54 protein-coding genes, 1 tRNA gene and 1 pseudogene (2 of these 56 cut by a window edge) are annotated in these 56,289 nt (G+C 62.3%); 32 read left to right on the top strand and 24 right to left on the bottom strand.

Features of this window, described 5'->3' with window-relative positions:
* The 3 genes from QTL96_RS25880 to QTL96_RS25890 form a co-directional block, all read right to left on the bottom strand.
* Positions 1–1,173: the 5' portion of a sensor histidine kinase gene (locus tag QTL96_RS25880; protein WP_289729728.1), read on the bottom strand. Its footprint begins 207 nt before the window's first position; 1,173 of the gene's 1,380 nt are visible here — the first part of the coding sequence; it begins with the start codon at positions 1,171–1,173; its stop codon lies beyond the left edge, outside the window.
* A complete protein-coding gene (locus QTL96_RS25885) occupies positions 1,170–1,868 on the bottom strand; it encodes a response regulator transcription factor (protein WP_289729729.1) in 699 nt (232 codons plus the stop codon). The genes QTL96_RS25880 and QTL96_RS25885 overlap by 4 nt, the downstream gene beginning before the upstream one ends.
* A gap of 71 nt (positions 1,869–1,939) precedes the next feature.
* Positions 1,940–3,790 carry an adenylate/guanylate cyclase domain-containing protein gene (locus QTL96_RS25890; RefSeq protein WP_289729730.1) on the bottom strand — a complete coding sequence of 617 codons (1,851 nt, stop codon included), beginning with the start codon at positions 3,788–3,790 and terminating at the stop codon, positions 1,940–1,942.
* Positions 3,791–3,970: 180 nt separating this feature from the next.
* Here QTL96_RS25890 and QTL96_RS25895 point away from each other — a divergent pair, with 180 nt between their 5' ends.
* Together QTL96_RS25895 and QTL96_RS25900 are read left to right on the top strand one after the other, a co-directional pair.
* Complete coding sequence (locus QTL96_RS25895; protein ID WP_289729731.1) at positions 3,971–5,038, top strand: ABC transporter substrate-binding protein; 1,068 nt, start codon at positions 3,971–3,973, stop codon at positions 5,036–5,038.
* Positions 5,039–5,232: 194 nt separating this feature from the next.
* Entirely contained in the window at positions 5,233–5,709 is a 477-nt protein-coding gene (locus QTL96_RS25900; RefSeq protein ID WP_289729732.1) for a response regulator, read from the top strand.
* A 154-nt stretch (positions 5,710–5,863) separates the two neighbouring features.
* On the opposite strand, the gene QTL96_RS25905 is transcribed toward QTL96_RS25900, so the two are convergent.
* Entirely contained in the window at positions 5,864–6,064 is a 201-nt protein-coding gene (locus QTL96_RS25905) for a hypothetical protein (RefSeq protein WP_112942864.1), read from the bottom strand.
* A 326-nt stretch (positions 6,065–6,390) separates the two neighbouring features.
* Between QTL96_RS25905 and QTL96_RS25910 the strand changes: the two genes are divergently transcribed.
* From QTL96_RS25910 to QTL96_RS25920, 3 genes are read left to right on the top strand one after another with little or no spacing between them, the layout of a single operon-like run.
* Positions 6,391–7,335 (top strand): tripartite tricarboxylate transporter substrate binding protein, encoded by a 945-nt coding sequence (locus QTL96_RS25910; RefSeq protein ID WP_113009768.1) that lies wholly within the window; start codon positions 6,391–6,393, stop codon positions 7,333–7,335.
* Positions 7,332–7,823: a tripartite tricarboxylate transporter TctB family protein gene (locus QTL96_RS25915; protein ID WP_113009767.1), complete on the top strand. Its 492-nt coding sequence runs from the start codon at positions 7,332–7,334 to the stop codon at positions 7,821–7,823. Before QTL96_RS25910 ends, QTL96_RS25915 begins: the two co-directional genes overlap by 4 nt.
* Before the next feature lie 12 nt (positions 7,824–7,835).
* A complete protein-coding gene (locus QTL96_RS25920) occupies positions 7,836–9,353 on the top strand; it encodes a tripartite tricarboxylate transporter permease (RefSeq protein WP_113009766.1) in 1,518 nt (505 codons plus the stop codon).
* 87 nt (positions 9,354–9,440) lie between these two features.
* Here the strand turns inward: QTL96_RS25920 and QTL96_RS25925 are convergent, their stop codons facing one another.
* Both QTL96_RS25925 and QTL96_RS25930 read right to left on the bottom strand, forming a co-directional pair.
* A complete protein-coding gene (locus tag QTL96_RS25925) occupies positions 9,441–10,046 on the bottom strand; it encodes a dienelactone hydrolase family protein (protein ID WP_289729733.1) in 606 nt (201 codons plus the stop codon).
* Positions 10,047–10,468: 422 nt separating this feature from the next.
* The gene (locus tag QTL96_RS25930; RefSeq protein WP_289729734.1) at positions 10,469–11,131 is read right to left on the bottom strand and encodes a LysE family translocator; all 663 of its coding nucleotides are present in this window, start codon (positions 11,129–11,131) and stop codon (positions 10,469–10,471) included.
* Positions 11,132–11,293: 162 nt separating this feature from the next.
* Here QTL96_RS25930 and QTL96_RS25935 point away from each other — a divergent pair, with 162 nt between their 5' ends.
* Together QTL96_RS25935 and QTL96_RS25940 are read left to right on the top strand one after the other, a co-directional pair.
* On the top strand, positions 11,294–11,701 hold the full coding sequence (locus QTL96_RS25935; protein ID WP_289729735.1) for a DUF1801 domain-containing protein: 408 nt from the start codon (positions 11,294–11,296) through the stop codon (positions 11,699–11,701).
* Positions 11,702–11,999: 298 nt separating this feature from the next.
* Complete coding sequence (locus QTL96_RS25940) at positions 12,000–12,167, top strand: hypothetical protein (RefSeq protein WP_289729736.1); 168 nt, start codon at positions 12,000–12,002, stop codon at positions 12,165–12,167.
* Positions 12,168–12,411: 244 nt separating this feature from the next.
* Here QTL96_RS25940 and QTL96_RS25945 read toward each other — a convergent pair whose 3' ends face one another.
* A complete protein-coding gene (locus tag QTL96_RS25945; protein WP_018899784.1) occupies positions 12,412–13,527 on the bottom strand; it encodes a DUF475 domain-containing protein in 1,116 nt (371 codons plus the stop codon).
* A 445-nt stretch (positions 13,528–13,972) separates the two neighbouring features.
* Here QTL96_RS25945 and QTL96_RS25950 point away from each other — a divergent pair, with 445 nt between their 5' ends.
* The gene (locus QTL96_RS25950) at positions 13,973–14,218 is read left to right on the top strand and encodes a hypothetical protein (RefSeq protein ID WP_289729737.1); all 246 of its coding nucleotides are present in this window, start codon (positions 13,973–13,975) and stop codon (positions 14,216–14,218) included.
* Between the two features lie 136 nt (positions 14,219–14,354).
* Here the strand turns inward: QTL96_RS25950 and QTL96_RS25955 are convergent, their stop codons facing one another.
* Entirely contained in the window at positions 14,355–14,918 is a 564-nt protein-coding gene (locus QTL96_RS25955) for a dual specificity protein phosphatase family protein (RefSeq protein WP_289729738.1), read from the bottom strand.
* Between the two features lie 292 nt (positions 14,919–15,210).
* Here QTL96_RS25955 and QTL96_RS25960 point away from each other — a divergent pair, with 292 nt between their 5' ends.
* The gene (locus QTL96_RS25960; RefSeq protein WP_289729739.1) at positions 15,211–15,960 is read left to right on the top strand and encodes a hypothetical protein; all 750 of its coding nucleotides are present in this window, start codon (positions 15,211–15,213) and stop codon (positions 15,958–15,960) included.
* 13 nt (positions 15,961–15,973) lie between these two features.
* Here QTL96_RS25960 and QTL96_RS25965 read toward each other — a convergent pair whose 3' ends face one another.
* On the bottom strand, positions 15,974–16,453 hold the full coding sequence (locus QTL96_RS25965; RefSeq protein WP_018899780.1) for a hypothetical protein: 480 nt from the start codon (positions 16,451–16,453) through the stop codon (positions 15,974–15,976).
* Between the two features lie 218 nt (positions 16,454–16,671).
* Between QTL96_RS25965 and QTL96_RS25970 the strand changes: the two genes are divergently transcribed.
* Complete coding sequence (locus tag QTL96_RS25970; RefSeq protein ID WP_018899779.1) at positions 16,672–17,007, top strand: hypothetical protein; 336 nt, start codon at positions 16,672–16,674, stop codon at positions 17,005–17,007.
* A 146-nt stretch (positions 17,008–17,153) separates the two neighbouring features.
* Here QTL96_RS25970 and QTL96_RS25975 read toward each other — a convergent pair whose 3' ends face one another.
* The 6 genes from QTL96_RS25975 to cpdR1 all read right to left on the bottom strand — a co-directional run bounded on the left by QTL96_RS25975 (position 17,154) and on the right by cpdR1 (position 22,524).
* On the bottom strand, positions 17,154–17,519 hold the full coding sequence (locus tag QTL96_RS25975) for a hypothetical protein (RefSeq protein WP_112981566.1): 366 nt from the start codon (positions 17,517–17,519) through the stop codon (positions 17,154–17,156).
* 177 nt (positions 17,520–17,696) lie between these two features.
* Positions 17,697–19,646: a hypothetical protein gene (locus tag QTL96_RS25980; protein WP_289729740.1), complete on the bottom strand. Its 1,950-nt coding sequence runs from the start codon at positions 19,644–19,646 to the stop codon at positions 17,697–17,699.
* 137 nt (positions 19,647–19,783) lie between these two features.
* Positions 19,784–20,860, bottom strand: a complete 1,077-nt coding sequence (locus tag QTL96_RS25985; RefSeq protein WP_289729741.1) for a toxic anion resistance protein — start codon at positions 20,858–20,860, stop codon at positions 19,784–19,786.
* On the bottom strand, positions 20,857–21,600 hold the full coding sequence (locus tag QTL96_RS25990; RefSeq protein WP_289729742.1) for a hypothetical protein: 744 nt from the start codon (positions 21,598–21,600) through the stop codon (positions 20,857–20,859). Before QTL96_RS25990 ends, QTL96_RS25985 begins: the two co-directional genes overlap by 4 nt.
* A gap of 403 nt (positions 21,601–22,003) precedes the next feature.
* Positions 22,004–22,078, bottom strand: a tRNA-Val gene (locus QTL96_RS25995).
* A gap of 83 nt (positions 22,079–22,161) precedes the next feature.
* Positions 22,162–22,524 (bottom strand): response regulator CpdR1, encoded by a 363-nt coding sequence (gene cpdR1, locus QTL96_RS26000; protein ID WP_003542883.1) that lies wholly within the window; start codon positions 22,522–22,524, stop codon positions 22,162–22,164.
* A gap of 187 nt (positions 22,525–22,711) precedes the next feature.
* On the opposite strand from cpdR1, the gene QTL96_RS26005 reads away from it, so the two are divergent.
* The 3 genes from QTL96_RS26005 to QTL96_RS26015 all read left to right on the top strand — a co-directional run bounded on the left by QTL96_RS26005 (position 22,712) and on the right by QTL96_RS26015 (position 26,694).
* The gene (locus QTL96_RS26005) at positions 22,712–23,593 is read left to right on the top strand and encodes an N-formylglutamate amidohydrolase (protein ID WP_289729743.1); all 882 of its coding nucleotides are present in this window, start codon (positions 22,712–22,714) and stop codon (positions 23,591–23,593) included.
* 368 nt (positions 23,594–23,961) lie between these two features.
* Positions 23,962–24,735, top strand: a complete 774-nt coding sequence (gene hisN, locus QTL96_RS26010; protein WP_289729744.1) for a histidinol-phosphatase — start codon at positions 23,962–23,964, stop codon at positions 24,733–24,735.
* 267 nt (positions 24,736–25,002) lie between these two features.
* A complete protein-coding gene (locus QTL96_RS26015; RefSeq protein WP_289729745.1) occupies positions 25,003–26,694 on the top strand; it encodes a PAS domain-containing methyl-accepting chemotaxis protein in 1,692 nt (563 codons plus the stop codon).
* Between the two features lie 128 nt (positions 26,695–26,822).
* On the opposite strand, the gene QTL96_RS26020 is transcribed toward QTL96_RS26015, so the two are convergent.
* Together QTL96_RS26020 and QTL96_RS26025 are read right to left on the bottom strand one after the other, a co-directional pair.
* Positions 26,823–27,818, bottom strand: a complete 996-nt coding sequence (locus QTL96_RS26020; protein ID WP_289729746.1) for a cell wall hydrolase — start codon at positions 27,816–27,818, stop codon at positions 26,823–26,825.
* Between the two features lie 226 nt (positions 27,819–28,044).
* Entirely contained in the window at positions 28,045–29,019 is a 975-nt protein-coding gene (locus QTL96_RS26025) for an alpha/beta hydrolase (RefSeq protein WP_289729747.1), read from the bottom strand.
* Positions 29,020–29,491: 472 nt separating this feature from the next.
* Here QTL96_RS26025 and QTL96_RS26030 point away from each other — a divergent pair, with 472 nt between their 5' ends.
* A complete protein-coding gene (locus QTL96_RS26030) occupies positions 29,492–29,959 on the top strand; it encodes an Hsp20 family protein (protein ID WP_018899772.1) in 468 nt (155 codons plus the stop codon).
* 118 nt (positions 29,960–30,077) lie between these two features.
* On the opposite strand, the gene QTL96_RS26035 is transcribed toward QTL96_RS26030, so the two are convergent.
* Complete coding sequence (locus QTL96_RS26035) at positions 30,078–31,082, bottom strand: bile acid:sodium symporter family protein (RefSeq protein WP_289729748.1); 1,005 nt, start codon at positions 31,080–31,082, stop codon at positions 30,078–30,080.
* A gap of 113 nt (positions 31,083–31,195) precedes the next feature.
* Between QTL96_RS26035 and QTL96_RS26040 the strand changes: the two genes are divergently transcribed.
* Both QTL96_RS26040 and QTL96_RS26045 read left to right on the top strand, forming a co-directional pair.
* Positions 31,196–32,050, top strand: a complete 855-nt coding sequence (locus QTL96_RS26040) for a LysR substrate-binding domain-containing protein (protein ID WP_289729749.1) — start codon at positions 31,196–31,198, stop codon at positions 32,048–32,050.
* 157 nt (positions 32,051–32,207) lie between these two features.
* Positions 32,208–32,336 carry a hypothetical protein gene (locus tag QTL96_RS26045; protein WP_018899769.1) on the top strand — a complete coding sequence of 43 codons (129 nt, stop codon included), beginning with the start codon at positions 32,208–32,210 and terminating at the stop codon, positions 32,334–32,336.
* Positions 32,337–32,540: 204 nt separating this feature from the next.
* On the opposite strand, the gene QTL96_RS26050 is transcribed toward QTL96_RS26045, so the two are convergent.
* Positions 32,541–33,422 carry an AraC family transcriptional regulator gene (locus QTL96_RS26050; protein WP_289729750.1) on the bottom strand — a complete coding sequence of 294 codons (882 nt, stop codon included), beginning with the start codon at positions 33,420–33,422 and terminating at the stop codon, positions 32,541–32,543.
* A 136-nt stretch (positions 33,423–33,558) separates the two neighbouring features.
* Between QTL96_RS26050 and QTL96_RS26055 the strand changes: the two genes are divergently transcribed.
* The 9 genes from QTL96_RS26055 (at position 33,559) to cyoD (ending at position 40,974) form a co-directional block, all read left to right on the top strand.
* Entirely contained in the window at positions 33,559–34,302 is a 744-nt protein-coding gene (locus QTL96_RS26055) for an SDR family oxidoreductase (RefSeq protein WP_289729751.1), read from the top strand.
* 15 nt (positions 34,303–34,317) lie between these two features.
* On the top strand, positions 34,318–34,713 hold the full coding sequence (locus QTL96_RS26060; protein WP_289729752.1) for a VOC family protein: 396 nt from the start codon (positions 34,318–34,320) through the stop codon (positions 34,711–34,713).
* Position 34,714: 1 nt separating this feature from the next.
* Positions 34,715–35,698 carry a saccharopine dehydrogenase NADP-binding domain-containing protein gene (locus tag QTL96_RS26065; protein ID WP_289729753.1) on the top strand — a complete coding sequence of 328 codons (984 nt, stop codon included), beginning with the start codon at positions 34,715–34,717 and terminating at the stop codon, positions 35,696–35,698.
* Positions 35,699–35,711: 13 nt separating this feature from the next.
* Positions 35,712–36,038, top strand: coding sequence for a nuclear transport factor 2 family protein (locus QTL96_RS26070; RefSeq protein WP_289729754.1), 327 nt, complete (start codon positions 35,712–35,714; stop codon positions 36,036–36,038).
* Between the two features lie 104 nt (positions 36,039–36,142).
* Positions 36,143–36,613, top strand: coding sequence for a nuclear transport factor 2 family protein (locus tag QTL96_RS26075; protein WP_289729755.1), 471 nt, complete (start codon positions 36,143–36,145; stop codon positions 36,611–36,613).
* A gap of 250 nt (positions 36,614–36,863) precedes the next feature.
* Positions 36,864–38,006, top strand: a complete 1,143-nt coding sequence (gene cyoA / locus QTL96_RS26080) for a ubiquinol oxidase subunit II (RefSeq protein WP_289729756.1) — start codon at positions 36,864–36,866, stop codon at positions 38,004–38,006.
* Positions 37,993–39,993 carry a cytochrome o ubiquinol oxidase subunit I gene (gene cyoB / locus QTL96_RS26085; RefSeq protein ID WP_113197134.1) on the top strand — a complete coding sequence of 667 codons (2,001 nt, stop codon included), beginning with the start codon at positions 37,993–37,995 and terminating at the stop codon, positions 39,991–39,993. The genes cyoA and cyoB overlap by 14 nt, the downstream gene beginning before the upstream one ends.
* Position 39,994: 1 nt before the next feature.
* Positions 39,995–40,624, top strand: a complete 630-nt coding sequence (gene cyoC, locus QTL96_RS26090; RefSeq protein ID WP_289729757.1) for a cytochrome o ubiquinol oxidase subunit III — start codon at positions 39,995–39,997, stop codon at positions 40,622–40,624.
* Positions 40,621–40,974, top strand: a complete 354-nt coding sequence (cyoD, locus tag QTL96_RS26095) for a cytochrome o ubiquinol oxidase subunit IV (RefSeq protein ID WP_289729758.1) — start codon at positions 40,621–40,623, stop codon at positions 40,972–40,974. Before cyoC ends, cyoD begins: the two co-directional genes overlap by 4 nt.
* Positions 40,975–41,061: 87 nt before the next feature.
* On the opposite strand, the gene QTL96_RS26100 is transcribed toward cyoD, so the two are convergent.
* Positions 41,062–42,111, bottom strand: a complete 1,050-nt coding sequence (locus QTL96_RS26100) for a low specificity L-threonine aldolase (RefSeq protein ID WP_289729759.1) — start codon at positions 42,109–42,111, stop codon at positions 41,062–41,064.
* Between the two features lie 560 nt (positions 42,112–42,671).
* On the opposite strand from QTL96_RS26100, the gene gltB reads away from it, so the two are divergent.
* The 4 genes from gltB (at position 42,672) to QTL96_RS26120 (ending at position 50,744) form a co-directional block, all read left to right on the top strand.
* Positions 42,672–47,396, top strand: coding sequence for a glutamate synthase large subunit (gltB, locus tag QTL96_RS26105; RefSeq protein ID WP_289729760.1), 4,725 nt, complete (start codon positions 42,672–42,674; stop codon positions 47,394–47,396).
* Positions 47,397–47,618: 222 nt separating this feature from the next.
* Positions 47,619–49,073, top strand: a complete 1,455-nt coding sequence (locus QTL96_RS26110; protein WP_289729761.1) for a glutamate synthase subunit beta — start codon at positions 47,619–47,621, stop codon at positions 49,071–49,073.
* A gap of 162 nt (positions 49,074–49,235) precedes the next feature.
* Entirely contained in the window at positions 49,236–49,988 is a 753-nt protein-coding gene (locus QTL96_RS26115; protein ID WP_289729762.1) for a hypothetical protein, read from the top strand.
* 123 nt (positions 49,989–50,111) lie between these two features.
* Positions 50,112–50,744 carry a LysE family translocator gene (locus QTL96_RS26120; RefSeq protein WP_289729763.1) on the top strand — a complete coding sequence of 211 codons (633 nt, stop codon included), beginning with the start codon at positions 50,112–50,114 and terminating at the stop codon, positions 50,742–50,744.
* Positions 50,745–50,803: 59 nt separating this feature from the next.
* Here QTL96_RS26120 and QTL96_RS26125 read toward each other — a convergent pair whose 3' ends face one another.
* Entirely contained in the window at positions 50,804–51,556 is a 753-nt protein-coding gene (locus tag QTL96_RS26125) for an SDR family oxidoreductase (protein ID WP_289729764.1), read from the bottom strand.
* Positions 51,557–51,654: 98 nt separating this feature from the next.
* On the opposite strand from QTL96_RS26125, the gene QTL96_RS26130 reads away from it, so the two are divergent.
* Positions 51,655–52,566 carry an AraC family transcriptional regulator gene (locus QTL96_RS26130; protein ID WP_289729765.1) on the top strand — a complete coding sequence of 304 codons (912 nt, stop codon included), beginning with the start codon at positions 51,655–51,657 and terminating at the stop codon, positions 52,564–52,566.
* Here the strand turns inward: QTL96_RS26130 and QTL96_RS26135 are convergent.
* The gene (locus QTL96_RS26135) at positions 52,545–53,435 is read right to left on the bottom strand and encodes a LysR family transcriptional regulator (protein ID WP_289729766.1); all 891 of its coding nucleotides are present in this window, start codon (positions 53,433–53,435) and stop codon (positions 52,545–52,547) included. The genes QTL96_RS26130 and QTL96_RS26135 overlap by 22 nt on opposite strands.
* A 153-nt stretch (positions 53,436–53,588) precedes the next feature.
* On the opposite strand from QTL96_RS26135, the pseudogene QTL96_RS26140 reads away from it, so the two are divergent.
* Together QTL96_RS26140 and QTL96_RS26145 are read left to right on the top strand one after the other, a co-directional pair.
* A pseudogene (locus QTL96_RS26140) lies at positions 53,589–53,819 on the top strand (Atu4866 domain-containing protein); the annotation flags it as partial.
* Between the two features lie 43 nt (positions 53,820–53,862).
* Positions 53,863–54,705 (top strand): oxidoreductase, encoded by an 843-nt coding sequence (locus tag QTL96_RS26145; RefSeq protein WP_289729767.1) that lies wholly within the window; start codon positions 53,863–53,865, stop codon positions 54,703–54,705.
* Between the two features lie 47 nt (positions 54,706–54,752).
* On the opposite strand, the gene QTL96_RS26150 is transcribed toward QTL96_RS26145, so the two are convergent.
* Together QTL96_RS26150 and QTL96_RS26155 are read right to left on the bottom strand one after the other, a co-directional pair.
* A complete protein-coding gene (locus QTL96_RS26150; RefSeq protein ID WP_289729854.1) occupies positions 54,753–55,940 on the bottom strand; it encodes a DUF459 domain-containing protein in 1,188 nt (395 codons plus the stop codon).
* Between the two features lie 145 nt (positions 55,941–56,085).
* Positions 56,086–56,289, bottom strand: partial view of a lytic murein transglycosylase gene (locus QTL96_RS26155; RefSeq protein WP_112945247.1) — the end only. Its footprint extends 1,020 nt past the window's final position; 204 of the gene's 1,224 nt are visible here — the last part of the coding sequence; the start codon falls outside the window, past its right edge — the gene reads right to left on this strand; it ends in the stop codon at positions 56,086–56,088.

Genomic DNA, 56,289 nt, shown 5'->3' on the forward strand with positions numbered 1-56,289 from the left:
GACTTCGAGCAGTACGGCATCGTCGAGACCACGGATGCGGACGGTGACTTCGGCGCCGTGGCCGGCGTAGGCGATGGCGTTGCCTGTAAGGTTGCGCAGGAGTTCGCCGATCAGGAGCGGTTCGGCGCGGATCATCTCTTGTTTGTCGCCCTCGAAGCCGAGATCGATGCCGGCGGCCGATGCTGTCGGGATGAGTTCGCCGGTGATTTCCTGGGCGATGGCGGTGAGGTCGATCGCGGTTGCCGTCAGCGCCTCGCGCGAGGTGGCGGCGTCGATCTTCGCCATCAGGAGCAGCTGGGCGAGCACGCGTTCGGCATGGGCGACGGCCTGGTCGCCCTTCAGCGCGACTGCCTGGGCATCGGCGAGCGAGGTGGCGCGGGCGGAAAGCGCCAGCTGTGTGCGGATGATGGCGAGCGGGGTGCGCAGCTGGTGGCTGGCGTTGCCGGTGAAGTTGCGCAGCGCGTCCAGCGCCTGCTCGAGCCGGATCATGAAGCCGTTGACGGTATCGACCAGCGGCTGGACTTCGCTGGGGACGGATTGCTCGATCGGGTGCAGGTCGTCGGGGCTGCGTTCGCCGATAGCGTCGCGCAGCTTGTAGAGCGGGCGCAGCGCCACCGTGACCGAGATCCAGACGATGATGGCGGCGCCGAGGATCATCACCGAGAGGCGCAGCGCCGAGCGCAGCAGGATGGCGCGGGCGAGCTGGCGGCGGGCGATGGTGGTTTCGGCGACGGTGACGGTGAAGGGGACCGAGCGAATGCCCGTCGAGGCCGAGCGGTTGAGGGTGGCGACGCGGATCGGTTCGTTGCGGAAGCGGTCGTCGGCGAAGGCGGCACCGTCGCCCTTGGTGTCCTTGATGACGGGGAGAGCCTGGTAGCCGGTGATGAAGTCGCCCGGCGGGCCGTCGACGCGGTAGAAGACGCGGTCCTGCGCCGCCGATGTCAGCATTTCCAGCGCCACATAGGGGATGTCGACCTGCAGAGAGCCGTCCTCTGCGACCACGACGCGCTCGGCGATCGCCAGCGCCGAACCGGCGAGAACGCGGTCGGAGACAATGTTGGAGGTCTGCACGGCCTCGCGATAGGTGTCGGCCAGCGCCACGATGCCGATGACGGCGGTGGAGATCAGCAGCCAGAAGAGGAGGCGACGGCGGAGCGAATAGGCCGACGTCATGGCGCCTCGGGGGCGGTCGTATCGGGCTCGGGCAGCTTGTCGAGGTAGTAGCCGATCCCCCGTGCGGTCTTCACCGTCAGCCCATGTGGGGCGAGACGCTTTCTGAGGCGGCTGACATATTGCTCGATGGCGTTGGCGGAGATGTCGTCGTCGAAGGCGGTGAGCGACTGGATGATCGCTTCCTTGGCGACCACCTTGCCGGCGCGCATGAAGAGGATTTCGAGCAGGCCGAGCTCGCGGGCGGGGATATCGAGCGGTGTGCCGCCGGAAAAGAAGGCGCGGGAATTCAGATCAAGCGACAGGCCGCCGAAGCTGACGGTCGCCGAATGCAGGCCGGCCTGGCGGCGCAGGAGGACGCGCACGCGGGCCTCGAATTCGGAGATGTCGAAGGGCTTGATCAGGTAGTCGTCGGCACCGAGGTCGAGGCCCTTGACACGCTCCTCAGGGGTGCCGCGTGCGGTGAGGATGAGGACGGCAGCCTGGTTCTGGCGGGCGCGCATGGCGCGCAGCACGTCGAGGCCGTCCATCTCGGGCAGGTTGAGATCGAGCACCACGAGGTCGAAGCTCTCGGCCGCCGTTACCGCATTGGCGGATGCGCCGTCATGGACGACATCGACGGCATGGCCGGTGCCGCGCAGAATGGCCGACAGCCCGTCAGCCAGCGCGATATTGTCCTCCACCAGTAGAATGCGCACGGATGTTCCCTTGATTTTTGCCGGAGACTACAGGGCGGCGCGGCGGATGTCACGGTGCGGCGTTTACGGCTTCACTGCTGCGCGATCGCCGCCATCAGCTCGATGAAGCGCGGGTCGGAGCGGATGTTGTCGAGGTCTGAATCGTTTTCGAACCAGCCGATCTGGTAGGAGGAGCTGTTGGGCAGCAATTGCTGCATGTGTTCGACGGCGCGGTCGGTTTCTCCGAGCAAGGCGTGGACGCAGACGGCGTTGTAGCGGGTGATGACGTCGTGCGGGTCCATGGCGAGCGCGCGGTTGATCCAGGAGATGGCGCGCCTGGTGTCGCCGATCTGCGCGTAGGCAAGCGCCGCGCGGTGGACGGGGGCGGAGTTGCCGGGGTTCTGCTCGGCGGCGCGCTCGGCGCGAACAGCCCCTTCGGCCGCCCATTTGCGGCCATCCTCGGGAAGTCCGAGTGAGCGGAAGGCGGCGGCGAGCAGGACCGGGGAGACGTAGTCATCGCCGTAGAGGCTGGCGGAACGCTCGAAATAGATGATCGCATCCTCGAACTGGCCGCGCTTGAACAGGCGGTGGGCGAAGTGGAAATTGGCCTCGAAGAGATTGGGATCGAGCGCCAGCGCCCGGGCGAAATAGATGTCGGCTTCTGCGTCACGGGCGGCGTGATGGAGCGCGATGGCGCGGGCGGCGTGGGCTTCGGCGAGATCGGGGTCGAGCGCCAACGCCTTGGCGGTCATCTCGAGGATCTCGTCGATCGGCAGTTCGGCGGCGTACCAGATGTAAAGGGCGCTGTCGCAATCGGCGATGCCGGCATAGGCGCGGGCATAGTTCGGGTCGAGCTCGACCGCCTTGTAGAACATGCGCCTGGCCATGATCAGATAGGACATGGTCATGGTGCGGGCGAACTTGCGGCCGCGCAGATAGTAGGTGTAGGCCTCGACATTGGTGGTGGGGTCGCTCTCGATGGCGCGCACTTCCTCCGGGCGCATCTTGACCTTCAGCTGGCCGACGATCGCGTGGGCGATCTCGTCCTGTATGGCGAAGATGTCGGTGAGGTCGCGGTCGTAGCGGTCGGCCCAGAGGTGGTCCTCGTTGCAGGCGTCGATCATCTGGGCGCTGATGCGCACGCGGCCGCCGGATGTGCGCACGCTGCCCTGCAGCACATAGCGAACCGAGAGCTCGCAGGCGATCTGGCCGATCTTCATGGCCCGGCCCTTGTAGGCGAAGGTGGTGTTGCGCGGGGTGACCAGCAGGCCCGAGATCTTCGACAGGTCGGTAATGATGTCTTCCGTCAGGCCGTCGGAAAAATACTCCTGATCCGGGTCGCCGCTCATGTTTGTGAAGGGGAGCACGACGATCGAGCGCGTGCCGGCGATGGGTGTTTCGGACGCCACGCCGGTGCTCTGATCGGGAAGATCGACGAGCACGGCGTAGACGTGGACCTTCTGCTCGATGTTCTTCAGCGTCTGACGGCCGCGATCCTCGAAGCGCAGGTCGAGGCGGGCGCCGACATGGTCGCGGACCGAGGAGGAGACGGCGATGCCGCCGGGGTCCGCCACGGCCTCAAGACGAGCGGCGACATTGACGCCGTCGCCGAAGATATCGCCTCCCTCGACGATGACATCGCCGAGATTGACGCCGATGCGAAAGCGGATGCGGCGTTCCTCGGGCACCTCGGCATTGCCGAGTGCTACGCCGCGCTGGATTTCGACGGCGCAGGCGACCGCGTTGACGACGCTGCCGAATTCCACCAGCAGGCCATCGCCGAGAAGCTTCACCACCCGGCCGCCATATTCGAGGATCGCCGGCTCGATCAGCTCGACGCGGTGACGGTTGAAGGCCTTCAGCGTGCCTGTTTCGTCGATGCCCATCAGCCTGGAATAACCGACGACATCGGCGGCGAGGATGGCTGTCAGTCGTCGCTCCAATGCGGCCTCCGCGTGATAGGGCAACTGGGTCGCGGGAAGTCTAACGTCTTTGGTGCTGCTTGTCGCGCGCGACGGCTACGCCTTTGGACGGGGATTGAGCATGTGCAGCATCGCGCGCCGCTGGATGGCGCGGGTGGGTGCTCCCTTGTGCCTGATAGCGCAGTCATGCATTCTCAGCGCATGAGGAGACTGCCACTATTTGCGTTGATGTTGCTCTGTCCGGGCTTGGCCCTGGCGGAGCCGATCTTCTATCCGGCTGTGTCGGGCAATGCCGCCGCACCCGTGCTCGTCGTTTATTCCTCGCTCGACGAGCCGCTGGCGCAGCCGATGATCCGCGGATTTCAGGAGGCAAACCCCGACGTTGCCGTCACCTACGAGGACATGCTGACCGGGGAGATCTACGATCGCATCGTGCAGGAGACGGACGCGGGGAAGCCGACGGCGGATTTCGCCTTTTCGTCGGCGATGGACCTGCAGGCAAAGCTTTCCAACGACGGCTATGCGCAGCCGAGCAACCTGCCAATGAGCGGGATCTGGCCGAAATGGGCGAACTGGCGCAACACCGCCTATGCGCTGACCTTCGAGCCGGCCGTCTTCGTCTATCACAAGCCGAGCTTCGTCAACGAACAGCCGCCGAGTTCGCGCGCCGAGTTCGTCGATTATCTGAAGCGCAAGGGCGATGCGGTGCATGGGCGGATCGGCACCTATGATATCGAGCGCTCCGGCGTTGGCTTCCTGTTCATGGCGCGCGACCAGGAGCAGTTCGGCGATATCTGGTCGGTCATCGGCGCCATGGGGGCGGCGGGGGTGAAGCTTTATTCGACGAGCTCGGCGATCCTGGAGCGGGTGTCGGACGGGCGCTTCGTGCTTGGCTACAATATTCTCGGCTCCTACGCGGCGGATTGGGCCAAGCGCCATCCAGAGGTCGGCATCGTGCTGCCGAAGGACTATACGGTCGTCATGTCCCGGATCGGGCTGGTGCCGCAGGCGGCGGCCAATCCGGAGCTCGGGCGGCGCTATCTTTCCTTCTTCATGTCGAAGGAGGGGCAGACGATCATGGCGCGCGAGCTGCAGATCCCCGCCGTCAGCCCTGAGGTGACCGGCGAAAACACCGCCAACACCATGCAGGCGCTGCTCGGCGCGCAGCTGAGGCCCGTGCCTGTCAGCCCCGGCCTGATGGTCTATCTCGACCAGGTGAAGCGGGCGCGGCTGATCGCGCATTGGAACGAGGTGCTGCGCACGCAATAGATGCTAGCTAAGCGTCAGATAAGCGCTGGGCGTGTTGTTTTGGTGCATTTGTATCGGATGGGTTGCATAAGTATATTTTCGCCCGATTTCATCGGTTTTGCCGGGAAATGCGGTATTTGTATTGAACATTTAAAGCCCAAAATTGGTATGGCGCGGCTACTATTCTTTTAACCCTCAGGCTCCATATTAGGAAATTGGAAAGGTCGGGAACCAATCGCGTCGTCACGCGTTTTCGAGTTTCAGGCTGGCATGCATTCCAGGGATATGGGCAGTACCGCATGAATATTCTTATTGTCGAAGACGAATTGTTGATCGCGCTCGATCTCGAATCCATCGTCGAGGATCTCGGTCACACCGTCATCGGCCCGGCCCGAACGCTGGACGAAGCACTGGAGCTTGCCGAGCAGGCAGAAGTGGCGCTTGTGGATGTTCAGCTCGCCGATGGCGTGACCGGCCCTGCGATCGCCGAGCGTCTTTCCAGCGAACATGGCGTGACCGTCGTCTTCGTTACCGGCAATCCCGAGATGGTGCGCAACAACCGCAGCGCCGTAGGAGTGGTCTCCAAGCCGCATTGGCCTGAGAAGGTATCGGAAGCGCTGGATTATGCGGCGGCGATCCGTTTTGGCAAATCGCTGATCTCGCCGCGTTTTCTGATGCCGCTGGCATCGTAAACCGCAGGGCGGTTCTCTAAATTCTCATTTGTCTGATTTGAAAGTAGGTCAGCTTCGGCGTCGTGTGATGCCGTATTGGCGGGCCGCTCGACAGCGTGCCCGCAGTGTTCACCGGGGATGGGTGTTTTGACCTATTCGCGCTACGCTCCGCCAGTCAGCGGAAGCGGCATGGGCGCTGGGCGTTCGAGAGCAGTTCCTGCTTCGTCGCGAAGGAGCCGAACAGCTTGAAAAGGCGCTGCTCTTCTTCCTTTTCCAGCCGGTGACGGCGCGAAAAATCGGCGACGCTCCAGACTTCCCGCAAGCGGTCATTCTGGCGGTCGTCATTGATCTGGTTGATGTCGATGTGCGTGCTCATGGCGCAAATTCCCCTATTACTTTCGTCTAACGTCGAAGGGCGACAAGGGTTCCCTGCACGCACGAGAAATCCGCTGTTTCTGGCGCAAATTCGAATTGCGGCAAAAAAGTGTCCATCCTGACTGGATAAGCGCGGGGTGTCAGCTAAATGACAGCTTGTTGTGGTCCCTTTTGACGAACTTCAACTCCGTGGAGGCGGATAGGGGAAGTTTCGGGAGGAGTTTAGCCAGATATTTCGGATGCGTTTTCGCGTCCGTGTGCGCTGTCCTTCCCGATCCGATCGAGAACAACGCGCGGTGATCCACCGCGCTCATGGAGGACAGTCTCTTGAAGCATATTTTCCTGACCAGCATTTTCGCGGCGGCAATCGCGCTGCCAGCCTATGCCGCCGATTACACGATCATGGCGCCTGCCGCTCCCGGCGGTGGCTGGGACCAGACGGCGCGTTCGCTGCAGACCGTGATGCAGAAGGAAGGCATCTCGGGCAACGTTCAGGTGATGAACGTTCCGGGCGCCGGCGGCACCATCGGTCTTGCGCAGTTCACCGGCCAGAACAACGGCAACCCGAACGCCCTGATCGTCGGCGGCTATGTCATGGTCGGCGCGATCCTGACCAACCAGTCGCCGGTAACGCTGAAGGACGTGACCCCGATCGCACGCCTGACGGGCGAATACGAGGCGATCGTCGTGCCCACGTCCTCCGACATCAAGACGATGGGCGATCTGGTCACCAAGCTGAAGGCTGATCCGGGTTCCGTTTCCTGGGGTGGCGGCTCTGCCGGCGGCACCGACCACATCGCGGTCGGCCTGATCGCCAAGGCTGCGGGCGTCGATCCGACGAAGATCAACTATGTTGCCTTCTCCGGCGGCGGCGAAGCGCTGGCGGCTATCCTCGGCGGCCAGGTGACGGCGGGTGTCTCCGGCTATGGCGAGTTCGAATCGCAGGTGAAGTCGGGCCAGCTGCGCCTGCTCGCGGTCTCCGGCGACGAGCGCATCGAAGGCGTGGACGCGCCGACGCTGAAGGAAGCCGGCATCGATGTCAGCCTGCAGAACTGGCGCATGGTCGCAGCCGCTCCCGGCCTGACGCCGGAACAGACCGCTGCCGTGACCGCCGATTTCGACAAGCTTTCGAAGTCCGCCAGCTGGCAGGAACTGCTGAAGACCAAGGGCTGGGCCGACACCTATCTCGCCGGCGACGCCTTCAAGGCGCAGCTCGACAAGGATGTCTCGGCGACTGAAACGATCCTCAAAGACATCGGACTTGTTCAATGAGCATGGGTAACCAACCCGTGGCAGAAAAGCGCCGCCCCGATTGGGCGGCGCTGGTCATCGCCATCTGTCTCTTCGCCGTTGCCGCCGTCATGCTGTGGGACGCCTCGCATATGCGCGTCATCGCCCAATATGACCGCATTGGCCCGGCAACCGCCCCCAAGGTCGTCGCCTTCGGGCTGATCGGGCTCGGGATCTGGACCGTCTTCGAAGCCATTCGCGGCGAGTTTCCCGAGCGCGAGCGCCAGGAAATCGCGCCCGTCGTCTGGGTCGTCGCCGGCCTTGCGGCGCAGATGCTGCTTTTGAAGACCGCCGGTTTCTCGATCGCGACCGGGCTCATGTTCGCCTTCACCGCGCGCGGCTTCGGTCAGCGCAAGCTGTGGTACTCGATCCCTTTCGGCATCGTCTTCAGCTTCATCGTCTGGGCGATCTTCTCGCAGCTCCTGAAGCTCACGCTGCCCGCCGGGCCGCTCGAGCGACTGTTCTTCTAGGATCTTGATGCGATGAATACCTTCGAATTCCTGTTCCAGGGCATCCTGGTCGCCATGCAGCCGATGAACCTGCTCTACGCGTTCATCGGCGTGACGCTGGGTACCGCCGTCGGCGTTCTACCGGGTATCGGCCCGGCGCTGACCGTGGCGCTTCTGTTGCCTGTGACTTACCAACTCGATCCGGCGGGATCGCTGATCATGTTTGCCGGTATCTATTACGGCGGCATGTATGGCGGCTCGACCACCTCTATCCTGCTCAACACGCCGGGCGAAAGCGCCTCGATCGTGACCGCGCTCGAGGGCAACAAGATGGCGCGCGCCGGGCGCGGCGGACCGGCGCTGGCCACAGCCGCGATCGGCTCGTTCGTCGCCGGCCTGATCGCCACGCTCGGGCTCGCCTTCATCGCCCCCTATATCGTCAAGCTGGCGCTGGTGTTCGGCCCGCGCGAATATTTCGCGCTGATGGTGCTCGCCTTCGTTACCGTGTCGTCGGCCTTCGGGGATTCGGCACTGCGCGGTCTTACCTCGCTGTTCATCGGTTTCGCGCTCGCCATGGTCGGTATCGACCAGCAGACGGGGCAGGCGCGGCTCTCGTTTGGCGTCCCCGACCTGCTCGATGGCGTCGAGGTGACGACGCTTGCGGTCGCGATGTTTGCGATCGGCGAGACGCTCTATATCGCAGCCCAGGGCAACTCCATCGAGGAGAAGGTCGAGGCGGTGAAGGGCTCGCTTTGGATGACGGCGGAGGATTGGGGCCGCTCGTGGAAGGCGTGGCTGCGCGGCACCGCGATCGGCTTCCCGATCGGCGCGATGCCGGCCGGCGGCGCCGAGATCGGCACCTTCCTCTCCTACGCCACCGAAAAGAAGCTGGCGAAGAACCCGGAGGAATTCGGCCACGGCGCCATCGAGGGCGTCGCCGGACCGGAGGCCGCCAACAATGCATCCGCCGCCGGTACGCTGGTGCCGCTCCTGACGCTCGGCCTGCCGACAACGGCGACAGCGGCGATCATGCTGGCCGGCTTCCAGCAATACGGCCTGCAGCCGGGGCCGCTGCTGTTTGCCAACAATCCGCAGCTCGTCTGGGGCCTGATCGCCAGCCTGCTGATCGCCAACGCCATGCTGCTCGTCTTGAACCTGCCGATGATCGGGCTTTGGGTGCGCCTGCTGACCATTCCGAAGCCCTGGCTTTACGCCGGCATCCTGCTCTTCGCGACGCTTGGCACCATCGGCGCCAATCCTTCCGTGTTCGAACTCGGCATGCTGCTTGGCTTCGGCGTGCTCGGCTACATCATGCGGCTGTTCGGCTATCCGATCGCGCCGGCCGTGGTGGGCCTGATCCTCGGGCCGCTTGCCGAACAGCAGCTGCGCCGGGCGCTCGCCATCAGCCAGGGGGATGTGACGACGCTGGTCATGTCGCCGATCGCGGCCGGGCTTCTGATCGTCGCGGCCGCCGCTTTCATCATCCCGCTGATCCTGCGTCTGCGCGGGCGCGGGCAGGTGCTGTCACAGCTGGCGGCCAACGAAGACTGAGACTTCCGCACAGGATCAAGAAAAAGACTGCCCAAACCCCATTATCTTTCACGGCCGGCGATGGACACATCCGCCGGCCGTTTCTTTTTACGGCAGGCCGTCGCCGGCGCCGTTGACGTGTCGGAGGAAATCGAGGACCCGGCGGGTGAGCACTTCGGCGGCGTCGGAATCCCAGGAGGGGAGCGAGCTGTCGGCGAAATAGTGCTGGTCGCCCGGGTAGAGGAAGAGGCTCGCGTCCTTCACATGCTCCAGGATCTCGCGGGCGGCATCGATATCGCCCTCGCGCATGAAGATCGGATCGGCATCCATGGCATGGATCTGCACCGGCACGCCCTCCGGCCAAGGCCCGAAGGACCACTCGCCCGAGATCGGCAGGCAGGCGTGAAACAGAAGCGCGCCGCGCGCGCCGGGCCGCGTCTGCGCCAGCTGCTGCGCCGGCACGACGCCAAAGGAAAAGCCGGCATAGACAAGCTCGGCCGGCAGGTCATCGGCCACCCTGACGCCGCGCTCGCGCAGCGCGTCAAAGCCGGTGGCCTGGATATAAGCCATGCCCTCGTCGATGCTGGCGAAGACATGGCCATCGAAGAGATCGGGCGTGTGGACGACATGGCCGGCATCGCGCAGGTGATCGGCGAAGATATGGATGCCCGGCGTCAGCCCCTGGGCGTGGTGAAAGAGCAGGACTTCGGCCATGGGTTACCTCCGGGAGGGGTAGGTATGGCGGGGGCGGGGGAAGTCCATGGGGAGATGTTTCGTCGCCGCCAGAGCCAACGGCAAGGTTATCTAGAAATATGCCGGAGCAAAAAATCCGGGTGGCGCGTCAGGTGGATCGACCAACTTGCTTTTGAAGCAAGCGGTATGCGCAAACCAAGCCTGCCAGTTGCCATCGGCGGTTTCAGCGGTCAGGCGGAGTGGGTCGGGAGACGTGGGCTCAATGCCCCTGCCGCAAAGGCAACAGGGACCCCATTCGACCTGCTGTTCGTTTCCCGACATTCGGTTTCCTTATCGGCCCGGCGGAATGGCTCATCACTCGTAGGCTTTGATCGCGACTTAGAGTTTTATGCCATAGTCGCTGTTTTCTTGTTACCAACAGGCGCCAAGGCGGCAGGGTGACCTCACCGCGCTGCCGAGGGCATCGGCGAAGGGCTGCCTGACAGGAGAAGGCGGATGCCGAGGCCGACCATCACGATGCCGGTGAAGCGTTCCTGCCATGCCAGGAGCTTCGGCCAGCGGTTCAGGAATTTGCCGACCGAGCCCGAGGCAAGGGCGACGCCGCCGAGCGAGAACACGCCGATCAGCTTCTGGATCGAGCCGAGGACGAGGAGTTGCAGCCAGACCGGGCCTGCTTCGGGATCGACAAAGAGCGGCAGGAAGGTGAACATGAAGAGCAGGGACTTGGGGTTGGTCAGGCTGTTGATGGCGCCTTCGCGCACGGCTCTCCAGCCGGATACGGGCCTGGCCCTTGGCGCGCCCGTCGCGTGGTTCTTGAAGCTGCCCCAGATCATCCTGACGCCGAGATAGAGAAGATAGATCGCGCCTGCCCATTGCAGGATCTGCAGGGCGGCGGGATAGGCGGCCAAAAGCGACGCCAGCCCCAGAACCAGAAGGGCAACCTGGATCGTGCCCGCCACGAAGATATTGCCGACGACCGTCAGCACCGCCACCTTGCGCCCCTGTCCGACACCGCGCGCGATGATCAGCATCATGTCGGGCCCAGGCGTGATCTCCAGCACCGCGAGGGCGGCGAGGAAGGTGAGGAATGTCGAGGCGTCTGGCATCGGGCGTGGTCCATGATTGGTTGGTCGCTCTTAGCATTGTGGCGGGCGTGCGGCTATCGGGATGTCGGCTCGGTTGGGCGTGAGGCGGGGTGGATTTGCGGGCGGGGGCGGACATTTCCACTTGCTGTTGCTAAAGTCGGGGAAGCAACCAGGGAGGAATTGATGAGCGCGCCCAAGCTTTTGTCCGGCGGCAATCCGCAGATACCGAAGGGGGAGGGGGATGCCCCGGTTCAGGCATATATCGCGGCGATGCCGGGGTGGAAGAGTGCTGTGGGGAAGGCACTCGATGAGCTGATAACCGGGCTCATTCCCGATCTGCACAAGGCCGTGAAGTGGAACACGCCGCTCTATGGCGCCGCGGCAGGCGGCTGGTTCCTGGCGTTTCACTGCTTCGATCGATACATCAAGGTGACGTTCTTCAAGGGCGCATCGCTTAATCCGCTGCCGCCTGTCGGGTCAAAGCAGGAGGGGGTGCGGTATGTGCATCTGCATGAAGACGAGCGGTTCGATGCGGCCTTGCTGAAGGGGTGGATATTGCAGGCGGCGGCGTTGCCGGGGGAGGTGATGTGAGGTTGGTGTGCTGAGTTATTGTTGGGGCAACCTTTGCGCCCGGAGCCCCCTCATCCGCCCTTCGGGCACCTTCTCCCCGCTGGGGAGAAGGGAAAAGCGGCACCCTCCGCGCTATCTTCCCCTCTCCCCTCGGGGAGAGGGTAGGGTGAGGGGGCCACGTGCCTGGACCTAGCTTTAGCGGTTACCGACGCCCACCCCGCCCATTCCCGCATGGCTGGGTTGAAATCCCGGCGGTTGTGGTTCCCGCCTCGCGCGCCCATATGTGAGCAGTCAATCATATGCTAGAGAAAGAAAGACAATGTCCTTCCGTCAGTCCATTCGTGATGGCTTCCTTGGCCGCGCCTTTGCGATGATCGGTGCCGCGAATGCCGCCAGCGCCGCCGCCCAATCCGGCCGCCGTCCACGCGAGCGCGATCTCAACAAGCTCGGGATCGATCCGAGCCTGTTCGGCCGTATCAATCACTAAGCTTGCAAGATAGAAGCGGCCGTTGGTCGCTTGATATGAAACAGCCCGCAACCTCTCGGTCGCGGGCTTTGTTTTTATTGGGGATTGGGACGAACAGCCGCCACGTTCTCCTCCTCATCCTCGCCGTCGTGGCGGGAAAAGAGTCCCTTAGCGTCGCGGACGCGACGCTGCTGGATCCCGGCACAAGGCCGGGATGAGGGGTGAGGACGAGGTGGCCGCTTGCCAATCGTCAGGAGCGCTCGGCTCAGGTCTGCGCCTGAACCTGCTGTTCCTTCTGCGCATGCGTTTCGCCATGCGCCTGCTCTTCGGCCTGTTCCTTCCTGTTGTAGCGGATGGAGGACCAGAGCGAGATGCCGATCAGGGTGGCGCCGCCCAGCCCCGTGATGACTTCGGGGATGTGATACAGCGTCTGCACATACATGATCACCGAGAGGATCAGGATAGCGTAGAAGGCGCCGTGCTCGAGATAGCGGTATTCGGCAAGCGTTCCCTTTTCCACCAGCATGATCGTCATGGAGCGCACATACATGGCGCCGATGCCGAGGCCGATGGCGATGACGAAGAGGTTCTGCGTCAGCGCGAAGGCGCCGATGACGCCGTCGAAGGAGAAGCTGGCATCCAGCACCTCGAGATAGATGAAGGCGCCAAGGCCACCCTTGGCGGCGGCGCTCATCGTCTTTTGCGAGGCATCGAGCAGGCCGCCGACTACCTCGACCGCGAGGAAGGTCAGAAGACCATAGATGGCGCTATGCACGAAGGTGCTGGCTTCCGCTTCCGGCAGGAAGGAGGAGAAGACCAGGATGAGGGCCAGCACGAAAGCGATCTCGATGCCCTTGATGGTGGCCGAGCGGGCCATCATGCGTTCGAGGCCCGCGATCCAGTGCACCTCCTTCTCATGGTTGAAGAAGTAGTTGAGGCCGACCATCATCAGGAAGGTGCCGCCGAAGGCTGCGATCGGCAGATGCGCGTCGTTCATGATGCGGGCATATTCGGCAGGCTCGCGGGCGGCGAGAACAAGCGCTTCCCATGGGCCGATCTGGGCCGCGATGGCGACGATCGCCAGCGGGAAGACGATGCGCATGCCGAAGACGGCAATGACGATGCCCCAGGTCAGAAAGCGATGCTGCCACTCCGGCGTCATCTCCTTCAGCTTGTTGGCGTTGACGATGGCGTTGTCGAAGGAGAGCGAGATTTCGAGTACGGCAAGCACCGTACAAATGAAGAAGACGGTCGCCATGCCGCCTATGGTGCCGGTCGTCTGCCAGCCGAGGGCCGCGCCGAGCGCGAGGCCGACGGCGGTGACGATGAAGGACCAGGTGAAGTAGCTGAGTGTCGATTTCGTCTTGGTGGGGGTGCTCATGAGCGAACCTCCCCACTGATCGCGGTGTTCAAGGGCGTGGATACGCAAAGAGAATGCGACATACCACAACGGGCATGCGCATGAGGCATGGTGTGCTTTTTCATCGAATGAAAATCCGCCGGCTTATCTGCAGGCGGTACCGACATCACGAGAGCGCCGTAAAAACTCTCGCCAGAGGGGCCCGGCACCAGGTTGCCCGTCGGCCGATGTCTGAGGCCGCGGGATGTTCACAGAGATAGTCAAGTTCGCGGCTCAGTCAAGATCGGGCTGGAGCGCGTGATCGCTTTTCTCGGGAACCATCCGGCTCTCCGGTCGTTTGGTCTTCAGTTGCCCGACAGATGTGTCGCCGATGGGCCGCCGACTTCGGTCGCCGCGCGCTTGGTGTGCGGTCGGGAAACCGAGCCAGTGTAAAGCGAAGAGTGTAACGAGAAGGGAGAGGACGACCATGCCGACCCATAGCCACGTTCCAGACACCCATATTCCCGACAAGCGCACGCAGGCGGCCGACCGCATGAAACGGGCAAAGCCGAACCGGATGAAGACCGCCCAGGTGATGCCGCCGCATCAGGTGGACCTGACGCTGACGCCGGGCATTCACCATGACATTCATGTGCCTGCGCATGTGACGGGCGGAGATTTGTCGCGCGAGGGGCCGATCACGAGTGACGACAAGGGCTCCGACAAGAACTGAACTCCAGCCGATAGCGAGAGAGATAGATGACCGTAAATACCGTGCCCGTTGACCTGACCATGAAGCATGAGAGCGAATGGCGGGCGATAAGGGGGATTGCCGTGCGCGGCGCCGAAGGCGCCACACTCGGTGCGCGTCAAAACCCGATCGTTTCCTCGAAGGCGTCCCAGGAGCGGGTGAGTTCGTAGCGGCCGATGCCGGGGAGAGCGAAGTGGCCGAAATAGGGGCTGAGCTGGAATTCTGCGAAGGTCTCGCTGAGCTTGCCGACGGCGCCGACATAGATCGCCGACGCCAGGCCCGTGCGGTTGGCGCCGTGTTCGCAGTGGATGAGGAGCGGCTTTGGCGCGTCGGCCATCAGCTTGGCGAGGCGCTCGGCCTCGGGGATCGGCAATAGCTTCGACGAGGACATCGGGAAATCGATGAGGGTGATGCCGGCCTTCTGAGCGGCGGCCGCCTCATTGTGGTACCAGTCGGTACGCTCCTCGTCGCGCAGGTTGACGATGGTCTTGATGCCGTAGGTATCGGCATAGGTGGCGATGTCGGAGCCGCTCGGCTGGGCTGAGCGGTAGAGTTCGCCGGGGATGACTTCATGGAAATTTCCGGTGAGCTGGCCGATGCCGGCATGACCGAGGACCAGGAGCACCGCACCTAGCGCGAGGCCTGCGGGCCACTTCAGAAATCTCAGATATTTACGCGTCATGCCTTTACTTCTTCTCAGCAGCCTTCATCGCTGTCGTATCGTCGTCATCGCAGGGGCGGGCCTCAAATAGGGAGCGGGGCTAACAGATGCCAGCGTTTTCGGCCACCAGCCTCTTCAATCAAACGTGAGCGGAGGCTGTAGCGGGCAAATGGCGCGATGATGTGGCGGCGGGGGCAAGCGAAACGCGCAGGTGAAATTTGCTGGGCGAAACTAGCCGGGAGCAAATGGCGCTTGCCAACCTTTCGGAAAGGATTGCGCGGCGATAATCGGCCATCACGGGAATCGGGACGCCATGGCCAAGACAGCGACACGCCGCAAGACATCGACACGCTCGCGGGCGGGAGCGAGGAAGAGCGGAGGCGGCAGCCCGCTTCCCTGGGTGGTCGTGGGTGCGCTCGCCTTTGGCGGCATAGCCGTCTACGACAACTGGAAGAGCGTGAAGCCGATGCTCGCCTCGCATGCGCCTTCGGCTTCGCGGCCGGTCAGCGTGGCGAAGAATACGCGCGAGCGCGATGCGGTGCGTGACGCCATCAAGGATACGAGTCGGGATACGGGACCGAGGCAGACGGCGTCGATCGCGCCGGTCTCGAAGATCATTCCTCCGGCGGCCGTGCCGATCCCGTCGTCCAAGGGGCCTGTCGCGGAAAAGGCGGAGCCGGCGTCCATCTCGCCAGTCTCCATTTCACCGGCGCAGACGCAATCCGCCAAGGCTGCCTTCGGCTATTGCGGGCAGGGCGAGCATATCAACTGCGTCGCGGACGGCAGCACCTTCTGGTACAAGGGCGAGAAGATCGTCATCGCCGATATCGTCAGCCCCGGCATCGACAATGCGCGCTGCGACGGAGAGCGCAAGGCGGGCTTCGCGGCCAAGCTCCGGCTGCTCAACCTTCTGAATGCCGGATCGTTCTCGATGAACGCCGCCGGGCAGCCCGACAAGGGGGCCGCACCCCGGGTTATCTCGCGCGACGGTCGCTCGATCGGCGCGCAGCTGGTGGACGAAGGCTTGGCGCGCAAGCCCGGCAAGGGCGCCTGGTGCGCCTGAGGCTCGTCTAGGCTTACTTCTGCTTCGGTGCCTTGCCGTTGGTCTTGAAGACCGCGGAGAAGGCCGTGTCGGTGCTCTTGGCGCTGCATTCGATCGCGACCGGCTTGCCGTCATAGGGGTTGCCGAGCGTGCAGCTTCCCGAGACCTTGACCTGGCCGGTCATCTTCTGGCCGGCGCCCGTCACCACCATATCGAGCGGCAGCGTGACATTGCCCGCCGATGCCGGCTTGATCTTTGTGCCGTCGCCCTGGAAGCCGAGCATCTTGCCTTCTGCGGAAAAGATGAAGGTGACCTGACCGTTGACCAGCGTGACGCTGGCGATCTCGTTCTGGCAGGGCTTGGAGACATCGACCTTGCCGACGACGAGCTTGCTGCATCGGCCGGCCAGCGTCAGCGCGCCGGGGGCGCCTGGGAAGTTCTGCTGTGCCGTGCCCGCTGCCTGCGCGATTGATGCCGACAGAAGTGCGCCGGCGGTCAGGATTACCAGTTTCATTTCAATACCTCGTCATGCCTAAAGCGTGTCGCCACAGCACCGAGGCCATGACATTCTACTGTGTTCGAAATTGGTCAGCACGCTAGACTTTCAATGTCATGGCACACAACTTCGCAGCCCAAGAAAAGCCACCAGAAATGGCTGCCGAAACCACTTTTACATATGCTCATCCGATAATAAGACCGTCGCGCCCCGTGTGGGGCGTTTTGAGGGGAAACATGAGAAACATCACGCTGTCGGCGGTCTCCGCCATCGCATTTCTGGCATTTGCAGGCGTCTCTCACGCGGAAGACCTGGTCTTCACGCTGAAGAACGGCACCAACTCGGTGCTCACCAATTTCTACACCTCGCCCGTTGGCGTCAACGAGTGGGAAGACGACGTCTTCGGCAAGCAGGTGCTGAACCCGGGCGAGAGCATGGACATCACCATCGGCGACGGCCGCGATGTCTGCAAATACGACATGAAGTTCGAGTTCGAGGAAGGCTCCAACCTCGACACGACCACCGACACGCAGAACCTCTGCGAAATGGGCTCCTATACGATCCACGAATAAGCGTTCGCGCGGTTCGCTCGACATGAAGAGGTCCGGCCGAAACGCCGGGCCTCTTTTTGTTTCAGCGCCTGCATTGCGCGATGCCCGACAGCAAAACGCCCCGGAGACCGGGGCGGTGGTTGCTGCTGCCTGTCAGGCCGGCATGCTTAGCGGCAGACGCGGATGCTTTCCAGGTGGTAGCCGCCGTCATAGGCGTTCTGCACCTGGCGGTCCTCGAACCAGCAACGCGGCGGGGGCGGCGGTGGCGGGTCGATATAGCGCGGGCCGGAATTGCCGTTGGCAATCGCGCCGCCGATCAGGCCGCCGATGACGCCAGCCGCAAGACCACCGGCGATGACAGCGCCATCATTGTGATGGCGGCGGCGCGGGGGCGGCGGGGGTGGCGGCTGGTCGCGGTAACCATAGCCCGGCGGGCGACGGTCGTAATACTGCGCCATTGCCGGCGCGGTGGTCGCCAGGACGCTGCTGAACGTGGTTGCGGCAACCACGGCGTACAGAGCCATCTTCTTCATTCGCATGCGTCTCCGTTAAGATCGAGAGGCTCGATAGCCACTCAACATGCCCAGAAGATGGCATTGGTTGGCTTAATGGATTCTGAACGAGGTTGGGGTGTGGATGAGCGCTACGTCATCTCGAAGATGACCTTGTCATCGACCTCACGACAGTGTCGCTCAGAGAAACGCTGTACGCTAGGCCAAACGTTCCCGCTCCTCCATGAGCGTTTGAATGCGGCCGGCTCTGCGATAGGCAATCCAGATGGCTATTCCAAGGAGCGAGCTCAACAACAGGAGGGCGATCGATAGTCCGAGCGACGCCTTTGTCGCGAGTCTGGCGAAACTGATCGAAGAGTTGGAAAACCACGTTGGCCCGACTTCAACACCTTTCGCGCTCAACCACTCTTTCATAGCTTCCAGTTTTACGAGATGAACACGTGGACGCAGGCTTTTGTCGAACTCGACACGATTAAGCGACGTGGCGGTGTCAGCGGCATTATCTTCCAAGTAGGCGATTTGCGCTAGAATGTAGGATGCCGAAGGCGCACCCATCTCAGCGGCGTCCCCAGAGACTTGCGGTGGATCGGTTACCCCATTCAGGGATGCGGTGCCTCTGAGCTCGAATTTCTCCGGCACAAACTGGATTCCGACATCGGATTTCCGCGCACTGATCGCAGCTTGGTGAATGCTCGCCCTCACGGCTGGGGGAAATGCCGATACCGGTAGCTGGTAGCGCGAATGGTCGGGAAGTCGAATGGCGTTGAGCCCAAGCAGTAACAGGAAGATCGCGGTCCCTGCGAGCCCGAGCGTTCTCGACTTGCGTGTCGCGATGATAATCAGCGCCAAACTCAGTCCGATGAAGGCATACCACCACAACGAAATTGCACCGGCTTGCTCATCGATCCGCACGTCGAGTTTCAGGTCGTTCGCAAACCCGATAGCATCATTGGGGAGGCTGATGAAGTTGAATGCCAGATTCAAAGAGGGGTCCGGCACCCAAATCCAGTAGGAGGCAGCTGCCAGCAGCGCTGAAAGTCCGGCCAGCACCGCCATCCACCTACAATAGAAGCGCAGCCTTACGGCAATGGCAGTGATGGCTCGCTCACCCATGATCATAGAGGTGGGGCGCCCTCTCGTCGCGCTAGTCCCAAATGTATCCGGCGGGCTCTTTGGGATTGCTGCGATTCCCTCGAGCTCCTGCACCATGGAGGATACACGACGACCACGTCGATGGACCGAAGCAGAGATCATATTCACGAGCGGGACCGCAACTGCTGAGATAACGCCGAGCAAGATAAGGACATATGACGCGGATGTTTGGGCCGTGATGTCGCTTGCAACGCGCTCTTGTTGCTTCTGTCCCAGCGCTCCGGCCTCGGTGGCATAGTTGCGAATGGCATCGATCCGCTCGCGGTCAAAAGGATTCATGAGGTCGGCGTATTGATCGATGCCACTTAGTGCGGCTGCAGCGCTCAATGCATTACCATTCAGCGCGCTCATTTGGGCTGCAACGTATTGCGTAGCGTATCGATCGTCGCGGGAGATAGTTGCAGAACCGTTTTGCTGTGCCTGGTCGAGTTTCGCTTCGACCATCTCCTCCATACCTACGGTAAACTGCGCGCTGTTAACGATCAAATAGCGTTCAGCCGAGCCGGGAAACAGTCCCTTCGAAACGTCATGGACGACGCCGAAGATTAGCGGCGCTCCGATGATCGTCAGAACGGACCCGACGATGATCCAGCGCTTCGAGAGCGGAGCGTGGAACGCGAACGCGGCCAAGGCCAAAAGCGTCAAGGCATATGGCGACAATGGGAGCCTGTGCCCCCAGACGCCCCATGGAACAACGAAAAATGCCGCAGCCAAGGCAGCAAAAAGCCACCGGCCTCGAATGACCGCAGAGGCTGCGGAAAGCGCAAGAACGCCTGACACCACGCCCGGGAGATACCCATATGGCGTGCTATCCGTTCTTATGGAGCTGACCCACGATTTGAGGCCTTCCATCTGAAGGATCGCGCGATGGTGCTCCTGTAGATAGATCGAATTGTCCAGCTGCTTGAGGATGTTCGCCGACATTGGCCAAAAACTTGCCGCCGCGAAAAATGCAATGAACGCCGCGAACGCCAAGCCTTGCGCGGCAAGCGACAAGACAAGCGATCGCTCTTCCAGTCGCACAACCTCGTCGCTCGCGCTCTGCCGAGCGAGAGACTGCTCTACACTCGTGGTGGAGACGGTGCGGGCTGTCGCGGCACTTGCTGTCCGAGTTCCGAAGGACCTCGAATCGCTCATCCCGCCAGCCCCGCCATACGGGAACTGGAGAGCATCTCGGCGCGGAGCGTCTGCAGCTTTCCAAGAGCCTCCTTCCGCTCGACAGCTCCCTTTTCGTGGGCGTCGCGCACGTCTGTCAACGTCATCAGGATCTTGTCGTGGACATGCTGTAGCGTTTCCACATCCACAACAAGGCGTTGCGTGGACTTGGCCGTGGCGACCGAGTTTTGATGCAGCAGGTCCGCATTGCGCCGCATGATGTCATTTGTCGCGTTATCTATCGTGTTGGAGAGAGCAACGGCATTCTTTTGCTCATCCAGTGTCAAAGCCAGCATAAAGGCTCGCTTCCATGCCGGGAGGGTCAGCTGGCGGATGGTCTGGAACTTGTCGACAAGAGCGAGATTGTTTGACTGGATTATCCGGACCATCGGCAATGTCTGCATTGCGGCGTGCTGCAAAACACGAAGGTCGTCGGCACGCTTTGTCAGAAGCTGTCGATTGGCCTCCAGCACGGCCCGATATTCGCTTGCGGAGAGGTCGGTGGCGTCGACATCCTGGCGAGCGATTTCGCTTTCCATATCGCGCAACCGGAGTTCGATTGCGGACACATGCTGGCCCAGAGCGGCGTATTCGTCGCGCACACCTTCATACATCAGCTGATAGTCATGGTTTCGCTTCGTCAATGTCTGCGCGGTCGTCTCTATCTGGGTGACCAACTTGTCGACTTGCCCTTTGACGCTGTCAAAATGGGCCATGGCTCGTTCTTTCGACTTCGCGAGCCTCTTCAGCAGGCCACCGATAATCGGCACGCGTGCGGCGGAACTGTCGAGCGATGACAGATTGAACTGCTGTGCCGCGATGACGATCTCGTTCAGCTGAGCACCTGTCCGCTCGATATCCGACGCGCGCGCGGTACCAAGGATTTCATCGGTGTATTTTGAAGATCGCTCCGCGACCTCGTGGCCGAATTGCTGGATCGAGAGTGCAGAACTCAGGTCGATCGTTGCCGCGAGCCGCGCTATGTCCGCATCTGTTGCTGCGTTCAGGAGGTCGGATCGATTACTGCTGCTCGACGTATCTGCTACCTTCGTCATTCTGGAAGAACCTTCTTGAGCAGGGCAATGAGCCTGCGATGTGTTTCGATGAACGAGGTGGCGACGCTGCCTCGCGAATTGATGGAACCACCGTGGATGACGGCCAAAGCATCGCGTTGCCAAACCGGAACCAGCAGCGTCTGAACGTCCGTACAGCGATCAAGCAGGGACGACAGAAGTTCCACCGAGATCGCGATCTGCCTGATGGTCAAAGCGTTCGCGGTTTCCATCGTGGCGATATTGGACAGACGGCGTTCGAAGCGCGTAATCAGGGCAGGCTCAACAGCCGTGGAACGGGTGAGAAGCGCTTGCCCGTCATGCAAAACCTGGGCGATCCGGACCTGTTCGTCACCAAGCTCCCTTGCCGCTGATAGGAGCAAGTCCCGGATGCGCTCGGCGCTATTTGCCAGTCGAGCCAGTTGCTGGAATTGCTCCGAGACCTTCTTGCTTGCCAGTTCAAATCCAAGCCTTGCCTCGACATCGGCGCCGGTGAAGCGGCCGATGATCCCTTGCTTTTTGAGCAGCTTTCTAAGGTCAAGGCTTTCCAGCAAGATAACGAGCGATTCCACGGCCGATCGAATGTCGTGTGCGGGCGTGGAACTGAGAAGCTGGTTGTCGAAATTCGGCGAATACGCCGCCAGATCGAGGGCCGAGACGGCAAGGTCATTTATCTCGGCAAGAGATCTGAACGTCGATTTCGAACCGACAGCATCCGCATTGCTTCTGTCGCCAATGAACATCCGTCTCGCGCCACCTCCACCTTTGGACCTCATACTCTGCAAGAAGCCTAAAAATACCGTGAATTGCGGTAGTACTATTCTAGTTATGCTCGCTTGAAGGGTTCTTCTGCGCGTGGTGGTGATGACGCTCTGGTTTCAGAGAAGGGGAGAGCAAGCTTTGCGAGACCTTGCTCGGGCATCTCCGATTGCTGGAAGGCCGCGCTTGAAAGAATGGATAGTGGCAACCCGCGCCGAGCGCCAATGATCGCATACCAGCATCGAAGAGGGGTTGGCCGCAACTGAAAGCGTGCGTTTCCGGCAGTGGCGAACAAGAAGCCTGTTGCCTGAATTTCGCACTAAGCTGAAAACGAATAAGGGCTCAGCGATTTTTCGCTAAGCCCCTGACTATTCAGTCTAATCTGGATGGTGGGCGTGACAGGGATTGAACCTGTGACCCCTACGATGTCAACGTAGTGCTCTCCCGCTGAGCTACACGCCCATCCGATGTCGGCGCATAGACCACAAACCTATTTGGCCGTCAATAGGCCTTTTTCAGATTTGTGACATACGCCCACAGAACCCTTAGGCCGCAAGCATTTTGTTGACTTCGTCAACGAGGTCGCGGAGGTGGAAAGGCTTGGAAAGGACCTTCGCGTCCTTCGGTGCCTTCGAATCAGGGTTGAGTGCCACGGCCGCAAAACCGGTGATGAACATCACCTTGAGGTCGGGATCGAGTTCGGTGGCGCGGCGCGCCAGCTCGATGCCGTCCATTTCGGGCATGACGATATCGGTGAGAAGAAGGGAAAAGGGCTCTTCGCGAAGGCGGTCGTATGCGCTGGCGCCGTTGTCGTAGGACAGGACCTTGTAGCCTGCCTTTTCGAGCGCCTTCACAAGGAAGCGGCGCATGTCGTTGTCGTCTTCTGCAAGAAGTATCTTCTGAGTCATTATCCAGACCGCTGATCAGTGGAATTTATGCGTGAGTATTGGTCATTTACACTAGATTTCGGCCGGTAAACAACCGGTGAAGCGCCTGTGCAAAGCGTCATCCCCATGAGATAGTATGGACTTGGCGGCCTTCAACTGGCAACATGGGCGAGATAGCTGCCTGCCAGCATGGTTAAGAGGGAAACAGGTGGACGAGATTCCCGCGTACGAGCTTTTTGAGATACGGGAACCCGCGTCGCACACCATTCCATTCGTCTACAATTCTCCCCATAGCGGCCGCATCTATCCGCCCGAATTCATCGCGCAATCCAGATTGCAGGGGATTTCGATCCGCCGCTCGGAAGACCATTATGTCGACGAGTTGTTTTCGGCGGCAGGCGCGCTCGGGGCGCCGCTGCTGCTCGCCAATTTTCCGCGCGCCTATCTCGACGTCAACCGCGAGCCATACGAGCTCGACCCGCGCATGTTCGACGGGCTCCTGCCTGCCTACGCCAATATCAATTCGTTGCGCGTGGCCGGCGGTCTCGGGACCATCCCCAGGATCGTTGCCGAGAACATGGAGATCTACGCGCGTCGCCTGCCGGTGCAGGAAGCGCTCGATCGGATCGAGGCGGTCTACAAGCCCTATCACGCGGCTCTGCGCCGGCTGATCGCGCGCACGCATGTGCAGTTCGGCTTCGGTGTGTTGATCGACTGCCACTCGATGCCGGGCAATATCCGCGTCGCTGGTGCGACTTCGCGGCCGGATTTCATCATCGGCGACCGCTACGGCACCAGCGCCTCGGCGGAGCTGTCGCGCATGGCCGTCAGCATCTTCGAGGAGATGGGTTTCGCCGCGATCCGCAACAAGCCCTATGCCGGCGGCTTCATCACCGAGCATTACGGCCGTCCCTCGCGCGGCCTGCATGCGCTGCAGATCGAGGTCAACCGTTCGATCTATGTCGATGAGGTGACGCTCGAGCGCCGCGCCGATTTCCCGCTCGTGGCCGCCGCGATCACCTCCTTCATGCGCCAGATGGCCGACTACGTCGCCAAGTTCGCCAGCGATACGGCGCTGGCCGCGGAGTAGGGCGGTTTTTCGCGCGCATTCGAGCGCGCCGTATTCCAACGCAGTATTGCTGTCGTGAAATTGCGGTAGGTTACCTGTCGCGGCGATGGGTTTTCGTGTCTCCGTGCCTGCGACGGTTCCGGCCTGCTTCCAGCCCGACAAAAAAAGACCGCCTTGCGGCGGTCCAAGTCTAGGGAGGAAACACCCAAGGAGGGTATTTACAGTCAGAAGACTGTAGGGAGACGCTACTATTGCAGTGCACAATTGTCAATCATTTTATTGCGGTGCGCAAAATATGTGCAGCCGGCTAAAAGTTGCTGCTTCCGTTTGCAAAATGAGCCTTTTCGGCTATGGAAAGCGGCATCGACAGTCTCACACGGATGTCCCTCATGTTTCCTGATCGCACCTTCTTCAATCGCCTCGCGGAAGCCGCCAAGGCCGAGACGCTGCCGCGGTTTCGCTCCGGGACCGGCGTGACGAACAAGCTTGCGTCGGGCTTCGATCCCGTCACCGAGGGCGACCGGGCGGCCGAAGTGGCGATCCGGGCGCTGATCGAACAGCATTTTCCCGAGCATGGCATTCTTGGCGAGGAGTTCGGCAATGTCGGGCTTGATCGCGAGCATGTCTGGGTGATCGACCCGATCGACGGCACGCGGGCGTTCATCTCGGGCGTTCCCGTCTGGGGTACGCTGATCGGCCTCTACAAGAACGGCCGCGCGATCATGGGGATGATCGAGCAGCCGTTTACCGGCGAGCGCTATTTCGCCGATGAGAGCGGCTCCTATTACACCGGTCCCGAGGGCGAGCGGAAGCTTCAGGTGCGCGATTGCGCCGGGCTTTCCGATGCGATCCTGTTCACCACCTCGCCGCATCTCTTCGCGGGCACCGAGATGGAGCGCTATCGCGAGATCGAGAGCCAGGTGCGGCTCTTCCGCTATGGCACCGATTGCTACGCCTATGCGCTTCTGGCGGCCGGGCATATCGATCTCGTCGTCGAGAACGGCCTGAAGCCCTACGACGTCGGCGGCATCATTCCCGTCATCGAGAAGGCCGGCGGCATCATTACCACATGGGATGGCGGCCGGCCGGAGAATGGCGGTTCGATCATCGCCGCCGGCAGTCAGGCGGTCTATGATGCGGCGGTGGCGATCCTGCGCCGTTAAATCAAGGGTTGTGCAAGGGTGGGCGATATCAGGCCCGGTTTTGTTAGGCCTAGACAATGTTCAATAGCATTGGTTGTTCTTGATCGACGTGATCCCTCACCGGTTGTTCGTTTTGCAAAAACATGCGGTTACTTGCATGGCAAGATGCTCGCGGGGGATGAACATTAATCGAACGGAAAGACTTCGCTGCAAATCTTGCCGCTGAAATGAATGTATTTGGATCCTTGCCTTCCGGCGGTCCGCATTTCGGTTTTGAGGCAAATTATAATGCAGCTTTTTTCTTTTGGATCCGCAGCCGGCGCCAAGGCCGTTCTTGATGCCGTCAGTCGTTCCCAGGCCGTGATCGAATTCGACATGGCGGGCAATATTCTCTTCGCCAACGAGAACTTCTGTCAGGCGATGGGCTACCGTGCCGACGAGATCGTCGGGCGGCATCACAGCATGTTCGTGGATCCGGAAGAGGCGAAGAGCGCGGATTATGCCGCCTTCTGGAAGCGGTTGAACAAGGGCGAGTTCGATCGCCGGCAGTACAAGCGCATCGGCAAGGGCGGGCGCGAAGTGTGGATCGAGGCGTCCTACAATCCGGTCTTCAAGGGCAGCACGCCCTACAAGGTCGTGAAATTCGCCACCGTCATTACCGATACGAAGCTGAAGAGCGCGGAAGATGCCGGCAAGCTAGATGCGCTCTCGCGCGCCCAGGCGACGATCGAGTTTACGCCCGACGGCCATATCCTGACGGCCAACGAGAATTTCCTGAAGACGCTCGGCTATACGCTGGAGGAAATCCGCGGGCGGCATCATTCGATGTTCTGCGATCCGGCCTATGCCGCGAGTGCGGAGTATAAGGAATTCTGGCGCAGTCTGGCGGCCGGGCAATTCGCCGCCGACGAGTTCGCACGTATCGGCAAGGGCGGCCGCAAGGTGTTCATCCAGGCCTCCTACAACCCGATCTTCGACATGAGCGGCAAGGTGTTCAAGGTCGTCAAATTCGCCACCGATGTCAGCGAGCGGGTGCGTGCCGTCAAGGAGCTCGCCGTTGGCCTGCAGGCGATGGCGGATGGCGATCTGGACCAGACGATCGAAAAGCCCTTCATCGCCTCGCTGGAGACGCTGCGCACCGATTACAACTCCTCGATCGGCCGGTTGCGGTCGGCGATGCAGGCGATTGCCAGGAACGCGACGCAGATCGCATCGGGCACGCGCGAGATCAGTGCGGCGTCCGACGATCTTGCCCGCCGTTCGGAATCGCAGGCTTCGTCCGTGGAAGAAACCGCAGCGGCGGTGACCGAGATTTCCACCACCGTGTCGGATTCGGCGCGCCGGGCGGCGGATGCTGGGCGTCTTGTCGACGACACGACGAAGAGCGCGCAGGATTCCGCCGATGTCGTCAAGCAGACGGTGGACGCCATGGCGCGGATCGAGCGTTCGTCGACCCAGATCGCCGGCATCGTCAGCGTTATCGACGATATCGCTTTCCAGACCAATCTTCTGGCGCTGAACGCCGGTGTCGAGGCGGCGCGTGCCGGTGAAGCAGGCAAGGGGTTCGCGGTCGTGGCGCAGGAGGTTCGGCAGCTTGCGCAGCGTTCGGCCGATGCGGCCAAGGAAATCAAGGCGCTGATCCACGATAGCGAGGCGTCGGTTCGTGACGGGGTGGCGCTGGTGGACAAGACCGGTGCGGCGCTGGAAGCGATCGCGACGCGGGTGCTGCAGGTGCATGACAACGTCTCGGGCATCGTGGTGGCGGCGCGCGAGCAATCGCAGGCGCTGGGTCAGATCAACGAGGCCGTGATGTCGATGGATCAGGACACGCAGCGCAATGCGGCGATGGTCGAGCAGACCGCGTCAGCGAGCCGCAAGCTGGCGGGGGAGGCGAGCGCGCTGTTCGAGCTGATCGGCCAGTTCAAGGTCGGCGACGAGCGAAACGCGCGCGGCGTGGCGCCACTGGCGAGGGTTGCCTGACGATCGCGATCCGGCGCGTCAGAGATGACGCGCCATAGACCGGACAGTCCAGACAGACAAGCAAAGAAAAAGGGTTCCGCCGGCAGGCTGGAACCCTTTTTTGTTCGATCGCCTCGGGAGGGCTGAGATCAGCCGCCGATGCCGCCGCGCATGCGGGCGGTGTCGAAGGCCGTCGGGCGTGGCGTCGGCACGGCCACGGCGGTCGGTACGGTGTAGGCAACGGCCTCGAAGGCGGCCGGCGCGGGTTCGGACGGGACATAAGCCTGCTGGACCGGAACCTGCAGCACGTGTTGCTGCTTGGTCTGCGCCTGAGCCTGCTGGAACCGATCCTGCTGGAATTGCGGCTGCTGAACCTGGGCCGGTTGCAGCTGGGCTGTCTGCACCTGTGCCTGCTGAACCTGCGGCTCTTCCATACGGACCGCTTCGGCGGTCGTCTGCATGGGAGCGGCCTGCGGCACGGGGACGCTTTCCGGCGCTTCGTAGGCGGTTTCGACAACGCCTTCAGCCATCGGAATCGGCTCGCGGGCCGGCGAAGAGGCTGGCGTCAGCAATTCGAACTGCGCGGCCATCTGGCTGTGAGCGGGAACGAAATTCATCGCGACTTCGTAGGCGGGGAGCGGCGAAGGGGTCTGCAGCTCGCCATCGGCGCCGCGCTTCTCGTAGAAGGCATTGCCGCCGGCAACCGTCACGTAGTGCATGTTGTCGTAGGGGAACTTCATACCGTCGGTATGGAAGAACATGGCTTCCTTGACGGCGGGATTGCGCTCACCCTTCAGGAGTGCGTCGGCGGCTGCGTTGAGATCGGGCTCCGCCTGTGCCTTGACCTCACGGGTCATGACGCCGGGGGCGAACTGCTTGGCCTGCGAAACGACGCCGCAAATGGACTTGGGATAGGCAGGGGATGTCAGGCGGTTCATCACGACGCTGCCGACAGCCATGTAGCCGTCGTGGTCGGAATGCAGCGATTCGAAATACATAGCCCGCTTGAGGCAGGTTCGGTCTTCCGTCGTGTAATTGTAGGTGACCTTACCGGGCGTGCCGGTATGCAGACGCTTGGTCGTCTGAATGCTGCCGGTGGTCTTTGGCGTGCTAGTGCAGCCCGTGGCAGCTAAGCCCACAATCATGATCCCGAAGAGAGATCGTCCCAATACGTAATGCGCCCTCAACGCCAGGTGCCCCCTATGTGATTAGTTCAGCCCTTATCGAAAAAGTGAGTAACTATTATCTTACAATCGTAAAAATTCAAACACCGCGTTACATTTTTGTCTCAAAATGTGATCGGGCCGGTCGGAACTTCGCGATCCCGGACAAGTGGGGCGGGGAGTGGAACCCCGCCTGACGCGCTTCGGCTCAGGTGCCGAAGCCCTCGAATTCCTCGGAAACCTCGGCATCCGCGCCCGGAATGAAGGCGTGGAAGGCGGCGAGCGCTGCCTGTCTGTAGACGTCGCGTTCCTGCAACACTTCGTGACGAGCGCCGTTGATCGGCACCAGCTGGCCGGCGCGGAAATAGCGCGAGAGACGCTCCTGGGCGATGTAAGGCACGATCGTATCGCGCGTCGGCGCGATTACGACGGTCGGGATGGTGATCGAAAAGAGGTGGTTCGGCGCGGTCACGCGCTCGATGGTCTTGAAGGATTCGACCAGCCAGCGCGCAGTGGGCGGGCCGAGCGTCAGATCGGGATTTGCCTGCGCAATCGCGACGTTGCGTTCGAAGCGCACCTCGTCCGATGTCAGCGGATTGTCGCGGAAGGGCTTTTCCCTGAGTTTGCGCGACAGCGGGTGCGACCCGAGGCCGAGCGCGCAGGCCGCAGACGCGAGCCAGCGGATGGTGCCGGCCGAGGCTGCCTGGCCCGAGAGGCCGATGAAGGGCGCGGTCAGCACCATGCGCTCGATGCGGGTCGTGAGATAAGGAGCGGCCGAGAGCGCGATCAGCGCGCCGGTCGAATGCGCCAATATATAGAAGGGCAGGCGGGTATCGGGCAGCACGACTTTCTCGAGGAAGGTATCGAGGTCGTGTTCGTAATCAACGAAGCGGCGGACATGGCCGTAATGACGCTTCTTCAGCATGCGGTCGGAATTGCCCTGGCCGCGCAGATCGAAGGTGGCGACCCAGAGACCCTTGTCGGTCAGATCGCGGATCGTCTCGTAATATTTCTCGATGAATTCGTTGCGCCCGTGCAGCAGAACTACGGTGCCCTTGGCGACGGATGCCTGGGAGCGGAAGACGGCGTAGCGCAGCTTCAGGCCGTCATGCGTCTCGAAGTAGCCTTCCGTGCGGTTTTCCGGAACCGGATTGCCGGGTGTCGAAAACAGAACCTGTTCCATAGCCGTCAGCGCGCGCCCTTCGAAAGGATTCGGGATTGAAGTAAAGCGGATAGGCGATCGGCCTGTCAAATCAAAGAAAAAAGCGTTCCTGAGATGCGCGTCGTCCGTGCCCGGTCAAAAAAAGTGGCCGGCATGCGGGACCTGAGGGGAGCGCAGTGCCGGCCGGAGATCGGGCTGGAGACGAAGGGACGATACACTCCAGCCATCGAGCCAGTGTAACCCGATGACGCAATGATTAGGCCCGTGCGTCTGAACGGATGCCGAACCGGGTGTTCATGCGCGGTTCACGGTGGCTGGCCGTGGATTTTCGGTGGTTGCGAGCGGCTTTCCGAAAGGGTCTTGAAGTCCGAAAATGCCATCCCCATCTCATGGTAGCGGACGCCAGAACGGGTCCGCGGAACCGTCCCGAAGCTGCCGATCAAGGGGTTTTGGGGCAATTTATCGCAATCAGTCGCTTCCTCAGGAGGACATCATGCGTCACGTAGACTTCTCTCCCCTCTATCGTTCCACCGTCGGTTTCGACCGTCTCTTCACCATGCTCGACAGTCTGGGCCAGCCCGACCAGGGCCAGACCTATCCGCCCTACAATATCGAGCGCACCGGTGAAAACACCTACCGCATCACCATGGCCGTTGCCGGTTTCGACGAGACCGAAATTTCGATCGAAGCGCAGGCCCATGCTCTCACCGTCAAGGGCGAGAAGAATGAAGACAATGCGGAAGGCTCCGAATTCCTCTATCGCGGCATCGCCAAGCGCACCTTCGAACGTCGCTTCCAGCTTGCCGACCATGTCGAGGTGACGGCTGCTTCGCTGAAGAACGGTCTGCTCCATATCGACCTTCTTCGCAGCATTCCCGAGGCCATGAAGCCCCGCAAGATCGCGATCGCCGCCGAGCCAGTGAGCGCGCCGAAGGCCATCGAGGCTCAGGTCACCAACTAACCAATCCCTCCCAGGATATGGCAACGAGGCGGCGTCCCCAAGGGGGCGCCGCTTTTTTGTTGTCCGACACGCCTGGTTGGCGGCGCGTCGGGTCACGCCGCCGATGCGGCGCGACCGGTCAAGCCGGGTTGGCGGCCTGTTCCACTTCGGCGGCGGTGGCGCGGCGGTGGTGGGCGGCGGCGTATTTTTGGGCGATGACGGCGCAGACCATCAGCTGGATCTGGTGGAAGAGCATCAGCGGCAGGACGATGGCGCCGATCGCCTGGCCGGCGAAGATGACGTTGGCCATGGGGACGCCGCTCGCCAGGCTCTTCTTCGAGCCGCAGAAGGTGATGGTGATCTGGTCGGCTTTGTTGAAGCCCATCAGGCGGCTGCCGAAGGTGGTGGCGCAGAGGACCAGCGCCAGCAGAACCATGTCGGCGACGATGACGACGGCGATGTCCGAGAGCGAGAAGGTGTGCCACAGGCCCTCGACAACGGCGGTCGAGAAGGCGAGATAGACCACCATCAGGATCGAGCCGCGATCAACAGGCATCAGGATCTTCTTCTTGGCGCGGATCCAGTCGCCGATCCAGGGCTGCAGCACCTGGCCGACGATGAAGGGGAGCAGCAGCTGCGTGAAGATCTGCAGCAACGCATCCCACGAGAAGCCGCCATGGCCGCCGACAGAGAAAAGCAGGCCGACGAGAAGCGGGGTCAGGAACATGCCGAAGATGTTCGACGCCGAGGCCGAGCAGATCGCGGCCGGCACGTTGCCGCCGGCCATCGAGGTGAAGGCGATCGAGGACTGTACCGTGGATGGCAGCACGCAGAGGAAGAGAATGCCGAGATAGAGCGAATGCGGCAGGATCGTATCAGGGATGAAGCCGAGACCCATGCCGAGCAGCGGGAAGACGCCGAAGGTGGTGAGCAGGATGACCAGATGCAGCCGCCAGTGCAGCAGGCCCGCAATCACCACGTCGCGCGACAGGCGCGCGCCATGCAGGAAGAAGAGGAGCGCGATCGCGATTGTTGTCGCCGTGCCGAAGTAGTGCGCGAAGGCGCCGCTTGCCGGCAGGATCGATGCAAGGATGACCGTGCAGACCAGAAGGATCGTAAAAGTGTCGGGCAGGAAACGGCGCATGGGCTTAGTCTCGGCTTGTTCGGCATTGTAGCCGGCTTTTGATGGATCAATCCTGTTTCTTCCATTATGATACGCGATGCAAGAAATAACAGTTATCGCGAATCGGGATAATTATGCTTGATCTTACGCAACTGCGCAGCTTCGTCGCCGTCGAGCAGATGGGGAGCTTCACGCTGGCCGCCGAGCGGCTGGGGCTTGGGCAATCCACCGTCAGCCAGCATATTCAGCGGCTGGAGACCTCGGTCGGGCGTCGGCTGCTGGCCCGCGATACGCACAAGGTGGTCCTGACGACGGATGGCGAGGCGCTGCTGTCGCATGCGCGCGCCATGCTGTCGATCGAGGGGCAGGTGCAATCGCTGTTCGGCGGGCGCAGCCTGCGCGGCAAGCTGAGGCTCGGGGTGTCGGAGGATTTCGTCACCAGCCAGCTGCCCGGCGTGCTCGAGGAATTCGTGCGCTCGCACCCGTCCGTCGATCTGGAGCTGACGGTGGCGCTCTCGGGTGTGCTTTATGAAATGCAGGACAATGGAGAGATCGATCTGGTGCTCGCCAAGCGGCGGCTGGGCGACGCGCGGGGACGGCTGGTCTATCGCGAGCCGCTGGTGTGGCTGGCGCGCGACCCCGATCACATCATGAGCGCTTCGCCGCTGCCGCTGATCGCCTTTCCGCCGCCGAGTGTTACGCGGGCGATCTCGCTTGAGGCGCTGGGGCGGCACCAGATTTCCTGGCGGATCGTCTGCACCTGCGGGAGCCTGAGCGGGCTGACGGCGGCTGCGCGCGCCGGCATGGGCGTGCTCGTGCAGCCGCGCAGCATGGCGCCATCGGGGCTGAAGGTGATCGGCAAGGGCAAGCTGCCGGTGCTCGAGGATGTCGAGTTCGTGCTGGTGCCGCGCAAGGGTGCGGACCAGGCGCTGGTGTCGGCGCTGTCAGACGATATTCTTTCCAAGGTCCGGAGCCTCAGGTCGAGCTGAGGTCGTCTGGCCGGCCGGGTGGCGCGATTTGTGGTTAATCGATTGCCCGGCATTTTAAGTATCCCTCAACCCTGTCGCTTAGGCTTCTGGTTACCTTGGAGCCCTTAGTTTAGCCCTCGCTCAAGGTCGACGTTCGGGGCTACAGGGAGAACGGACGATGGTATATGGAGCGCTCTTCGTCTCCGGGCTGGTCGCCTGCGTGATGCTCATCGTCGTGGCCGGCCACGATAGCAAGACGACGGATAACGGGGCGCCGCCCTCCGCCGTGATGCTGCATCAGAATTAGACGTTCACGAGAATCAACTCGACGATCTCGATAGTGGTGATCCCGCCCTCGGGCGCGGATCACCATTGTCATTCACGCGTCATTGCAATGGCTTTCGCGGTGTTGCCCTCACTGGCTGCGATTTTCCAGAGGTAGCCGTTGCCGCCAGTGACCGCAGTCGGCCTGAAGGGGACGTTGCAGGAAAGCATCCCGGCCCAGACGCCGTCACACAGCCTCACCCCGAAGCCGCACGAGATCCTTCGAGGGCGGTAGTCCGAACTGCCTTGCGTATTCCCGGCTGAACTGGTTCGGGCTTTCATAGCCAACGCCGAAGGCTACCGACGTTGCCGTTCCTTCGCCAGCCATCAAAAGCCTGCGCGCATGCAGAAGCCGGACCTGCTTTTGATATTGGATCGGGCTGAGAGCCGTGATTGCCTTGAAGTGTCGATGGAACGCCGAGACGCTGAGCGCCGCCATCTCCGCGAGAGCGTCGACCCTGAGCGGCTTGGCAAAGTTTTCCCGGATCCATTGGATCGCAACGCCGATCCGCGACAGTGCGGCATCGGGCGCGGCAATGTCGCGCAGCATCCAGCCCAGCGGGCCTTGCAGCACCCTGAAGAGGATCTCACGCTCGTATGCAGGTGCAAGCACGGCGATTTCGTCCGGACGGGCCATCAGCCGGAGCATCCGCACCCAGGCGTCGAGGAACTCGTCGTTGACCGGTGCGACGGAGAAACCGGAGCCGAACAGCTTGCTGCATACCTGCACGGGCAGATCGCCGATGAGGGCGGCGACCGTTGGCGGGTGGAGCGTCAGGCTGACGGCCAGATACGGTTCTCCCGCCACGGAAGGGTGAACCGACCCCACCGCAGGAAGGTCGACCGACATGACGAAATACGTCGCCGGGTCGTAGGCAAAAGTCCGCTCGCCAACCGTCATCGTTTTCGAGCCAGTCAGGATCAGGTTGATCATCGGCTCGTAGACGGCCGAAAGCCGATGCTCCGGGATCTCGCCCTGGACCATCGCAACACGGGGAATTCCCGTTTCCGTGCGCCGGTTTTCCGCCGTCGACGCCAGAGCGCGCAGTTCCTGAAGTTGCTTTTCCATGGAGGCGACCGTGGCATGTCAGGACCGCCTCCGCAACAGGGAAGCAGAAATAGGCAAGCTTCGGAGAGGAATAGGTGAGCGGGCGAGATGGCGCAGGCCTAGCTTCAGGGCACAGCAAACGGACAGGGAAACAGCCATGAAGATCGTCATCGTCACCGGAGGAAGCCGGGGTCTCGGAGCCAGCACAGCCATCGAATGCGCAGCTAAGGGAATGGGCGTCGTCGTGACCTACAACAGCAACCCTGCAAAGGCGCAGGATGTCGTGAAGACGATCATGGGGAACGGCGGCAAGGCCGTTGCCCTAAAACTCGACGTCGGCGATACCGGCGCGTTCCCGGCGTTTCGTGATGCTGTTGCATCGGAACTGCAGTCCGTCTTCGGCCGGGACGACTTCGATTATCTCGTCAACAATGCCGGATACGGCCTCTTCAATCCGATAGCCACGGTGACGGAAGATCAGTTCGATGGCCTCTTCAACGTGCACCTCAAGGGGCCGTTCTTCCTGACCCAGATCCTGCTGCCGCTGATGGCGGACGGTGGCCAGATCATCAACATCACCAGCGCGACCACGCGCGTGGCGACTGCAGGCGTCGCCCCCTATGCCTCATTCAAGGGTGGTCTGGAAGTCCTGACCCGCTACATGGCCAAGGAGTTCGGCCAGCGACGCATCCGGGCGAACTCGATCGCGCCCGGCGCAATCCGCACCGAACTCGGCGGCGGCCTGAACGACGAGTTCGAGGCGATGCTTGCAGGCCAGACCGCACTCGGCCGCGTCGGCGAGCCTGAAGAGATCGGTGGCGTCGTCGCCAGCCTTCTGTCTTCCGAGAACCGCTGGATCAACGCCCAGAACATCGAGGTCGCGGGCGGCTACATCATCTGAACGAAGGAAAGCAACATGCTCGACCATGTCTTCATTTCCGTCAGCGACATCGATCGCTCGATCGCCTTCTACGAGGCGGCGCTGGCCCCACTCGGCATCGTTCACGCCCATGACTACGAGGGGAAGAACGGCCCACCCGGCCATCCGGATCTGAAAGGGTTCGGCGCGAACGGCCGGGTATTCTTCTGGCTCCGCGAAGGCGTGGTCGAAGGCCACGCAGTCCATATCGGCTTCGTCGCCGATGGCACCTCTGAGGTCGACGCAGCTTTCGCCGCCGCCATGATGGCAGGCGCCTCGGAAATTCATCCACCGGGAGCACAGCTCCACTACGACCCCCGCTATTACGCCGCCCAGGTTCGCGACCCGGACGGCTACAGTCTCGAATTCGTCTACAAGGAATGGCAGCACTGACATGACCAAACTGATGATCTACGGCGCGACCGGCTATACCGGCCGCATGGCAGCCGAGCATGCGAAGAAAGCAGGCACGCCGCTTGTTCTCGCCGGCCGCAACGAAGCGACCCTCTCCAAGCTCTCTGCAGAACTCGGCGTCGAATACCGCATATTTAGTCTCGACGATGCTGCAGCGATCGATACCTCCCTAATCGGCATCTCCGTCCTCCTAAACTGCGCCGGTCCGTTTATGCGTACTGCCGATGCACTGATGAAGGCGTCTATCCGCAACGGTGCGCACTATCTCGACACCGCCGCCGAACTCGACAGCTATCGTCTGGCCGAGACTTTGGACGACGACGCGAAGGCTGCAGGTGTCATGCTCATGCCGGGTGGCGGCGGTAGTGTCGCCATGCTTGGCAGTCTCGCGGGACATGCGGTGTCGCGTGTGAACGACCCTCGCAAGATCGGTATCGCGCTGCATGTGGCGGGCGGACTGTCACGCGGATCGGCGATCAGCGCCATGGAGAACGTCACCGTCGAGACCCTCGCGCGGGTGGACGGCAAGCTTGTCGCCATCGCCGCCGACGGAATTCGGAAATTCGACTTCGGCAAGGGTGCGGTCGATTGCTTCCCGGTGACGTTGCCCGATCTCATCACCATCTGGCGCGCGACGGGCATTCCCAACGTCGAGACCTTCGTGCATGTCACCGGCGATGGTTTTCCGCAGGGTGACCTCTCGAGGCTCCCTGATGGCCCGAGTGAAGAGGAGAGGCTGACGAACCGCTACCAGGCGTCCGTCGAAGTCACCGGCGCGGATGGGAAGGTCACCCATTCCGTCCTCGATACGGTCAACGGCTACACGTTCACGGCGATGGCGGCAGCAGAGGCCGGCCGGCGCGTCATTGGCGGTGAAGTCCGTCCCGGTTTTCAGGCTCCCGCGGCCCTGTTCGGAAGCGGCTTCGCGCAGACCATTGCCGACACCTCGATCAGCGATGTCTGAGGAACCCGGCACCATGCAAAAGCTCGTCGAAACCTTCATCGCGACCGCCAATGCCTTCGACGTCGAAGGAGCATTGTCCCTGTTCGCAACCGACGCCGTCATCGACGATATCTCGGTCGGCGACGCCTTCGTTGGCCACACTGGTGTCCGCCAATACCTTGAGCGGTTTTTCGTAGGCTACAACACCAGAAGCAAGCTGCTGTCCATGGAAGAACTGGACACCTTCCATTCCAGCGTCAGGCTCGATTTCACCGGCGATTTCGGACACGAGATCGGCATCCTGAAGATCGCGATCAATGCCACCGGCCTGATCGAGCGCATCGACGCCGATCTCGAATAACAGATCCCACCAATCCTATCGAACCAGAAACATTGGCGCGCAACGCGCCGATGCCGGGGAAGTTATGCGTTCCGCAGGCCTCCGGCACAACAAGGAGCACGTTTATGACCCTATCGCCATCGTTCGCACAGGACGCAGCGGACCGTCTCGCTGTCGTCGAGGCTCTCGATCGCTTCGCCGCAGGTATCGATCTCCGCGACAACAATCTCCTCGCCTCATCGCTGGCGGAGAACGCCATCTCCGACTTCCGGCCGGCTGCCGCCAAGGCCGGCTTCGAATATCCTGTTATCGAAGGCCGAGACTTCATCGTCTCGGCGCTGACGACATCACTCGCCAACCTGGACACCACGCATTCCGTCAACAATCCGCGGGTCACGATCGATGGCGACACGGCACGCATGGATGTTCTGGTCGAAGCACAGCACGTTCCTCGCAGCGATCCCTCGCGTCACTATCTGATGAAGAACCGCTACGATGTAGAACTCAAGAGGAACGGCGATTTCTGGGTCATCACCCGCAACACGGTCGACAATATCTGGCGCTCCGGCGACATCGGAGTTCTTTCCGGCATCTAGCCTCCCCTATAGGTGCCCAAGGAGGGCGGCGAGAGACTTTGTCTCCGCCGCCTATTAGCCTATGGCTGCGGGGTAACGCGATGACCGCAATTGGCAGCAAAGCCACCGCGCGCTGGCTTGGTGGCGTCTGAGACCGAACTCCGCGATTTTCGGCCGGCACACAAAATGTCGCAGCGGAATCACCGGTCATCGGGATCAAAGTTTGATCTATGTCAAAGCTGCCGCGCGGGGGGCGACATAGCTTCCGGGGATGCGCCAGAAAACATTCATATCACGAAATTTTCGCCGGTTTGTCGCACCTCTTGCGCTGCTTCCTCTCAGTGGTTGCAATATGGTGGTGATGAACCCAACGGGGGATATCGCTCTTCAGGAGCGTAACCTCATCCTCGTCGCGCTCGGCATGATGCTTCTCGTCGTCATTCCGGTGTTGACCCTGATCGTGGTCTTCGCGTTCCGATACCGCAAGGGTCGAGCGCCCGAGAAGTATGATCCGAACTTCACCCATTCTGCACCGATCGAAGTGGTGGTCTGGTCGATCCCGCTCCTGATCATCGCGTGTCTCGGCGTGGTCACCTGGATCACGACGCACAGCCTCGATCCCTTCCGCCCTCTCGACCGCATTTCCGCCGACAAGCCGCTGGCCAAGGACCACAAGCCTCTCGATATCCAGGTCGTCGCCATGGATTGGAAGTGGCTCTTCATCTATCCCGAACAAGGCATCGCGACCGTCAACGAGTTGGCCCTCCCGGTCGATGTCCCCGTACGTTTCTCCATCACCTCGACCAACCAGTTCAACACATTCTCGGCGCCGACGCTGGCGGGCATGATCTATGCGATGCCGGGCATGAAATCGATGCTGCACGCCGTGCTCAACGCGCCGGGCGACAGCTGGGGCTATTCGGGCAACTACACCGGCGCCGGCTATTCCGACATGCGGTTCAAGCTGCACGGTGTCGATCAGGCGGGGTTCGACCAATGGGCCGCGGGGATAAAGGCCGCCGGCGAGACGCTGTCGACCGATCGTTACGTCGAACTGGACAAGCCGAGCGAGAAGGTGCCCGTCATGCACTTCTCCACCGTCGCCTCCGGTCTCTTTGATCGCGTTCTCAACCGTTGCGTGGTCGCCGGCACCGAATGCGCCGCCGACATCATGAAGAAGGATCGCGCGCTTGATCGCGACAATGGCGGCATGTTTGCGCCGCCGCGCATGGATCACTCAGCCATGCAGTCAAGCGAGGGGCAGATGAGCCAGGGCATGCCATCCATGAGCCACACCTCGACATCCGGCGACGTCACCGCCGCCGTTCCGGCCGCTCATGACCACACCAACACCGGCACCAACAATGGCGCGCTCGCCGCGCCTGAACAGCAGGGTTCCAATGCAAGACCATAGCTTCACCACGACAGTCTTCGGGCGGCTTACGCTCGAATCGCTGCCGATCCACGAGCCGATCCTTGTCGGCACTTTCATCGCGGTCGCCGCGCTCGGTCTGATCGTCGTCGCAGCACTCACCTATTTCCGGCTCTGGGGCTATCTCTGGAAGGAGTGGTTCACCTCCGTCGATCACAAGAGGATCGGCATCATGTATATCGTGCTTGCGATCATCATGCTGCTGCGCGGCTTCTCGGATGCCGTGATGATGCGCCTGCAACAGGCCGTTGCTTTCGGTGGCAACGAGGGCTTCCTGCACTCGAGCCACTACGACCAGATCTTCACCGCCCACGGGACGATCATGATCTTCTTCGTGGCGATCCCGCTGGTCGTCGGCATCGTCAACTTCGTCATGCCGCTGCAGATCGGCGCGCGCGACGTCGCCTTCCCCTACCTGAACAACCTCAGCTTCTGGCTGACGGTCGCGGGTTCGGTACTGGTGATGATCTCGCTGTTCGTCGGCGAATTCGCACGCACCGGCTGGCTGTCCTATGCGCCGCTGGCGGAAAAGGCCTTCAGTCCGGATACCGGGGTCGACTATTATCTATGGTCGCTCGAAATCGCCGGCATCGGCACCACGCTCTCGGCCGTCAACATGGTCGCAACCGTCATCAAGATGCGCGCGCCCGGCATGAGCCTGATGAAGATGCCCGTCTTCACCTGGACCGCGCTTTGCAGCAACGTTCTCGCCATCGCCATCTTCCCGGCACTGACTGCAGCCTTCTTCCTGCTGCTGCTCGACCGCTATCTCGACACCGCCTTCTTCATCAATGATCTCGGCGGCAACGCGATGCTCTACTGGAACATGGTGTGGATGTGGGGTCACCCCGAGGTTTACGTTCTGATCCTGCCGGCCTTCGGCATCTATTCGGAAATCACCTCGACCTTCACCGGCAAGCGTCTGTTCGGCTATGGCTCGATGGTCTACGCCACTGTCGTCATCACCATTCTCTCGTATCTCGTCTGGCTGCACCACTATTTTACCATGGGATCGGGTGCGAGCGTCAACGCCTTCTTCGGGATCGCCACGATGGTGATCGCCATTCCGACCGGGGCCAAGGTGTTCAACTGGCTGTTCACGATGTTCCGCGGCGAAATCCGCTTCGAACTGCCGATGATGTGGGTCGTCGCCTTCATGCTGACCTTCGTGGTCGGTGGTATGACGGGCGTTCTGCTCGCCGTACCGGCTGCCGACTTCGTGCTGCACAACTCGCTGTTCCTGGTGGCGCATTTCCACAACACCATCATCGGCGGCGTCGTCTTCGGTCTCTTCGCCGGCATGACCTACTGGTTCCCGAAGGCCTTCGGCTTCAAGATGGACGAGTTCTGGGGCAAGGTTGCCTTCTGGGGCTGGGTCATCGGCTACTGGGTCGCCTGGACGCCGATCTACATCGTCGGCCTGATGGGCACCACCCGCCGCGTCAACCACTTCGACGATCCGACGCTGCAGCCTTACTTCGTCATCGCGCTGATCGGCGCCGTGATCATCCTCATCGGTGTGCTCGGCTTCGTCATGGCGATCGTCATGGGCATCGTGAAGCGCAACAAGCTGCGGGATGTCACCGGCGACCCGTGGGGCGGCCGTACGCTGGAATGGTCGACGACTTCGCCTCCGCCTGCCTATAACTTCGCGATCACGCCCGTCGTCTATGAACTCGACGCCTGGCAGGACATGAAGGAGCATGGCTACAAGCATCCGACCGAAGGCTTCCGCCCTGTCCACATGCCGCGCAACACCGCCACCGGCGTCGTGGTTGCGGCACTGGCCACGGCACTTGGCTTCGGCATGATCTGGTACATGTGGTGGCTGGCCGCCATCAGCTTCGCCGGCATCCTCGTCGTCTCGATCGTCCACACCTTCAACTACAGCCGCGATCACTACATCCCGGCCGATGCGATCGCGCTTACCGAAGGCAAGCGTGCGCAGCAGCCGGCAGCGAGGGCCTGACATGACCATCCAACTCGTCAACAAGGACGCCCAGCGCGTCTATCACCTGCCCGAAGCCGAGGAGCATTATCACAGTGGCGGCGCCACGATGCTCGGCTTCTGGATCTACCTGATGAGCGATGCGCTGATCTTCGCCTCGCTGTTCGCCGTCTATGGAACGCTCAGCCGCAATTATGCGGGTGGGCCTCCGCCCCAGCACCTGTTCGAGCTGCCGCTGGTGGCGCTGAACACCGGCTTCCTGCTCGCATCGTCGATCGTCCTTTCGATCGGCATGCAAGCGATGGCCGCCGGCCGTACGGCGCAGATGTGGCGGCTGCTCGCCGTCACCGGCGTGCTCGGCGCGGCGTTCCTCTGCGTGGAACTCTACGAGTTCTCGTCGTTGATCGCCGAGGGTGCCACGCCGCAACGCAGTGCCTTCCTGTCGGCCTTCTTCACGCTTGTGGGTACGCACGGCCTGCACGTGTTGTTCGGCCTGATCTGGCTGGTGACACTTCTGGTGCAGATCGCCCAGCGCGGACTGAATGAGGACAACAAGCGTCGCCTGATGTGCCTGTCGATGTTCTGGCACTTCCTCGACATCATCTGGATCGGCGTCTTCACCGTCGTCTACCTGTTTGGAGCACTTCGTTGAGCACACATCATCACACCGAGCCCGCTCACGGCAGCAAGGGCAGCATCTGGACCGGCTCGATCCTGTCGATCATTCTGACGGTCATTCCGTTCTGGCTGGTCATGTCCGGGGCGCTGGAAAATGCCACGGCGACCACCGTGATCATCTTCGCGCTGGCCATCGCGCAGATCATCGTCCACGTCGTCTGCTTCCTGCATGTCGACAGCCGCGCGGAAAACGGCTGGACGCTGATCGCCTTCATCTTCACGGCCATCATCGTGGTCATCACGATCGTCGGCACCGTCTGGGTCATGTACAACATGAACGTGAACATGATGCCGATGAGCACGGGCGAAATGAGCAATATGTAATTGAGGAATGCGCGCCGCTCGGCTGGGGGCGGCGTCATGAGGATAGGCCCGGTGATTTCGATCACCGGGCCTATCGGCGTTTGAGAGTTAGGATGCGAGGCATGCCAGGAAGCCGTCGACGTCCTTTTCCTCTGTCGCGAAGCTGGTGACGAGGCGGATCAGGATCTCATCAGTGCCGACGAGATCAGGCGTGGCTGAGGGGATCGGCCATTCGTAGAATTTCGCGCCCTTGTCTTCGGCGGTCTTTCCGGCGCTCTTCTTTATAATGGCGAAGACTTCGTTCGACGACGTCGACCAGGCAAGGCGGGCGGAGTTGCTGGCGCCGATGCCTGCGCGCAGGCGATCGGCCATGCCGTTGGCGTGGCCGGCGAGATCGAGCCAGAGACCGTTGTCCAGATAGGCGTCGAACTGTGCGGCAATGAAGCGCGACTTGGAGAAGAGCTGGGCGGCGCGCTTGCGGATGAAGGGCATCTCCTTTGCCTTTTCAGGATCGAAGACGACGATCGCCTCGGCGCACCAGCAGCCGTTCTTGGTGCCGCCGAAGGAGAGGATGTCGACGCCGCGCTTCCAGGTCATCTCGGCCGGGCTTGCACCAAGCGCCACCAGCGCATTGGCGAAGCGGGCGCCATCCATGTGGAGCGGCAGCTTGCGCGTCTTGCAGATCGCGGAGATGGCGTCGATCTCGTCGAGCGAGTAGACGGTGCCGATCTCGGTCGCCTGGGTGATGGTGACCGCCGTCGCTCGGCCATGATGAACAGCGTTTTCGGGGTAGGCGGCAATCGCCTTGGAGAGCTTCGCCGGATCGATCTTGCCCAATTCGCCATCGACGGGGGACAGGCGCGCCTGGCTGAAGAAATCGGGGGCGCCGCATTCGTCGGCGATCACATGGGCTTCGGCGTGACAGAAGGTGATGCCGCCGGGGCGCTGGACGCTTGCGAGCGACAACGAGTTGGCGGCCGTTCCCGTCGCCACGAAGAAGACGGAGACCTCGCGCTCGAAGATCTCGGCGAAGCGGGCCTCGACGCGGCGGTCGAGATCGCTGGTGCCGTAAGCGGCGGCGAAACCGGCGGATTCCTGCAGCAGGCGCTCGGCGATGGAACGGTGGGCGCCAGCCCAGTTGTCGGAAGCGAAAATCATGAGAAAAACCTGGAAGATATGGAGGTGGGGGCTGGTTCGCAGCGGAGCTTAATCCAAAGCTTCACTGGATCAAGCAATCGAGGCGGGACCCATCACAAAAATTGAATTCCGCAATCAACATACAATATGGAACGAAACGGCGTAATTTTATGTCGCGCTGCCGATCAATTTGGCAATCTTCCGTCGTTAATTGACGTTTTTTTAATCCATGGCCCTTGCGGAGCTGTCACGTTTCTGGCATAGAACCGATGAATTAGGACAGGGTTGCTGTCCTATTTTGGCCGCTAAGGCCGAAGAGGCGCCAAAAGACCTTACACTCGTTGGGTTTCACGCTATAGTTTCCCGAGCGCGGACGAGTTTCCTCGCGCGGGACGCATGGCAGGCGCGGAGCGCAACGGCTGCTTTGTCGGGAAAGGCTTTGCCTTCCCGGGGAAAGCCTGCCGCCGGCGACCGGATCTTCGATAATGCAACAGCGCTGTCATGCGCCGAACCTAAGATCAGGGTCGGTGTGCGACGAAGAGCCGCCCGCACAGTAGCGGGCTCTGACAGGAGGCAAAACGATGACGAAGAACACGCCATCCACGGGTATTGACCAGTTCGCAGCAGCAGACATGCGCGCGGTGGCCAATACGCGCAAACCTGCCACCGGTCTGCCGGCCAAACAGGGGCTTTACGACCCACGCAACGAACATGATGCCTGTGGCGTCGGCTTCGTCGCGCATATGAAGGGCCAGAAGTCGCACCAGATCGTCAAGGACGGTCTCTTCATTCTCGAGAACCTGACGCACCGCGGTGCTGTCGGCGCCGACCCGCTGATGGGTGATGGTGCTGGTATTCTCGTGCAGATTCCCGATCGCTTCTTCCGCGAGGAAATGGCCAAGCAGGGCATCACCCTGCCGAAGGCCGGCGAATATGGCGTCGGCCATATCTTCATGCCGCGCGACGAAAAGCAGATCGCACATTTCAAGAAGGTGATGCAGGACGTCATCTCCGAAGAGGGCCAGGTTCTCATCGGCTTCCGTGATGTGCCCGTCGACAACTCGTCGCTGTCGAAGGCGCCGGATATTGCCGCGACCGAACCGCATCACTGTCAGATCTTCATCGGTGCGGGCGATAGCGCCGCGACCACCGATGAATTCGAACGCCGCCTGTTCACGCTGCGCAAGGTGATCTCGAACCGTATCTATGACGAGTTCGACGGCGAGGAGAGCCACTTCTATCCGGTGTCGCTGTCGTCCTCGACGATCGTCTACAAGGGCATGTTCCTGGCCTATCAGGTCGGCGCCTATTATACGGACCTGTCGGACCCGCGTTTTGAGTCCGCGGTCGCGCTCGTGCACCAGCGCTTCTCGACCAACACCTTCCCGTCCTGGAAGCTGGCGCACCCTTACCGCATGGTCGCCCATAACGGCGAAATCAACACGCTGCGCTCCAACGTCAACTGGATGGCGGCGCGCCAGGCATCGGTGTCTTCGCCGCTCTTCGGCGAGGATATCTCCAAGCTCTGGCCGATCTCCTATGAAGGTCAGTCGGACACGGCCTGTTTCGACAACGCGCTCGAGTTCCTCGTGCGCGGCGGCTACTCCATGGCGCATGCCGTGATGATGCTGATCCCGGAAGCCTGGGCTGGCAACCAGTCGATGTCGAAGGAGCGCAAGGCGTTTTACGAATACCACGCAGCCCTGATGGAGCCGTGGGACGGTCCGGCCGCCGTCTGCTTCACCGATGGCAAGCAGATCGGCGCGACGCTCGACCGTAACGGCCTGCGTCCCGCCCGTTACCTCGTCACCGACGATGATCGGATCATCCTTGCTTCCGAAGCGGGTACGCTGCCGGTGCCGGAAGAAAGCATCGTCAAGAAGTGGCGCCTGCAGCCCGGCAAGATGCTGCTGATCGACATGGAAAAGGGCAAGATCGTCTCCGACGAGGAGCTGAAGACCGAGCTCGCGACCAAGCATCCCTATCGCAGCTGGCTCGATCGCACGCAGCTGATCCTCGAGGAGCTGAAGCCGGTGGAGCCGCGCGCGCTGCGCCGCGACGTGTCGCTGCTCAACCGCCAGCAGGCCTTCGGCTACACCACCGAAGACACCAAGATCCTGATGTCGCCGATGGCGACGACGGGCCAGGAAGCCGTGGGTTCGATGGGCACCGATACGCCGATCTCGGCCATGTCGGAAAAGTCGAAGCTGCTCTACACCTATTTCAAGCAGAACTTCGCGCAGGTCACCAACCCGCCGATCGATCCGATCCGCGAAGAGCTGGTCATGAGCCTGGTGTCCTTCATCGGCCCGCGCCCGAACATTCTCGACCACGAGGGTGCGGCCAACGCCAAGCGCCTGGAAGTACGTCAGCCGATTCTTACCAATGGCGATCTCGAAAAGATCCGCTCGATCGGTCACACGGAAGACCGCTTCGACACCAAGACGCTCGACTTCACCTATGACGTGGAGCGTGGCGCCGAAGGCATGCCTGAGATGCTCGACCGCCTCTGCGAGCGCGCGGAAGCGGCCGTCAAGGGCGGCTACAACATCATCGTGCTCTCCGACCGCCAGATCGGACCGGATCGCATCGCGATCCCGGCGCTGCTCGCGACGGCCGCCGTGCATCATCACCTGATCCGCAAGGGTCTCAGAACCTCGGTCGGTCTTGTCGTCGAGACCGGCGAGCCGCGCGAAGTGCACCACTTCTGTCTTCTCGCCGGTTACGGCGCGGAAGCGATCAACCCGTACCTGGCCTTCGATACGCTGCTCGACATGCATGCCAAGGGCGAGTTCCCGAAGGAAGTGGACGCGTCCGAAGTCGTCTACCGCTACATCAAGGCGGTCGGCAAGGGCATCCTCAAGGTCATGTCGAAGATGGGCATCTCGACCTATCAGTCCTATTGCGGCGGCCAGATCTTCGATGCGATCGGCCTGCAGCAGGAACTGGTCGACAAGTATTTCTTCGGCACCGCGACGATGATCGAGGGCGTCGATCTGAAGGCGATTTCCGAAGAGACCGTTGCCCGCCACAACTCCGCTTTCGGCAAGGATCCGCTGCTCGCGACCACGCTCGATATCGGCGGCGAATATGCTTACCGCATGCGCGGCGAAAGCCATGCCTGGACGCCGGATGCTGTCGCCACGCTGCAGCACGCCGTTCGCGGCAACTCCGAGGATCGCTACCGCGAGTTCGCCGAGATGGTGAACACGTCGGCGCTGCGCATGAACACCATTCGCGGCCTGTTCAAGATCAAGAGCGCCGAGCAGATCGGGCGGAAGCCCGTCTCGCTCGATGACGTCGAGGCTGCGGTCGAGATCGTCAAGCGTTTCTCGACCGGGGCCATGTCCTTCGGCTCCATCAGCCGCGAGGCGCATACGACGCTGGCGATTGCGATGAACAAGATCGGCGGCAAGTCCAACACGGGTGAGGGCGGCGAAGAGAGTGACCGCTACTTCCCGCTGCCGGATGGTTCGGCGAACCCTGAACGCTCGGCGATCAAGCAAATCGCATCGGGACGCTTCGGTGTGACGACGGAATATCTCGTCAACGCCGATATGCTGCAGATCAAGGTTGCGCAGGGTGCCAAGCCCGGCGAAGGCGGACAGCTGCCCGGCCACAAGGTCGATGCGACGGTCGCCAAGACCCGCCACTCGACGCCGGGTGTCGGCCTGATCTCGCCGCCGCCGCACCACGACATCTACTCGATCGAAGATCTGGCGCAGCTGATCTACGACCTGAAGAACGTCAACCCGACGTCGGATGTTTCGGTCAAGCTCGTCTCGGAAGTCGGCGTCGGCACGGTTGCCGCCGGCGTTGCCAAGGCGCGCGCCGACCACATCACGGTCTCCGGCTTCGACGGCGGCACCGGCGCATCGCCGCTGACCTCGCTGAAGCATGCCGGCTCTCCGTGGGAAATCGGCCTTGCCGAAACGCAGCAGACGCTGGTTTTGAACGGCCTTCGTTCGCGCATCGCGCTGCAGGTCGATGGTGGCCTGAAGACCGGCCGCGACGTCATCATCGGTGCGCTTCTCGGCGCCGACGAATTCGGCTTCGCGACCGCTCCCGTCATCGCCGCCGGCTGCATCATGATGCGCAAGTGCCACCTGAACACCTGCCCTGTTGGCGTTGCCACCCAGGATCCCGTCCTGCGCAAGCGCTTCAAGGGTACGCCGGAGCACGTCATCAACTACTTCTTCTTCGTCGCCAACGAAGTGCGTGAAATCCTGGCCTCGCTCGGCTTCACCAAGTTCGATGACATCATCGGCGCTTCGGAGCTGCTCGAAAAGGACGAGATGCTGGCGCACTGGAAGTCCAAGGGTCTCGACTTCAGCCGCATCTTCCACAAGGTCGAGGCGCCGAAGGAAGCTACCTACTGGACGACGCGCCAGAAGCACCCGATCGACGACATTCTCGATCGCAAGATGATCGCCGAAGCGGAGCCTGCGCTCGCGTCGAAGACGCCTGTCAGCTTCGAAGTCGACATCAAGAACGTCGACCGTTCGGCGGGCGCGATGCTGTCGGGTGAGGTGGCCAAGCGCTACAACCACCGCGGCCTGAAGGAAGACACGATCAACGTGACGCTTCGCGGCACGGCCGGACAGTCGTTCGGCGCGTTCCTGGCGCGCGGCGTGACCTTCAAGCTGATCGGCGACGGCAACGACTATGTCGGCAAGGGTCTCTCGGGCGGCAAGATCATCGTGCGTCCGCCGGAAAACTCGAAGATCATCGCTGAGGACTCGATCATCGTCGGCAACACGGTGCTCTACGGCGCGACCGAGGGCGAGTGCTACTTCCGCGGTGTCGCGGGCGAGCGTTTCGCGGTGCGCAACTCCGGCGCCATCGCCATAGTCGAAGGCGTGGGCGACCACGGCTGCGAATACATGACGGGTGGCGTGGTGGTCGTGCTCGGCGAGACGGGCCGCAACTTCGCGGCCGGCATGTCGGGTGGCGTCGCCTATGTTCTCGACGAGAGCGGCGATTTCGCCAAGCGCTGCAACATGGCGATGGTCGAGCTCGAACCGGTTCCCGAAGAGGACGACCTGATGGAGAAGCTGCATCACCATGGCGGCGATCTCGCGCACAAGGGCCGCGTCGACGTTTCCGGCGACATGACCCGCCACGACGAGGAACGCCTCTACCAGTTGATCTCCAACCACCTGCACTACACGGAATCCACCCGTGCCAAGCAGATCCTGGACAACTGGGCGGAGTATCGTCCGAAGTTCCGCAAGGTCATGCCGGTCGAATACCGCCGCGCGCTCGAGGAAATGGAGCGCAGCCGGATGGGGGTCGCTGCGGAATAACAACACCGACATATCCGCCACGTGCCAATCGTGCGTGGCGGATACCGAAATATCTCGATGACCCATGGCGACTGCGCCGACAGCAATCCTGTCACAGTCTCATGGACGGTTCTCAAGGGGATATGTTCTAATGACGGTTCAGCAATTTGCCCCGGTTAACGGGACTGAAAACAGACAACTGGCTGCGGTGAGGCGGTCATGAGTGTAAGGGAAGACAGCAGCATGGGTAAGGTAACAGGGTTTCTGGAAATCGACCGGCAGGTGGCGAAGTATCAGCCGGCGTCGGACCGTATCCGGCATTTCCGCGAATTCACGATCCCGATGTCGGACCCGGAAGTGCAGAAACAGGCCGCGCGCTGCATGGACTGTGGCATTCCCTATTGCCATGGCCCGACCGGCTGTCCCGTGCACAACCAGATCCCCGACTGGAACGATCTGGTCTACAACAACAACTGGGAAGCAGCGATCCAGAACCTGCATTCGACCAACAACTTCCCTGAGTTCACCGGCCGCGTCTGCCCCGCGCCTTGCGAGGAAGCGTGCACGCTGAACCTCGAGGATGCGCCGGTCGCCATCAAGACCGTCGAGCAGGCGATCGCCGACAAGGCCTATGAGCTTGGCTTCATCCGGCCGCAACCGGCTGCCGTTCGTACCGGCAAGAAGGTGGCGATCATCGGTTCGGGCCCTGCCGGCATGGCGGCGGCGCAGCAGCTTGGCCGCGCCGGCCACGAGGTGCATGTCTATGAGCGTGAATCCAAGCCCGGCGGCCTGCTGCGCTACGGCATTCCCGACTTCAAGATGGAGAAGAACTTCATCGATCGCCGCGTCGAGCAGATCTCGGGCGAGGGCGTGACCTTCCATTGCGGCGTCAATGTCGGCGTCGATCTCAAAGTCGAGCAGCTGATCGCCGATCACGACGCCGTTCTTTACTGCGGCGGTTCGGAAACGCCGCGCGAAGCCGGCATTCCGGGCTTCGACCTTGCCGGCGTCCACGATGCGATGCCTTACCTCGTTCAGCAGAACAAGCGCGTCGGCCGTGAAAACATCGACAGCGTCGGCTGGGCATCGGACCCGATCCTCGCCGGCGCCAAGCATGTCGTCGTCGTCGGTGGCGGTGACACCGCTTCGGACTGCGTCGGCACGGCGTTCCGCCAGGGTGCCGTCAAGGTCACCCAGCTCGACATCCGTCCGCAGCCGCCGGAAAAGGAAGACAAGCTCGCGGTCTGGCCGTTCTGGGCCACCAAGATGCGCACCTCTTCCAGCCAGGCCGAGGGTGCTGTCCGCGAATTCCAGGTCGCGACGCTCGAATTCGTCGGCGAAGACGGCGTCCTCACCGGCGTCAAGTGCTGCGAAGTCGACGAGCGCCGCAAGCCGATCGCCGGCACGGAGTTCATCATCAAGGCAGACCTCGCCTTCATCGCCATCGGCTTCAGCGGCCCGTTCACCACGAGCGTGCTCAAGGAACTCGACGGCAAGCTGACGCTCAACACCGACCGCCGCGGCTCGACCAACGTCGTCGCCAACGACAAGGATTACAAGACCTCGGTCGACAAGTTCTGGACGGCGGGCGATGTGCGCCGCGGTCAGTCGCTGGTCGTCTGGGCGATCCGCGAGGGACGCCAGGCGGCACGCGCGATCGACGAGGCGCTGATGGGCTCGACGGTTCTGCCGCGCTAAGCGGACGGGACGTTCGGATTGATTTTGGCTCGGGGCTGCGCTTTCGCGGCCCCGAGCTTTTTTGTGCCTTGTGCAGCTACATACCGAGAAAGTCTATCTGGCGGCGGGCGCGTCAGTTCGGCGAGTATGGACGGACTGTTTGTTGTACGGGGGTCAATGAATATGTCTGTTCGATCTGTCATCAGCATTGTCGCGGCCTTCTTGTGCGTCGTGGCATCGCCGGCAGGGGCCTGGGAGCGCGCCGGCTATGTCAATTATCCGGCGACGGCGAAGTGCCTGAGCGAGAACATGTGCCTGCTGGTCAGTTGCCCGGCCGTGGGTGCGCCGAGCTTCGAGATGGTGATCTACGAGCACGGCAAGGCGACCGGTGAGCCGTTCGACATCATCATCGATGGCCGCACGTTCACCTTCAATCTGCCGGAGCGCGGCGCCCACGATCTTTATCGCTGGCCGCTTGCCGATGATTTCGCCGACGCGCTTCAGAAGGGGAGCCGGGCGACGCTGGCTTTCGATCCGGTCGGGCTGCCCTATGCGTTTTCGCTGCGCGGAAGTGGGGCTGCGGTGCGGCGGGTGCTTTCCGGCTGCGGATCGTCGACCGCGCCTGTGGTCGCTGCGGCGGCAGCGAGCGGGCGTCTCTCCGGCCTGAGCCCCGAGACGGATTGCCAGGTGGCCACGACGACGGGCGAGGTTGTGGACCTGACGATGAGGGCCTCCGGGCAGGCGATCGAAGGCTTCCAGTTCAAGGACAAGCGCGGCACCGGCTACATCAACGTCGATCCGCCGGGGAATGCCAAGGTCATCCAGGCGAAGCTGATGACGATCATCGTTCCGGGTGCGAAGCTGAAGATCGAGGTGCATGGATGCGGAGCGGCTGCCAGCGTGGAGGTGTTGTCGGCGGTCGAGGTGATCGAGTAGGGCCGGCACGGGACGTCTCCGTCCCGCCGGGCGGTTTGTTTGCGCCATGGTCAACCGCGATGCGGCGATCTATGGTGCGCGGGCCATCGCTTCGCATGGCTATGGGGCAAGGAACAACACCGGATGCCATCGACCGAACTGCTGATCACCTTCTTCGCCACGACGGCGCTCTTTGCTTATATTCCCGGGCCGGCCATGCTTTACGCCGCCGCCCAGACGCTGGCGCGCGGACGACGCGCGGGGTTCATGGCGACGCTCGGCATCCATGTCGGCTGCTATGTGCATGTGATCGCGGCCGCCGCCGGCCTGTCGATCATCTTTCATGCGGTGCCGGTACTCTATATGGCGGTGAAGCTCGCGGGCGCGGCCTATCTGGTCTGGCTCGGCATCTCGCTGTTTCGCAGCAAGTCTCAAGGGGAAACGACGCTCGCTGTCATCGATCCGAAATCCGGCCGGCGGGCCTTTGTCGAAAGCATCTCGATCGAGGTGCTGAACCCGAAGACGGCGATCTTCTTCCTGGCCTTCCTGCCGCAATTCATCGATCCCGCCGCCAGCTTTCCGGTCTGGCTGCAATTCGTGCTGCTGGGCACGATCGTCAATTTCATCTTCTCGTCGGCCGATATCGTCTGCGTGATGCTGGCGGGTGCCGTGGTTTCGAGGCTGAAGCGCTCGGGTTCGGCGCAGCGGCTGGTGCAGCGCGCGGGTGGCGGAATACTGATCGGCCTCGGGGCGCATCTGGCGCTGCAGCGGAGCTAATTGCTGCGATTGGTCGGCTCGGGACTGCCTGGCGCGGCCCCGAGCTGCAAGGTCGGTTTTTAGAGGCCCGCCTCGGCCATCCAGAGTTCGGCATCGGCGCCACCTGGAATACGCAGCGGCGCGGATGGATCGGTCGCGGCTCGCCACACGGCCTCGGCCACGTCGGCGGCATGGGTCACCGGGCCGGTATCGTCCTGCACGCTCTTGATGAACTGCTGAAGCATCGGCGCATAGTCGGCATCATCGAAGCCACGGAAATGGGGGCGGGCGTTTTCGCCGAAGCGCGTGGTTGGCGAGCGGCCGGGCAGAACGATATGCACGCGCACGCCGAACGGCTCCATCTCGACCGCCAAGGATTCCGTCAGCGCGTTCACCGCGGCCTTGCTGGCGCGGTAGACGCCGATAACCGGTAGCGTCTTCACCGTCACCGTCGAAGTGACGTTGATGACGACGCCCGCGCGGCGTTGGCGCATCTGCGGCACGACAGCCTGGACCATCGCCAAGGTGCCGATCGTGTTTGTCTCGAACAACGAGCGAACGGTCTCCGGCGCGGTGAGCTCGATGGGGGAAGGGGCTCCGAAGCCGGCGTTGTTGACAAGCACGTCGATATGACCGGCGGCGGCCACGGCCTCCGCGATGCTTTTGGGGTCGGTGACGTCGAGCGGCAGAACGCGCAGGCGTTCGGATGGCGGTAGCAGGTCGGGGTCGGGCTTGCGCATCGTCGCGATCACATCCCAGCCGCGGTCGAGAAAGAGTTTCGCGGTCTCCAGGCCAAAGCCGGACGAGCAACCGGTGATCAATATCGTGGGCATCTGCGTCTCCAATTGAAAAGGAATGATTGCAGGGTAGTGACCGCATGCGAGACTTGATATAGGCTGCAGTCTCCATTTCTTTAGCGATAGTCCTGATTGTGGCCGTTGATCCCCTTGCCGAAATCGTCACGCTGTTGCAGCCCGCAGCACGTTTCTCGAAGCTGGTCGAATGCGCCGGCCTCTGGCGGATTGAACGCGAGGCCACGGGCGAGCCCTTTTACTGCGCGGTCATCGAGGGGCGCTGTCGTGTGACATTCGGGGAGGAGCCGCCGTTCATTCTTGAGGCCGGCGACTTTGTCCTGGTGCCGGCCATGCGTGATCTCGTCAATGAGAGCATCGATGCGCCGCGCGATCTGCCCGCCGTCGTTCCGAAGCAGATGAGCGACGGTCGCTTCCGCGCGGGTCGTCTCGACGGGCCGCCGGATCTGCGCATGCGCATCGGGCATTGCAGCTTCGGTTCGCCGGATGCGGCGCTTCTGGTTTCGCTGCTGCCCGATGTCGTTGTCGTTCGCGGCGAACCGCGTCTGGCGACGCTGATGCAGTTGGTCGGCGAGGAAACACGCGAGCGGCGGCCGGGGCGGGAGCTGGTGCTTGAACGGTTGCTGGAGGTGCTGCTGATCGAGGCGCTCCGATCCGGCACGCAGCCGACGGGCGCGCCCGGGCTCAGCCGTGGTCTGGCGGATGAACGGCTGGCGGCGGCACTGCACGCGCTGCATGAACGGCCGGCCCATCCCTGGACCGTGGCGGATCTCGCAACCGAAGCGTCGCTCTCCCGATCGGCCTTCTTCGCTCGTTTCAGCCGTGTCGTCGGCCTGCCGCCGATGGAGTATCTGCTGGCCTGGCGCATGGCGCTTGCCAAGCAGCTGTTGCGCAGCCGTGAGTTGGCGATGGATGAGGTGGCGGAGCGCGTGGGTTATGGCTCGGCGAGCGCGTTCAGCGTCGCCTTCTCGCGATATGCGGGCGTGCCGCCGGCTCGGTATGCCCGCAGTCAGCCTCTGCTTGAGAGGTGATCGACCAGCACGCGCAGCTTCTGCGGCTGGCGGTGGCGGCGGGGGTAGTAGATGTAGAAGCCGTCGAAGGGCGGGCAGTAGGTTTCGAGAAGCGGCACGAGCTCGCCGCGCGCGATATAGGGCGCGAAGGTCTCGACCATGCCGAAGGTGATGCCGGCGCCCGAAGAGGCCATGCGCAGCATCATGCCCATGTCGTTGGTGGTCATGTCGGGGTCGACCGCGACATCGAAATCGCGGCCGTTTTCGGTGAATTCCCAGCGGTAGGGGGCGGTGTCCGGTCTCGGTCGCCAGCCGATGCAGACGTGATCGACGAGATCGCGGGGGTGTTGCGGCGCGCCGCGCCGGGCGATGTAATCGGGCGATGCGACGGCGCACTGGCACTGGGCTGACGAGACCGACACGGCCACCATGTCCTGCTCGATCACCTCGCCCAGCCGGATGCCGGCATCGAAGCCGGCCTCGACGATATCGAACTCGCCGTCGGTGATGGTGATATCCAGCCGCAGTTCCGGATATTTCGCCATGAAGCCTGCCAGCAGCGGGCCGGAGATGACGCGTTCGGCGATGGACGACACGGCGATGCGCAGCAGGCCGGATGGCCGCGCGCGGACCTCGCGCACGGCTTCGATCGCCTCCGCGACGCGGTTCGCAGGCTCCTTCACCAGGGATTGGAACAACTCGCCGGCTTCGGTCAGCCGCACGCTGCGCGTGGTCCGCTGGACGAGCGTGACGCCCAGCCGGTCTTCCAGCCGCTGCAGCGCCTGGCTGACGGCGGAGCGGGTCACGCCCAGGCGCTCGGCGGCGACGCGGAAATTGCGCGCTTCCGCGACGGCAAGGAAAACGGAGATGCCTTCGAACTGGTCGCTCATTGGTTAGAATTACTAACCAAGCTATCTCGGATTGGCAACTCGTTCGATGCCAATACCGCCCCTATCTCCCATCCCATGGCGAGACGGAAGAGCCGTCGCCTGCAATAGCATCGGCCCTGCGAGGCCGAAATGAGGAGAGAGATGATGAGCGATCACCCCTATGTCGGCATGTGGATCACCGATGATGGCCGGGTTCGGCACGAGCTTCTGGCGGACGGCCGATACGACGAGGCGCGCGGCAACCGCGAGAGCGCCTATCAGGGACGCTACGAGGTTCGTGGCGCTCACATCGATTACTGGGACGACACCGGCTTTACCGCCGACGGCGACTTCGTCGACCGCGACACGCTGCACCATGGCGGCATGATCCTGCGCCGGCGCTAAGGCTCAATAAAAGAATGGGCCGAGAGGCCCGGAAGGAGACGACATGACTGAGATTTCCCCCATCTGGTTCATCACCGGCGCTTCCTCGGGCCTCGGCCTCGCGCTCGCCGAAGCTGTTCTGGCGCGCGGCTGGCGGGCCGCTGTCACCGCGCGCAAGCCCGGTGCGCTCGACGATCTGGTCGCCCGCTACGGCGATCATGTGTTGCCGCTTGCGCTCGATGTGCGCTCCAGGGCATCGATCGACGAGGCAGTCGCTGCGGCTGAGACGCATTTCGGCGGCATCGACGTGCTGGTCAACAATGCCGGCTACGGCTATCTCGCGGCGATCGAAGAGGGCGATGATCAGGAAATCCGTGACCAGTTCGAGACCAATGTCTTCGGCCTGATCGCGGTGACCAAGCGGGTGCTCCCCGGCATGCGCGCGCGGCGTCGCGGCCATGTGTTCAACACGTCGTCGCTCGGTGGCCTCGTGGCGTTCGCGGCGACCGGCTATTACCACGCCACCAAGTTCGCGGTTGAGGGCTTGTCGGAATCGCTCTCGCACGAGGTGGCGCCTCTTGGTATCAAGGTCACCATTCTGGAACCGGGCGCGTTCCGCACCAATTGGGCTGGGAGTTCGATGATCGAATCGGCGAGCGTGATTGACGACTACGCCGAGACGGCGGGCAAGCGAAGGGCCGCGACCCGTGCAGTCTCCGGTAATCAGCCGGGCGATCCGGCGCGCGCCGCAGCCGCCGTCATTGCCGCCTATGAGGCGAAAGAGCCGCCGTTGCGCCTCCTGCTGGGCGCGCCGGCATTGAAGATCGCGCGCGAGCGGCTGGATGCGCTGCGGTCGAATTTCGATGCCTGGGCGGATGTGACGCTGAGTGCGGATTTTCCGAGCTGAACCAGTCAAGCTAAGAAGGAGAGAGGCGGGCGTGCGAGCGCCCGCTCTTACTTGACCGAGACCTCGGCCGTCGATTTGGCGGCGGGGCGGCTGTAATCGTCGACGCGGCCGGCCGGCGGCTTGGCCATCTCGCCGTCCTGCACCAGCTTGTCGCGCGGAGATTTCGTGGCGCTGACGGGAATGGCAGCGCCGCCGAGAAGGGCCGTTCCGCCGTCGAGGTTGGGGTCGGAGAGCGCGATCGGGTCGGTGTGATCGGCCGGGTTCGACGAGAGGCCGATCGCCAGCGCACTGCTGTTGTCGAGGCGCACGAGATCGGGGCTTGCCTGGGTGCCGAGAATGCGGCGGGCCGGCTTTTCGACGTAGAAGGCGATCTTGCGGCGGCCGGCATCGGTCATGTTGATGCCGTCGGAGGTGCGCAGGCGCACCTGTTGGCCGTTGATGTCGGAGCCGGTGACGATGAAGTCGCCGCTCTCGCTGACGAAGCCGTCCCAGATATCGACGAATTCGCCGCCGATCGATTCCACCTGCTTGCGGTAAACCTGGTTCATCTGCGCCGCATCCGCCATCATCGAAGGCGAATCGAAGGCCGGCAGGCCGACCCAGAGCAGCGGGATCTTCCTAGCCGTCACCGCCTTGCCGAAGGCGAGAACGCGGCGCTGGTATTCGGTGTACCAGCCATCGGTGCGGAACTTCTCCTTGCCGACATCGGTCACCATCTGCTGACGGTCGTTGGCGCCGAGCATGACGACGACCATGGCGGGCTTTGCCTCGTCCATGAATTTCGTCAGCTGCGTCGGCCAGTCGTAATAATCGTCGCGCACGAGGCCGGAGGCGACGTTGCTGTGGGTCTCGATGAGGATGCCCGGCGAATCCTGGAAGGCCGCATCCATGCCGACGCCGAGACCGCCGGCCAGAAAATCGCCGACGACAAGGATCTTCTGGGCGTTGTCGAGCTTCTCGACGACCTTCTCTTCCGGGGCGATCACGGGTGCGGCGCGTGGCGTGGAGACGGTGGCCTTGGGCGGTGTTGTCTTCTTGCGCTGTGGCGCGGCGCGCGGCCGCGTGTATTGGCCGGGCGCCTGCGGGGCCTCGTCGATGTAACGGCGGCCCAAGAAGAAATCCATGAGCGAGCGGCGCTGGTAATAGCGCTGTTCCTGGGCTTCAGCCGACACGGGTGGCAGGACAGAGGTGGAAAAGACCAGCACCGCCGCGCCCAACGCGCCCCAGCGGAGCATGCCGCGAACGCCAACCTTGGCTGTTGTCTGATCTACTCGTTTACGCATATCGGCCGCCCTGCATCGACGCTTATTTTCTCATGGAGCGGGACGGGCGTCCACACCCCAAAGCGCGGTGCGCGTGTTTTTGATCGCGACGTGACGGCTACTTGCGAAGCGCGTTCAGGAGCGGCAGCGAGGGTTCGCCATCCGCCTGCATGCCGATACGGCCCTGGACGGCGGCGATCGCGGCCTTGGAACCACTGCCGAAATTGCCGTCGACCTCGCCGTCATAGTAGCCGAGCGCCTTCAGGCGGGTCTGCAGCTCGAACTTCTCCTTGACGTCGAGCGTGCCATCCGGGCGCGGCCA

Origin of the sequence: Rhizobium sp. S163 (assembly GCF_030380805.1) — a bacterium.
Lineage (GTDB): Bacteria > Pseudomonadota > Alphaproteobacteria > Rhizobiales > Rhizobiaceae > Rhizobium.

Coding starts and splice junctions, on each gene's coding strand:
- QTL96_RS25895 (WP_289729731.1), top strand. CDS start 3,971: ATGAGGAGACTGCCACTATTTGCGTTGATGTTGCTCTGTCCGGGCTTG.
- QTL96_RS25905 (WP_112942864.1), bottom strand. CDS start 6,064: ATGAGCACGCACATCGACATCAACCAGATCAATGACGACCGCCAGAAT.
- QTL96_RS25915 (WP_113009767.1), top strand. CDS start 7,332: ATGAGCATGGGTAACCAACCCGTGGCAGAAAAGCGCCGCCCCGATTGG.
- QTL96_RS25920 (WP_113009766.1), top strand. CDS start 7,836: ATGAATACCTTCGAATTCCTGTTCCAGGGCATCCTGGTCGCCATGCAG.
- QTL96_RS25925 (WP_289729733.1), bottom strand. CDS start 10,046: ATGGCCGAAGTCCTGCTCTTTCACCACGCCCAGGGGCTGACGCCGGGC.
- QTL96_RS25930 (WP_289729734.1), bottom strand. CDS start 11,131: ATGCCAGACGCCTCGACATTCCTCACCTTCCTCGCCGCCCTCGCGGTG.
- QTL96_RS25935 (WP_289729735.1), top strand. CDS start 11,294: ATGAGCGCGCCCAAGCTTTTGTCCGGCGGCAATCCGCAGATACCGAAG.
- QTL96_RS25940 (WP_289729736.1), top strand. CDS start 12,000: ATGTCCTTCCGTCAGTCCATTCGTGATGGCTTCCTTGGCCGCGCCTTT.
- QTL96_RS25945 (WP_018899784.1), bottom strand. CDS start 13,527: ATGAGCACCCCCACCAAGACGAAATCGACACTCAGCTACTTCACCTGG.
- QTL96_RS25950 (WP_289729737.1), top strand. CDS start 13,973: ATGCCGACCCATAGCCACGTTCCAGACACCCATATTCCCGACAAGCGC.
- QTL96_RS25955 (WP_289729738.1), bottom strand. CDS start 14,918: ATGACGCGTAAATATCTGAGATTTCTGAAGTGGCCCGCAGGCCTCGCG.
- QTL96_RS25960 (WP_289729739.1), top strand. CDS start 15,211: ATGGCCAAGACAGCGACACGCCGCAAGACATCGACACGCTCGCGGGCG.
- QTL96_RS25965 (WP_018899780.1), bottom strand. CDS start 16,453: ATGAAACTGGTAATCCTGACCGCCGGCGCACTTCTGTCGGCATCAATC.
- QTL96_RS25970 (WP_018899779.1), top strand. CDS start 16,672: ATGAGAAACATCACGCTGTCGGCGGTCTCCGCCATCGCATTTCTGGCA.
- QTL96_RS25975 (WP_112981566.1), bottom strand. CDS start 17,519: ATGAAGAAGATGGCTCTGTACGCCGTGGTTGCCGCAACCACGTTCAGC.
- QTL96_RS25985 (WP_289729741.1), bottom strand. CDS start 20,860: ATGACGAAGGTAGCAGATACGTCGAGCAGCAGTAATCGATCCGACCTC.
- QTL96_RS25990 (WP_289729742.1), bottom strand. CDS start 21,600: ATGTTCATTGGCGACAGAAGCAATGCGGATGCTGTCGGTTCGAAATCG.
- cpdR1 (WP_003542883.1), bottom strand. CDS start 22,524: ATGACTCAGAAGATACTTCTTGCAGAAGACGACAACGACATGCGCCGC.
- hisN (WP_289729744.1), top strand. CDS start 23,962: ATGTTTCCTGATCGCACCTTCTTCAATCGCCTCGCGGAAGCCGCCAAG.
- QTL96_RS26015 (WP_289729745.1), top strand. CDS start 25,003: ATGCAGCTTTTTTCTTTTGGATCCGCAGCCGGCGCCAAGGCCGTTCTT.
- QTL96_RS26020 (WP_289729746.1), bottom strand. CDS start 27,818: ATGATTGTGGGCTTAGCTGCCACGGGCTGCACTAGCACGCCAAAGACC.
- QTL96_RS26025 (WP_289729747.1), bottom strand. CDS start 29,019: ATGGAACAGGTTCTGTTTTCGACACCCGGCAATCCGGTTCCGGAAAAC.
- QTL96_RS26030 (WP_018899772.1), top strand. CDS start 29,492: ATGCGTCACGTAGACTTCTCTCCCCTCTATCGTTCCACCGTCGGTTTC.
- QTL96_RS26035 (WP_289729748.1), bottom strand. CDS start 31,082: ATGCGCCGTTTCCTGCCCGACACTTTTACGATCCTTCTGGTCTGCACG.
- QTL96_RS26040 (WP_289729749.1), top strand. CDS start 31,196: ATGCTTGATCTTACGCAACTGCGCAGCTTCGTCGCCGTCGAGCAGATG.
- QTL96_RS26045 (WP_018899769.1), top strand. CDS start 32,208: ATGGTATATGGAGCGCTCTTCGTCTCCGGGCTGGTCGCCTGCGTGATG.
- QTL96_RS26050 (WP_289729750.1), bottom strand. CDS start 33,422: ATGGAAAAGCAACTTCAGGAACTGCGCGCTCTGGCGTCGACGGCGGAA.
- QTL96_RS26055 (WP_289729751.1), top strand. CDS start 33,559: ATGAAGATCGTCATCGTCACCGGAGGAAGCCGGGGTCTCGGAGCCAGC.
- QTL96_RS26060 (WP_289729752.1), top strand. CDS start 34,318: ATGCTCGACCATGTCTTCATTTCCGTCAGCGACATCGATCGCTCGATC.
- QTL96_RS26065 (WP_289729753.1), top strand. CDS start 34,715: ATGACCAAACTGATGATCTACGGCGCGACCGGCTATACCGGCCGCATG.
- QTL96_RS26070 (WP_289729754.1), top strand. CDS start 35,712: ATGCAAAAGCTCGTCGAAACCTTCATCGCGACCGCCAATGCCTTCGAC.
- QTL96_RS26075 (WP_289729755.1), top strand. CDS start 36,143: ATGACCCTATCGCCATCGTTCGCACAGGACGCAGCGGACCGTCTCGCT.
- cyoA (WP_289729756.1), top strand. CDS start 36,864: ATGCGCCAGAAAACATTCATATCACGAAATTTTCGCCGGTTTGTCGCA.
- cyoB (WP_113197134.1), top strand. CDS start 37,993: ATGCAAGACCATAGCTTCACCACGACAGTCTTCGGGCGGCTTACGCTC.
- cyoC (WP_289729757.1), top strand. CDS start 39,995: ATGACCATCCAACTCGTCAACAAGGACGCCCAGCGCGTCTATCACCTG.
- QTL96_RS26100 (WP_289729759.1), bottom strand. CDS start 42,111: ATGATTTTCGCTTCCGACAACTGGGCTGGCGCCCACCGTTCCATCGCC.
- gltB (WP_289729760.1), top strand. CDS start 42,672: ATGACGAAGAACACGCCATCCACGGGTATTGACCAGTTCGCAGCAGCA.
- QTL96_RS26110 (WP_289729761.1), top strand. CDS start 47,619: ATGGGTAAGGTAACAGGGTTTCTGGAAATCGACCGGCAGGTGGCGAAG.
- QTL96_RS26115 (WP_289729762.1), top strand. CDS start 49,236: ATGTCTGTTCGATCTGTCATCAGCATTGTCGCGGCCTTCTTGTGCGTC.
- QTL96_RS26120 (WP_289729763.1), top strand. CDS start 50,112: ATGCCATCGACCGAACTGCTGATCACCTTCTTCGCCACGACGGCGCTC.
- QTL96_RS26125 (WP_289729764.1), bottom strand. CDS start 51,556: ATGCCCACGATATTGATCACCGGTTGCTCGTCCGGCTTTGGCCTGGAG.
- QTL96_RS26135 (WP_289729766.1), bottom strand. CDS start 53,435: ATGAGCGACCAGTTCGAAGGCATCTCCGTTTTCCTTGCCGTCGCGGAA.
- QTL96_RS26145 (WP_289729767.1), top strand. CDS start 53,863: ATGACTGAGATTTCCCCCATCTGGTTCATCACCGGCGCTTCCTCGGGC.
- QTL96_RS26150 (WP_289729854.1), bottom strand. CDS start 55,940: ATGCTCCGCTGGGGCGCGTTGGGCGCGGCGGTGCTGGTCTTTTCCACC.